Here is a 57671-nt window from a genome sequence, read left to right on the forward strand (position 1 = left end):
CCTTTGGTGCCAAGCTCATCAGCGTGGATGCTACGGAAGCTAAAAAATCCGCTGGTGTGGTGGATGTGGTTCAAATACCCACTGGTGTCGCCGTTGTTGCGAAGGATTTTTGGAGTGCCAAAGTGGGGCGCGACAAACTAAAACTGGAGTGGGATCGTTCCGCATTCACCAAAAGCACGGATGACCTGCTAAAAGAATACAAAACACTGGCCGATCAAAAAGGCTTACCCGCAAAGGTTGAAGGCGACGCCAGTGGAAAGCTTGCCACCGCTGACAAGGTGATTGAAGCCTCCTATTACTTCCCTTTTCTCGCCCATGCCGCCATGGAGCCAATGAACTGTGTGGTGCTGGCTGAAGACGACAAATGTGAAATGTGGTACGGCGCACAGCTGCCGACCATCGATCAGTTTGTTACTGCATCTATCTTGAACATCAAGCCAGAGAACATCGCTATCAACACCGTGTTTGCTGGCGGTAGCTTTGGCCGACGCGCCAACCCACAATCTGATTATGTTGCTGAAACCTTGATGATCGCGAACACACAACGCGGTGTGCCGATCAAGCTGGTGTGGACGCGGGAAGACGACATGCGTGCCGGTTATTATCGCCCTATGTATGTTCAGAAAATCCGAGCATCATTGGATGAGCAAGGCAATATCGATGCATGGGAACAACGTGTTGTGGGCCAATCCATCGCAGCAGGCACCTCGTTTGAAGACTTCATGGTGAAAGATGGTATCGATAGTACGTCTGTGGAAGGCGCTTCGACGCTGCCTTACCGCATTCCGAACTTTGCTGTCGAACTGCACACCACACAAAGCCCAGTACCCGTGCTGTGGTGGCGCTCGGTTGGCCACACTCATAATGCATTTTCGACTGAAACCTTCATTGATCAGCTCGCGCATGCTGCAGGGAAAGACCCCGTCGCTTATCGTCTAAGCATGCTAGAAGGTCATCCACGTCTCCAAGGCGTGTTAAAGCTTGCTGCAGAAAAAGCCGATTGGGGTAAGCCTTTACCAGAAGGGAAAGCGCGAGGTATTGCACTGCACGAATCTTTCCGCACTTTCGTAGCTCAAGTAGCAGAAGTTTCCGTGAAAAACGGGGAGATCGTCGTCGATCGCGTCGTGTGCGCCGTTGACTGTGGTGTTGCCATCAACCCCAGTAACATCGAAGCACAAATGCAAGGCGGCATAGGCTTTGGTCTTTCGCAGACACTGGAAAGCGAAATCACCCTCAAAGATGGCGCCGTGGTGCAATCCAACTACCACGACTACAAGGTATTGCGATTCGCACAAATGCCAACCGTAGATGTACATATTGTACCTTCAGCAGAACCACCAACAGGGGTGGGTGAACCCGGCACACCGCCGATTGCACCTGCTGTCGCTAATGCGGTGTTTGCGTTGACGGGTCAACGTTTAACTGACTTGCCTTTGCAATTAGCAAAGCGCTAATAGGGTGAAACAAACGGAACTGATGTAAAGGACATTCATGTCGAATCATTTACTCCATTTGCTTAGCCAATGGTACCCAGAAAAAGACAATGCCGAGTGGGTGCTCGGCACTGTCTTCAACACGCATGGCCCCTGCTATCGCAAAGCAGGTGCCATGATGTTCTTTAATGGCTTTGGTCAACAACTGGGCATGCTCAGCGGGGGATGTTTAGAATCAGATATCCAGCGCCACGCAAAGAAAGTGATGGCCACAGGTGACAGTGTCACACTAATTTATGACAGTCAGGATGAAGATGACCTCTCATTTCAACTTGGCATCGGTTGTGGCGGCACGGTTGAAGTCATGCTGCAACCTTTGTCGGCTGCAAATAACTATCTCGCATTAGAGGCGGTGTATACCCACCTAATGCAACGACAATCCGGCCACTTCTATCAACGTATTCCAACAAAAAATGCTCACCGTTCAGGCTCGCAATCAGACGCGGCGTCATTCATTCCGTCAGAGCAGGCGCACCACTATGTCAGTGACGGCGTCACGTTTGGGAAACGCATCAAAGAAGGTGAACAAGACTGGCTATGTACCTATGTTCAACCCCCTATCCATTTGCTGATTGCTGGCGGAGGGCTGGACGCAAAACCGCTCGCCACGTTAGCGAGCCAATTGGGCTGGCACGTTTCACTTTGGGATCCGCGCCCTGCCAATGCAAGACGTGAATACTTCCAAACCGCCAATGTCATTCTACGAGAGCCAGCGGAGTCACTCTCAGCATATTGCCTCAAGCATCGTGTTGATGCCGCCGTCGTGATGACCCATAACGTCACCTTGGACGCACAGGTACTCTCATCACTTCAACAGGTGCAATTGCGCTATCTCGCGTTGCTCGGTCCTATACATCGCCGCGATGACGTATTAACGGCTGCGAGGATTAAGATGGACGATCTGCCCTGCCATTTATCTGGCCCTGCGGGATTGCATCTTGGCGCAGCATTGCCTGAGGGTATTGCAATGTCGATATTGGCAGAGTGCATGGCCAAATTAAATGATGCGTCCGGGATATCGTTCAGCGGCGCGCTGTCATCATGACACCACCAGCAGTTATCATTCTCGCAGCAGGAAAAGCGTCTCGATTTGGTTCGTGCAAGACGCTCGCTGTCGCCAGTGGAGAACCTCTCGTTGCACGCGCCATAAACGCAGCAAAAAGCATCAGCGACGACATCTACCTCGTAACCGGATGTTGGCATGACGACATTAGCAAAGCCGCGAAACAACACGCATGGCCAGTACATTTGTTGTATGCCAAAGAGTGGGAAGCTGGCATTGGCAGTGTCATTGCCTACGCCACCAAACAACTGGAGCAAACCTATTCGGAACTGATGATTTTATTGGCTGACCAGCCAGATGTTTCAGGGGCAGACACAAACGCGCTGTTGGCCGCCTTTCACGCCAAAGGCGCAGACATTGCCTGTGGCCAATATGCCGATACCTTAGGTGTACCTGCTGTATTTAAACAAACCACGTTTGATCGGCTAAAGGCCCTTGAAGGTGATAAAGGCGCAAAGGCGTTGCTCTATGAAGATACATTCATGATAGCAAGGGTGTCGCTAACGCATGCCAGTGAGGATATTGATACCCCGCAAGCGTTAACAGCATGGGAAAACAAATAACAAAAAAGGAGAACAATGGCTGTTCTCCTTTTTATGTTCACTGCGCTTTTTCAATCAACTCGTGGTAACGAGTTTCCAACGCTTTTCTTTCTTCGCTTTTCTGATCATCCAAAAAATCGTCAAGGGCGCAGAGAACAAGGTCGTCGCGATGAGAATCGACACAGGGACTGCGGTGATCACGATAAAGGATTGAAGCGCACTTAATCCGCCCTCACCTGCTGCTAAAAGCACAGCCGCAACAACCCCTAATGTGATCGCCCAAAATAGGCGATGATACTTTGAAGGTGTCGTATTTTCTGATGTCACCACGGCAATGGAATACGCCATTGAATCGCCTGTCGTTGCCACGAACGTCGTTGTCAGCAAGAGGAATGCTGGCACGAGGATAATCTGAAGCGGTAACTGCTGCAGCATCGCTATCAAAACGGCTGGCAAGCCCGCATCAGCTAACGGGCCAGAGATACTTCCAGGGTTTGTCATTTCAAAGAAAATGCCCGTTCCGCCCAATGCACTGAACCAGAAATTGGTCGCTATCGGTGCGCAGACACTGATCGCCAGAATCAGCATTCGCACGCTGCGTCCTTCAGAGATCTTGGCAATAAAGATCGCCATCATCGGCGCAAAGCCAATGAACCATCCCCAGAAGAACCACGTCCACCCACTCTGCCAACCTTCATTAGCAGCATCCAGCCCCAAAGAAGAAAAGTGGCTGATGTAGGTACCAAAACCCGCAACAAACTCACCGAAAATAAACTGTGTCGGACCAAGGAAAAGTACCGCAACCAATAATGCAAATGCCCCGATGACATTCATTTTACTCAGCCACTGAAGCCCTTTGTCTAACCCTGAAAATGCAGAAATCGAGTAGACCGCGACAACGCCGAGGAGAATCGAAATTTGTAAGGTCAGCGTATTCTCAATCCCCGTGAGAGATTCCACGCTGTAGCCAAGTTGGCTCGCCAAGAAGCCGATAGGGCCAATGGTGCCAGCCGCAACGCCAATGATCGCACACGTATCCACCACCGCGCCCAACCAATGGTTTTCTAAGCGATCACCGAACAAGGGGTATAACAATGCACGAGGGCGAAGGCTCAAGCCTTTATGGTGGTGGGCATGCATCAAAACGATGGTTGCCAAAGTGCCAAGCACAGCCCATGCGAGGAAGCCCCAATGAAAAAAGCTTTGCCCCAATGCCGCAGAAGCTGCCGCTTCGGTATAAGGTTCAGCACCGGAAAAAACAGGCGGCGCAGACATGAAATGATAAACAGGTTCAGCCGCAGACCAAAAAACGCCTCCCCCTGCTAGCAAGGTACACATGATCATCGAAAGCCAACGAAACGTGCTCATTTCTGGCGTTAGCTTCTTACCGAGTGTCATTCTTCCTGCGGGCGAGATAGCAATGATCAAAGCAATGGCGAAGTTAAGTACCATTAGCCACTGCCAAGCGTAACCAAATACATTGGCCGACATCGCATATAGCGTATTGATCGTGTTGGAAAAAGACTGCAGATCGAACAGTGCAGCAAAGAGGAAGCAAGAGAAAAACCCGATAGTCAGTGTTGAAACAAGTTTGTCGCTAGCAATTAGAGATTTAAAAGTCATTGTGCTCTCACATTATGCGTGAGGGACGGGACTTTAGCAGCTTGTTGACGTGATCGCCATCACTTTCATTTGAACACTAAACTTTATTACTGGTAGATTTTGGGAACCAATTAACTTAACACGCCCACAATCCCGACAGAATTGGCAGCATATCGTAACCAATCCCCTGTTCTTGTTTCCGAATTTCAAAGAACTCTAAATATCGATCATAGAATGCTTGGCGGGTTTCAGAGACTGCGCGTAGCCACATCACGCATGATCTTGAGTGTGACACGTTAGAGTGATTTACCACCACAGACACCTGCCATTTGCGTATAAAAAAAGCCTGACTCATCAGGCTTTTTCTTTTCGCTTCTTCAGTTTTGAATTCGCGTGTGTTTCGATAATTTGCTTATGCAGCGCAGTTGCAGCTCGCATCAATCGCGGATGGATTTGAAGCTGCTTATTCTCGAGCAATCTTTTATTAAAGTTAATCACGGATGCTGTTACACATGCAGCCACTTTAATTTGCCCTAGCTTATGCGCATACATCGCGGTTTTGATTGCAAGAAATGCACGCTGATCATTCTTCTTGTAGGTTTGATTTGCGAAGCGCTCAAACCGAACAAAGTCTGCGTGATACGTTTTGTGAATACGCACAACGTGTTTATCGTAGTATTCCTTGTACTTGCTGTAACTGCCCGTTTTATTGGCCTGCATGAGCTTTTTAACCCAATCTGTCGACTTGAGTTTCTCCTTGCCAAACAAGCCGCTTAGCCAACCAAACATTTAGTCCCCCTGTACTCACCTCGAGTAAGCTCTCTAAATAGAGTATCTAATTCGCTCACGATAATACTTCTTATACATATATTTCTAGGACGTTTGCGGCACACCGCACACAGTGTACGGTAACGAGAATTCTACTGAAAATTCACGGAAAGTATGCAAGTAATTTGTTAGAAATTACTGTGATGTTGTGCCAGATCGCTTTTCGCGATGCTGATGCCTTTTAATTGAGCAAATACTTTTTCACCTGCTGATAAGGCAAGCTCATCCGCCGCCCATTCAGTGATATTAGCAATCAATACCTCGTTACCAATCCTTAACATCACTTGGCAGTAGCCTGTCGACATTTCACCTTGCTTGGTTCGGGTGACCGACTCAATCGAACATGGCAGCACGTTACGAATACTGGTGTCTGATGCAGGTGTTTTCACTATCGAAATGTCATTGGCAAACACACGCAATCTCAGGCGAGAATCTAGCGCTGCATCAACGGCCGGAACCCACAATGTTTCGCCTTCAAGATCGAGTTTCGACATTGCATAGCGCGGATGCGTCCCTACCACTGTGGCGGTGACCAAGGCACTTTGTTCTTTTACCGACAGCCACGGCTGCATGTGCTCTGAACTCCACACGTCATGCAGTGACCCATTGGCGATCACCCTGCCTTTGTTTAGCAGCAACATATGATCAGCCAACTGCAGAATTTCATCCAAGCTATGGCTAACGTAGATCACCGGAATGGAGAGCGATTCTGTCAGTCTAAGTAAATACGAAATCAATTCTTGTCGGCGAGGACCATCGAGTGACGCAGTGGGTTCATCCATGATCAAAAGTTCAGGTTCAGAGAGCAATGCACGCCCTATCGCTACACGCTGCTTTTCGCCCCCTGACAAATCACGAGGGTAGCGAGCAAGTAATTCTCCAATGCCCAGCAATTGCGTAATTTCTTCAAACATCGAAGTATTCGCACGTGATTGACCATAACGCAGGTTCTTTTCAACTGACATATGCGGAAACAAACGCGCATCTTGAAACACATACCCAATACGTCGTTTTTCGGGTGGCAGTTTGATGTTTTTTTCTGCATCAAACAACGTTGATTCACCCACAGAAATTTTGCCAGCGTCTGGCACTGACAGCCCGCTGATCACATTGATCAGCGACGTTTTCCCCGCACCAGAACGGCCAAAGATCGCAGTAATACCCGACGATGGAATGGTTTCGTCTAATGACAGTGAAAAGTCGTCGAGTGCTAATGAAAAACGTAAGGTGATCATGACAAGCCCATCCTTTTCTTCATTCGACGACTCAGCCATTCCGATCCAAACAAAGACAGCAATGCGATAACTATCGAGAGAACACAAAGCCTTGCGACACTTTCCTCTGCCCCTGGCGTTTCAAGGAAAGCGAACATGGCTAATGGTATGGTTTGTGTTTCCCCAGGAATGTTGGAGACAAAGGTAATGGTCGCACCAAATTCCCCCAAGCTACGGGCAAATGTCAGCACCAAACCTGACAAAATTCCGGGCGCGATCAATGGCAATGTGATCGAATAAAACACACGCCATGGCGACGCACCCAAGGTTCTCGCCGCATCTTCAAGGCGCTTATCAACCAACTCCAGCGACAAGCGAATCGCTCTCACCAACAATGGAAACGCCACCACGGCAGACGCCAAAGCCGCACCTTTCCAACTGAATGAAAATGACACGCCAAAGGTCTCATACAACCATTGCCCCACAGCGCCACGACGTCCCATGACCACCAGCAACAGATAGCCAATGACCACAGGTGGTAACACCAACGGCAAATGAATCACGCCATCGAGAACAGATTTACCGGGAAATTGTTTACGGGCCAATAACCAAGCGACTGCGATGCCAAGGGGCAAACTTGCAGCGACGGCAACCGTGGAAATTTTCAAGCTCAGCGCGAGGGCTTGCCATTCAAGAGGAGTTAACAACATGCGTTAAAGGTTACTCAATAGAGAGGTCATTGCGGGGCTTCCTGATCGGAGGGTGCAGAAGACACAACGTTAAACCCCTGCTCGGCCAAAATTTTGTGCGCGTCATCTGACGACAAAAATGTGAAAAATTGCGCCGCTGCATCAGACGCTTCTTGGGTCATGGCTTTTGGAAAAATAATAGGCACATGGGATGCGTCAGGCACCTCAGCCACGACATGCACGGCCTTTGACGCAACCGCATCAGATCGATAAACAATGCCTATGGGCGCTTCTTGTCGTTCTACCAAGGCCAACGCCGCACGGACACTGTTTGAGTAAGCCAGTTTTTCCGCTAATGCTGACCATAGCTGAAGGTTTTCCAGCGATTCTTTTGCATAAATGCCCGCAGGTACATGCGTTGGATCTGCAATTGCCATACGCGCATTGCCAATTGCATGAATGAGCGATGCGCTATCGAGTTTTATCTGGGTAAGCGCTTCACGGGCACTGACAACCACTAAGGCATTACTGACCCAAGGTGAGAGCGTGTTAACGTCGATCACTGCTTGGTCAACGGCATAATCCATCCACTTCTCATTCGCGGAAATATAGATATCTGCAGGCGCGCCATAAGCGAGTTGTCGAGCAAGTGCGGAAGAGGATGCATAAGACAGGGTGACGGTGCGTCCCGTTTGCTTTTGATAGGATTCGGCAATCTGATCTAACGCCGTTGTCATCGAAGAGGCGGCAAAAACGAGCACCCTTTCTCCATCATTAGCAGAAGAGAAAGGCGAAAGTAGCAGTGAAAACAACAAGAAAAATATGCTGACGATGACGCGAAACGTGCGTTGCATGGATTCCCTATGGATAGCGCGAATGAAAGGCACATCATACCAACGATCAATGCGACAAAGGTATCGAATCAAGCCTTTATTGATGTATCTGATGATAATGCGACCAGATAATCCCTAAAACCATACCCAATATAATTAAGGCGCTCACCATGTTGAGCAAAGTGATGAATGCTAGGCTTCTGTGTTCATCGTGATGGTGTAATGGTTATTCTTTGCAGGGATCATATACAAGATCTGCTGACCCATAGAGTGGTGGGAGATAAGGTAGTTGCCTTGGGGAAACTCGGCGTCATCAGGACCCACGAGAACCATGGTGTAGTGCTCGACAAGACGATCATCAATGGTCGTGCCGTTCCCTTCTTCTTCGTTGACGGATTCAACAAGCACTTCATACTCATTTTCTGCGCCATCGATCAGTTGAACAGATTGGCCTTCGAGCTTTGAAATGTTCTCCCACGACAATACGTTCATCGACTATCTCCTGCGTCTTACTTTTTACGTCCACGCTCAACGAGCTTTATAGACTAAATTGTAGCCACTTTGTTCGGGATAATACGGATTTATAACGCTTTTTCTGACAGTAGCCCCAAAATTTTTGGGTTAATACTGAGATTGGGTGGAGATGATAAGGGGATGACACGTCAAGGAGGGTATTACAACCAGAAACGCCGTAGCGACGTTTCTGGATTTGTTGCGACTAGCGCATTTTTAGAGGACGCGTAGTTTGCGGTCTATTTTGATGGTAGAACCACAGGCGTCTGCTTTTGTTGCTCATAAACACCTCTTTTTTTTATCAGGTTAAAATGCGCATTTCTGTTTTCACCATAGTGAATAACAAAACGGCATTACATTCCTGAGTTGATAAACCTGCCTCCTAAAACACGGATACCATTGGCTGGCTAACTTCCTCTTTTTTTGTAGAGGACTTCTTTCTCCATGTGCTTTAAAGAAGCAGCACAAGCGACAGCGTTAATTAGATTGGTTTTTAATCAACTGTCACGTTATGACCATTTTTATTACATTAGGTTTCAACTTTCAAGTGATTCTCGCCGAATCTATGTTGTGCAGATCACAGATAATATGCATCGACGCACTTAATGACTGAAATTTATACGATTTATTCAATTTCACCGTCTTTTGGCAAGCTCAGACGCCACTATTCGTAGTCTCAAAATGCTTGTTCAGTTACACTGCCCCGAAATAGTGATAGAGACATACAGACATGACACACGAAGAATTTGAAGTTGAAGCGATCGGTATCGAAGTAAGCTCTCAACCTGTCGAGCTCTACAAAGTGCTAAAACTGGCGAACGCAGTCAGTGGTGGCGGCGAAGCAAAACATGCGATCGCTGAAGGCTACGTGATTGTGAATGGCGAGCTAGAAACCCGCAAACGTTGCAAGATATATGATGGCGATGTCATCGCGTTTAATGAAGAATTCTATGTGCTGCTGTGTGATAACCCACCAGCGCCAACAGAGCCGCGCTTAGCGCGTGAAAACAAGCAAAAGCACGAAGAAGAAGCGCCCCAACCTGCGCCTACTGCTAAAAAACAGAAACAAAAGCAGAAAAAGGGCAACGGATTAAGCGCCACAGCAACGAACAGCAAAGGCAACAGCCAACAAAGTGAACAGCCTGCGAAAGAATCGGATAGTGACACCCAATCACGCTCAACATCTGGTCGACGTTCTATTTCGTTCTAACGCGCTATTTCTTTCCAAAGAAAAAAGCCACCTCATCGGGTGGCTTTTTGATTATCTACATTGATTAAAAGAAATACTGTGTAAATTGCTTTATGTCGATATTTCGTGCCCTGCATTGCTCATTTCGTTGAGCATCCTTACCTCGCGAGTTTGTGAATCACGGGTCGTTAGAAAGCAAGGTCTTATCTCTATCTGTGGCGTATTCCTACGCTAGTGTAACGCTCCAAATTGTTATGCGACCCAAATCCACACCGGCTTTTTGTTGCCCGGCGATGTGTAGCGTTGTCGCTCAGTCCTCTATTCGTCATAAGGTTCTCTTTGGGTGCATCTTGAGTATAGGCTGCCCTTTTACCCCTTCCATATCTCATTTCTATGAATGTGACCTAGTTTCCGTAAACAACATTTTGTTAACATTATCACATAATGTCGGCAGGGATTATGCTTCGCGTTCGTTGCATATTGTGAGTTCTACGCATCGCTCTCGTGTCTTCATCACACATACGGTTTAAAATCATTCATTAAGGTCGGATCGACTTTCTTAATTGTTCATAACCGCGCGTATAATAGCCGCTCGAAACACAGCATTAAATGAGTCATGGATACTGAACTTTCCGTTTTTCGCTCCCCTTTTCGATTTGTGCCAACTGCACAGTCTTCTCTCGCGATGGCATTTTTTGGCCTCGGCGTCGCATGGACGCTATATCACCCACCGACGGGGGAACTCACGCGCCCGCTTTTATCGGTCATCGGTATTTTCTTGATCGCGCCTGTGTGGCTGAAATACGCCTTCGAACCGAAACGCTTTTTCCAAGATCTTCGCGATCCGCTTTACGGTAGCCTCATGGCCCCCATGACGATGTCATTACTCTTGATGGCTGACTTTTTGGCGGAGTTTGATACCAAAGCCGCTGCCATGATTTGGTATCCCGCGATGACAATGCACATCTTCATGGCCTGCTATTTCTTCTTTCATCAGTTCAAATCGTTTGAGAAGTGCAATATCTATCCAAGCTGGTTCCTCTACCCTGTCGGCCTTATTAGCAGTACGCTGGCAGCACCAAAGCTAGGGTTTGCCGATGAATCTGCCATGCTGGCGCACATTTGTATTGGTGCATACTTCTTCATGTTGCCATTTGTACTCTACCGTCTGTGCTTTTTAGAAAGTTTGCCCAAAAACAGCCGCCCTGTGCTGGCCATCATGGCGGCGCCCGTAAATCTGGCGCTTACCGCTTATTTGGTCAACTTACCCAACCCCGATCCAGTCCTGGCTGGCGCGCTTGCCGGTGTAGGGATCATGATGACGCTCTTTGTTTACCTGTGTTATTTCGATTTATTGAAAGAGCCTTTTCAACCCACGCTCGCTGCTTTGACCTTCCCGTCAGTGATCAGCGCCGTTGCCATGGAACGACTCACAATATGGCTTGAGAAAGACCACGCGCATTGGGCATGGCTTGAACGATTGGGACTTGCAGAATTAACCGTCGCAACCTTACTCGTCGCTTGGGTCAGTGTGGGTTACATACGGCACTATGGTTTCGGCAAATAGCAAAACACCCAACGCCGTAAAAAACAAAAGCTCCTTTTTGGGGCTTTTGTTTACAGTAAATTAGGCAAGGTGCGTAACTCTATGCCGCATCCATTGCCTCACTAAGAAAGTCGATGAAACAACGCACTTTCGAAGACATGTGTTTCCGGCTTGGATAGACAATAAACACATCAACGTTGGTTCTCGGGAGATCCGTAAACAGCTCCACCAACTCTCCCGATTCAATCTCACCGTTCATGTTGAATAACGGCATACGCGTGATCCCTTCCCCCGAAAGGCACAATAAAAGCTCTAACTGCGAACTGTTACTCACCACAAAGCTTTCGAGCTCAACATCAATCGCGTTGCCATCATGATCTTTATAACGCCATATGTTGTAAGACGGGATATTGCTGTAGCTGATGACTTTGTGGTGAAGAAGCTCTTTTGGGTGTGTGGGTTTTCCATGCTTTTCAAGGTAGGTTGGAGACGCAACGGTGACCGTATGAGAAGAATAGATTTTGCGGCTTATCAAACTCGAATCATCAAGCGATTGTGAGGCGCGTACCGCGATATCAAACCCCTCAGCAACCAAATCTACTTTTCGATCATTGAGTTCAATGTTTAGCGTGATGTCAGGGTATGCATCAGCAAAGCCCCGTAAAAGTGGCGCTAAGCGCGTCAAACCAAAGCTGGTTGGACAGCTTATTTTCAGGTTTCCCTTCGGCGTAACCTGACGGCCCAACATGGCGCTTTCGAGTTCTTCTGCATCCTGAACAATCTGTCGGCACTGCTCATAATACAACTCTCCTTCCGGCGTTAGGCTCAATGAACGTGTTGTTCGGTGTAAAAGGCGCACACCTAAACGCTCTTCCAATTTATTGATTTCTTTACTGATGTAGGACGTTGAATGCCCCGTGCGATCAGCGGCTTTGGTAAAGCTGCCGTACTTCATCACCTCTCGAAATATCACCATTCCATCAAGTAATTGCGTGTTCATGTCTAACGTCTCAAGCCGTACGAATAAATGAAGCATAAATAATTACATGTCATATGGAAACAATCATTATTCAAAAACACTATTAATCTCCGTATGGAATATATTTATAGTGACCTCAAGACATAAGACGTCAACCAAACATACAGGCTTATGACCTGACGCCACTCGGCGAAAACAACACGAATTCTTAGAGGAAAACACAATGAAAGTATTAGCATTTGGCGCAACCAGCAGTTCACAGTCAATCAATAAACAACTGGCGGTTTATGCAGCAAACCTTATTGAGGGTTCAGAAGTTGAAACCCTCGATTTGAACGATTTTGAAATGCCAATCTACAGCTCAGACCGCGAAGCAGAATTGGGGCAGCCAGAGCAAGCAAAAGCATTCTTTGCAAAAATTGGCGAAGCGGATGCCGTCATTATTTCTTTTGCTGAACACAATGGTTCTTACACTGCAGCGTATAAAAACGTGTTCGACTGGGCATCACGCATCGACATGAAAGTGTTCCAAGGTAAGCCCGTGGTATTTCTTGCCACATCACCTGGCCCAGGCGGTGCAAGTTCTGTACTTCAAGGCGCTGTCGGTTCTGCTCCTTACTTTGCGGCAGAGGTGAAAGGCTCACTTTCTGTGCCAAGTTTCTATGATAACTTCGACATGGAAACGCAAACAATGCGCAATGACGCGCTAAAAGCACAGCTTCAAGATGCGGTAAATGCCTTGACTAAATAGTCGACATTTTCAAGAAAAGCGCGGGCGATTAGCCCGCTTTCTTTAACATCCCCGCCGTCTCGATAAACGCAATAATGTCGCTCAACCCCTGCTTCTCTTTGAGATTGGTAAACACGTACGGTTTGTCTTTACGCATCCGCTTTGTGTCAGCTTCCATCACGTTAAGATCTGCGCCAACATACGGGGCTAAATCTATCTTGTTGATGACTAACAGGTCTGAGCGGGTAATGCCGGGGCCACCTTTGCGCGGGATCTTCTCCCCTTCGGCCACATCTATCACATAGATAGTCAGGTCAGCGAGTTCAGGGCTAAACGTTGCACTCAAGTTGTCGCCGCCACTTTCAACAAACACCACATCCAGATCTTTATGATGGCGCGCCAAACTGTCCACCGCCTCAAGGTTCATGGAAGCATCTTCCCTGATGGCGGTATGTGGACACCCGCCGGTTTCGACACCCACAATACGGTCAGCATCCAAGGCTTGTGCTTCGGTAAGGATGCGCTGATCTTCGCGGGTATAAATGTCATTCGTGACCACGGCAATGCTGTAAGTGGTACGAATCGCTTTACACAATACTTCAAGCAATGCGGTCTTTCCTGACCCAACTGGACCACCCACCCCGACACGTAAAGGTTGTTTGTAGCTCATAATCATTCTCCTTAGCGCCTTAACCCTTGCGAGTTAAGACCGAAATAGTCGCGAATATTGTGTTTCATGCTGGCTAGAAGCGATCGCTTGTGCAGGCGCAAAGCCACCGACTTGATCATCCATCACATCATGTGAAGCAGCCACCACGTCACCAAGAACAGGCGTCAGTGCCAGCAGCACTTCCTGCCCAGCAGTTTGTCCTAATGGAATCAGCTTTACGCCAGCCATCACGGTATTTTCTAACCAACTCCAGATGTAACCTTCACACAGCGTTTCTTCATCGATGCCCCAACGAACGCCCGCAAGCGCAAAGCCTGCAATCTGGCTTTTTCGTGCAATGTTCGCCCAAACGTCGCCCTCGTCGACCACTTTGAGTTGCTTAAGCAAGGTCAACATGGTTCTGCCGCGCTGGATTTCTTCTTTCCTAAACTCCGCAGTTTCTCGACTGGCATACAACCATTGGCACCAGTACTCCGCCGCCTCAACATCGTGTGATTCAAATGCACGATATAAACGCCGCAACACAGGCAATTCGAGGTATTGCATCGAATCAAACGCCAAGCTGTTTAACCAATCCGTTAAATCAGATTGGCTACCTACCCATCCACACTCAATCGCCCACTCAAGCCCTTGGGAATAACTGAATGCACCGACGGGCAGAGACGGGCTAATGAGTTGAAACAGGCGATACTGTGCAGACATCAGCAGAGGTCTCTTTTTCACTGTTTTTGCCCGCACAAGCGTTTGTCGTAACAACGCCGCCAGCATGATCATGCGTGACCGTGTTAACAATAGAATCGCCGCTGGCTGACTCTTTATGAGGGTGAGCCGATGCTGGCAGCGCAATTAAACCAATAAACGCTGCGCATACTGCAGCAAGTTGTGTTGTCTTCTTCATGTTTACGTTTCCTTGTTCATTATTTCTTTTTGCGAATGCTTTCTGTTGGTTCATTCAGTGATGATGGTGATGCCCAGAGGAGTGACCGCCATATGCCCCTGCTTCTGGCTCAAACGGTGCCATTTCGACAACCACCGCTCCCCCCAACAAGCCCACCATTTCGTCGAGCACATGATCGTGTTGATAACGTACCCAGTCGTCACCGACTTGTAGCGGCACATGCCGGTTTCCAAGGTGATAACTCAATCTTGCTAACAGAAGCGGAGAATCGGCTTTCGCGGTTGATACTTTCTCTTCTGCCGCCACCACGCGGACATGTTCGCCCTCTGTGGAGACCAACACATCGCCATCGCGAAGCGTAATACCACGAGGAAGAAATAGGCCCGCATCTCGCCCATCGTCTAAAGCCACCTTGATGCGACTTTTGATTCGCGCATCAATGCCCAAACTGACCGTGCCAGTGACAGGAGATGCGTGGTTTTTGTCATGTTCAGCACTAATTCGCTGAGTGAATTCAATCATTCTCACCTCCACTTAAAATAAGAAATAACGCTGCGCCATTGGCAACACATCAGCGGGCTGACACACCAACAACTGTCCATCTGCGCGCACTTCATAAGTTTGTGGATCGACCTCAATGTTCGGTTGCCAGTCGTTGAGCTTCATGTCTTTTTTCCGAATCGTTCGACAGCCTTTCACCGCACTGATACCACTTTGAAGTGCCAACATCTCGTGCACGCCGTTATCAATGGAAGACTGCGACATAAAGAGCAGTGAACTCGTTGCTGGGCCACGGCCATAGTTGCCAAACATTGGGCGATAATGCACAGGCTGAGGTGTAGGAATGGATCCGTTCGGGTCGCCCATCGGCGCAGTAACAATTAACCCACCTTTGATAACCAATGACGGTTTCACACCGAAGAACGCAGGTTTCCAAAGCACCAAGTCTGCAAGTTTCCCTGCCTCAATCGATCCGATCTCGTGTGCCATGCCATGCGTGATGGCAGGGTTGATGGTGTATTTCGCGACATAACGTTTAATGCGTTGGTTATCGCTATGACTTGGGTCGCCTTCTAGTGCGCCAAACTGCACTTTCATCTTGTGCGCGGTTTGCCACGTTCGGATCACCACTTCCCCCACACGCCCCATGGCTTGTGAGTCAGAAGAAATCATCGAGAAAGCGCCGAGATCGTGGAGAAGATCCTCGGCGGCGATGGTTTCACGGCGAATGCGCGATTCCGCAAAGGCGATGTCTTCGGCGATGGCGGGTGATAAGTGGTGACACACCATCAGCATGTCTAAGTGCTCGTCAACCGTGTTGACCGTGTAAGGACGGGTCGGGTTCGTTGAAGAAGGCAAGACATTCGCCAAGCCCGCGGCTTTGATAATGTCTGGTGCGTGACCACCGCCCGCCCCTTCGGTGTGGTAGGTATGAATAACACGATCACCGATCGCCGCTAAGGTCTCTTCCACAAAGCCACATTCGTTCAAGGTGTCCGTGTGAATCGCGACTTGCACATCGGTGGCTTCCGCGACCGACATACAGTTGTCGATGGCTGCGGGTGTCGACCCCCAATCTTCATGGAGTTTCAAGCCACACGCGCCTGCGGCGACTTGTTCTTCAAGCGATTCGGGCAAACTCGCATTCCCCTTCCCTAACAAACCAAAGTTCATTGGGAAGGCATCCAGCGACTGCAGCATGCGATGAATGTTCCAAGGCCCCGGCGTACAAGTGGTTGCATTCGTGCCCGTGGCTGGGCCTGTGCCGCCGCCAACCATGGTCGTCACGCCTGACGTGAGCGCTTCGTCTATCTGTTGCGGGCAAATATAATGAATATGGGTATCAATGCCGCCAGCAGTGAGAATTTGACCTTCACCCGCGATCACCTCAGTACCCGGCCCAATCACAATGTCGATGCCATCTTGAATATCTGGGTTACCGGCTTTGCCAATAGCTTCGATACGCCCTGCTTTCACGGCGACATCGGCTTTTACAATGCCCCAATAATCCAGCACCACCACATTGGTGATCACCAAATCCGGCGTTTCCGCACTCGGGCGCTGGCTTTGTCCCATGCCATCACGGATAGTTTTACCGCCGCCAAATTTCACTTCATCGCCATAGATGGTGAAGTCTTTCTCCACCTCCAACCAAAGCTCGGTATCAGCAAGACGTAAACAATCACCCGTTGTCGGGCCAAACATTTCGGCATATGCCTGACGTGAAATCTTCGCCATGTTAATCGTCCTTATCATCGGTTGGGTTGCTATTCACCGCGCTGGATGTGCCACTCGCACCATCCAGAGCCCCCATCACGCGACCTTGAAAGCCATACACAATGCGTGTGCCCGCATACGCGACTAGCTCGACAGTTCGGCTTTGACCCGGCTCAAAACGTACCGCGGTGCCTGACGCAATGTTTAAGCGAAACCCTTTGGCGGACGCTCGGTCGAACATGAGTGCATCGTTCACTTCATAAAAGTGATAGTGCGAACCAACCTGTATGGGGCGATCGCCTGTGTTTGCCACGTCCACCATCACTGTGGCGCGTCCCGCGTTAAGTTCAATTTCGCCGTCTTTTGCACGCAGTTCACCGGGCACAAAGCCATGAACTGCAGTTTGAGAACCGTGTGACATATCAACACCTCACACTATGGGATCGTGAACGGTCACCAATTTGGTGCCATCAGGAAAAGTCACTTCAACTTGCACGTCGTGGATCATGCTCGGCACGCCGTCCATCACATCATCCACCGTGAGGATCGTGCGTCCAAAATCCATCAACTCTGCAACAGTGCGACCGTCTCTCGCGCCCTCCATAATGGCGGCGCTGATCAGGGCGACGGCTTCAGGGTAATTGAGCTTCAACCCTCGGTCTTTTCGCCGCTCTGCCAGCAATGCCGCCGTAAAGAGCATGAGTTTGTCTTTTTCTCGTGGGGTTAGCTCCATCGTGCTCTCCTCGCTGTGTTGGTGATGCTTTCTGTTCTTTTTTGCTGATCTTGCTGTTCTTGCTGATCTTGCATGGCTGCTCTGTGGCTAGATTCGTTCATTTCTAAGTGCGCCAAATACGCGGAATAGCCGGCGTGATACCCGTCCATTCATGCCGCACTTTTTGCCAAATCTGCGTATACACCTCAAACAAGGCCTCGGTTTTTTCGCCCAGCCCCCGCACGATCAGTAATCCATCGCATGCGGTGAAACCGAAAACGATACTTGGATCTTTTTGTTGGGCGTTTTCGCGTTCGCTTTCCCACCATTCGACCAATTGTTCGCACAGGGTTTGTTCGGTTTTATCCGATGTCCCGTTTTGGCGAAGCCCGTCGTACATGATCAGGGTGCTGCAAACAGGGTGATCACGCAGAGATGAAGCGGAGAAACGTTGCGTTTCGGGGTTGACGCGAAGGCGCTCACAGAGGGTTAAGGTGTCATCAATGAACACTCTCGTGAGGCCATTAAGATCGCCGTTTCCGAAAGGGGTTTCCGTTGCGGGTTGCCCCAGCGTCCAAATATCCCAGCCAATAAACTGGCTCGTTGCACTGAGACGAAAATCGGTTTGTGTGGTCAATATCGCCCCTGGGAAGGCAATGTTTTCTAACGGCACCCACTCTAATCGGGCATGTTCACCCACGGTAAAATGCTGCTCTAAGTTGGCGACGCGTCCATCAGAACGGTAAAAACGCGTGGCACCCGGCGTTGTCAGTAACACTTCAGCCCCCGCAGAAACACACACGTTTACGTCGAGCGAATCACCCCCAACAACGCCCCCCGGCGGGTGCAATAAATGGCTATGGCAAACGCCACCCTCTGGGTACAAAGCGCGTTGAATCGCCAATGGCCCGCAGTGCGAGCTGTGTCGAAGCACGGTTTTATCTCGGCTGACTTCATAGCCAAGCACGAGTTCGGCTTCCCACCCTCTCGCGGGAACAGACGCCGCCGGCAACGAAGTGACGGTCGAGGCCGCCTCGTTTCTTTCTTCTCCAGCCATGTCGTTGCACAGGGTTATTTGTGTCATGCCGTTTCTATCACCTGTTCGTCCACCTGTTTGTCATTGGTTATTCGCGTCTACACCGTCAAATAGCGGCGAATAAGCTCGTCTGATAGCGCATCCATTTCGCCACTGGCGACATTCTTGCCGCGGTCGACCAAACAAAAGTGGTCACCGACCTTTCGGGCGAAAGGCAGTTTCTGCTCCACCAGCAAAACCGTCAGTCCCATCTCACGATTCAGGCGCGTAATGATGTCGCCAATTTCTTGCACGATGTTGGGCTGGATCCCTTCTGTCGGTTCATCCAAGAGCAACAAACTCGGGTCAATGACCAAGGCGCGCGCAATGGCAAGCTGCTGCTGTTGGCCGCCTGACAAATCGCCACCGAATCGACGCTTCATGTCAGCAAGCACCGGGAAGAGTTCATAGATATACGCCGGGATCTGCCTGTCATGTTTTGGGCGAATAGGCAGTCCAATGCGCAGGTTTTCTTCCACGGTTAACATGGGAAAAATCTGACGCCCTTGCGGCACATACCCAACACCGTCTCTCGGTCGCATCTCAGCGCGGGTCTTCGCAATGTCTTTGCCATCGACCACAATTTGCCCATCGTCAATCGCAAGCAGCCCCATGATGCTTTCCATCAAGGTGGTTTTGCCGACGCCGTTTCGCCCCATCACCACAGTGCATTTGCCCTTCGGTGCCGTGAGCGATAAATCCCACAATGTTTGGCTGTCGCCGTAACGTTGATTCACGCCAATCACTTCCAGCATGTCGTTTCCTTCTGATCGTTCGTCCATCTATGGACTATTGGCCGAGGTACACTTCACGTACACGCGCATCGTCTTGAATCGCTTGCATCGATCCTTCCGCAAGCACGTGCCCTTGGTGCAACACCGTGACCGTTGATGCGATGCTTCTGACAAAATCCATGTCGTGTTCCACCACCATGACCGAATGCGAACCCGCAAGAGAAAGCAGCAATTCCGCGGTACGATCCATCTCTTGGTGCGTCATGCCCGCGACAGGCTCATCCACCAGCAACAAGGTGGGTTTTTGCATCAGTAACATGCCAATTTCCAGCCATTGCTTTTGTCCATGTGAGAGCTTTCCGGCGATCATTTTCGACAGCGTTTTTAAGCCTATTAGCTCTAACACCTGTTCGATGTCGCATTTTTGCTCACCGGATAACACCGCCCGAAACATCTGCCACGTGCCCTTGTTTCCTGCCATGGCAAGTTCAAGGTTCTCCCAGACTGAGAGCGCTTCAAACACGGTGGGTTTTTGGAATTTCCGCCCAATGCCTGCATTGGCAATGTTGGCTTCATCCATCTTGAGCAAATCGAGTCGTTGCCCTAGCCATACTTCCCCTGCGTCTGGACGCGTTTTCCCCGTGATAATGTCCATCATGGTGGTTTTCCCCGCGCCATTTGGGCCGATGATGCAGCGAAGCTCGCCCTTCTTGATGTAGAGGTTTAAATCGTTAATCGCTTTAAAGCCGTCAAACGATTTCGAGACACCTTCGACGTAGAGCAGCATGTCGTTCTTGATGTCGACCTTGGGGTTGTAAGGCGGTTTGAGGAAGCTAAAGACCTGATCGCGGCGCGTAAGATCTTTCAGAAAACCCGAGCCACCTTCGTCCGAATCCAATACATTTTCGCTTTGATGGTCAAAGCCTTGCTGCCATCCTACTCTTGCCATCATTGGCTCGCCTCCTGCTTCGTCCAAAGCCCTGTTACCCCTTTTGGCAAATACAAGGTGGCAGCAACAAAGAGCGCCCCCAATGCAAATAACCAAACCTCTGGGAATTCAACGGTGAACCAGCTTTTTGCATAGTTCACAATCACAGCACCAATCACGGCACCGTAAAGCGTTGCGCGTCCGCCAAGGGCGACCCAAACCACGATTTCAATCGACAAGAGCGGTGCAAATTCACCGGGGTTGATGATCCCGACCTGTGGCACGTACAGTGCACCTGCAATGCCCGCGATGGCAGCTGAAACAACAAACAACCAAAGCTTGCTGTTCTCTACAGCGAATCCGACAAAGCGTGCGCGGGATTCTGCGTCTCTGACGGCAATCGCGAGTGCACCCAATCGGCTACTGACAATCGCACGGCACAGCACATAGGTAATGATCAGCCCTAACGCAGTCGCGACAAACAAGCCGACGCGCGTGGTATCGCTTTGCAAACTAAAACCAAGGAGGTCTTTAAAATCGGTCAGGCCGTTGTTGCCACCAAACCCCATTTCGTTGCGGAAAAACGCCAGCATTAAGGCGAATGTCATCGCTTGAGTCATGATGGACAAGTACACGCCTGAGACCCGCGAGCGAAACGCGAGCCAGCCGAACAGAAAGGCAAGTACTCCCGGCACGGCAACCGCCATCACGCACGCAAACCAAAACTGGTCGAAGCCATGCCAAAACCACGGTAATTCGGTCCAGTTAAGGAACACCATGAAATCCGGCAGAAGCGGGTCGCCATACACACCGCGATCACCCACTTGGCGCATTAAATACATGCCCATGGCGTAACCACCGAGCGCGAAGAAAGCGCCATGCCCAAGACTCAAAATGCCGAGGTAGCCCCACACCAAATCGACGGAAAGCGCGAGAATGGCATAACAAAGGTATTTACCGAGCAAGGAGACGGTATAGGTTTCTAGGTGGAACGCGTTCCCTGCCGGCACCCATAGGTTCAACACCGGCACTAACACAATGCTTAATCCCAGCAAGGCAATCAGTGTGGTGCTTGGCTTATCAAATAATCGACGGTCCATGATTAGCCCTCCGCCATACGGCCACGTTGAGGAAAGAGTCCTTTCGGGCGTTTTTGAATAAACAGAATGATGAAGACGAGCACGAGAATTTTGGACAAGACCGCCCCCGCCCAAGGCTCAAGAATTTTGTTGAACACGCCAAGGCTTAATCCCGCTGCCAACGTGCCCCACAGGTTGCCGACGCCTCCAAACACCACCACCATGAAGGAATCAATGATGTAGGCTTGCCCCATGTTCGGCCCCACATTGGTAAGCTGTGAAAGCGCCACGCCTGCGATACCTGCAACGCCCGCGCCAAGGCCAAACGTCGCCATGTCTACCCATTCAGAACGCACACCCATTGCTCGGGCCATCGGACGGTTTTGAGAAACAGCACGCACCTGCAAACCCAGCGGGGTTTTGCGCAAAACGAACAAGAGTGCGAAGAAGACCATCAAGCAGAAGATGATGATGTAAGCGCGACTTGCGGTAAGTTGCAGCATGGGCGTTACGTCAATCATGCCGGACATGAATTCAGGCGTACTGACGGAGCGGTTGAGCGGAGAAAAAATCGAGCGAACGGCTTGCTGTAGAATCAAACTGATGCCGAACGTGGCCAGCAAGGTTTCAAGTGGCCTGCCGTACAAATGACGTATCACGGTACGTTCAATCAAAATCCCGACCAAGCCTGACACCACAAACGCACATGGGATAGATAAAAGTAACGACATCCCAGTATAGGCAGGCATGAGTTGTTGCAACACATACGTGGTGTACGCACCAATCATGATGAGCTCACCGTGCGCCATGTTGATCACACCCATAACACCAAAGGTAATGGCAAGACCAATGCCCGCGAGCACCAATACCGACCCTAAACTCAATCCAAAATACAGGGTTTGCGCGGCGTTAACGACGCGCTGTTTTTCTTCAAAACTGGCGAGTGCGCGCGTGATCGCCTCACCCAATTCACTGTCTTGTGGGTTGAGGTTGCTGACGCTTTGCAGCGCTTCATAGGCGTCTGGTAGGCCGGAGTCTTCTAACGTTTCTACGGCCTGTATTTTGTCGCTCGTTTTTGATGAATTGTCTGTCAGTGTTGAGATGGCTAACGCCACTATCAGCGTGTCTTTAGTGACAGCGTCACTTTCATTTTCAATGATGGAGGGAAGACGTTCTGCCAACGCGGAATCAATACCCCCAAGCAGGCGTTTAGCCCCGTCACGCTTGGCATCGAGGTCGTCGCCCAACAATGACAAGGTGGCCAATTGCGTGCGTATTTCAGAACGCATTTTGTTATTGAGCGATACAGCGCGATAGTCTCTTTTCTTGATTACCTCTTGTTCGCGACCATCTGACAATGCGATAAGTTGACTGCCTTTTTTCAAGGGTGTTTGCCCGAGAAACCACAGCGATTTGTCGCTTTTTTTAAAGACGATTTGCTTGTTTAGCAGCCCTTCTAAGATCTGTTTTTTTTGCGCAAGTTCACTGTTGGCAATCTGCTCGACGGCGACTTGCTTATCTGAAAATTTCTTGCTCGTGAGCAATGGCGAAATGTCTTCAAGGGTCACGGTTGAAGAGTTGGGAAGATCTGTATTTGCAGATACGCTTTTTACAGACAGCAGTGCCGTTATCAGGCACAAAAAACAGAATACCGTGACGAGACGTAGCGGTTTTGTTGAAGCGAAAAACTTCATCTTTCATTCCTTTGAAAAAGCCCTGCTGAAACGGCTACAAAAAGATGCAGAGACGATCCGCACAGCAGGTAAATACAACATGGTTTGGCGACAAACACGCACGTTCAACGCACGTGCCTGTCGCAATCTGTTGGAATGAAAAAATTATTCGCTCACACCCGAACACTGTCCGGTTGTTACATTGAAGCTGCCGCAAGACATTGGCTTCAACCAGCTTGCAAAGAGGTCTTTCGATCCTGGTAAGAAATCAGACCAAGCATCCCCTGCAACCACATCCGGTGTTTCAAATACCGTGACGAATTGGCCATCATCTTGAATCTCGCCAATCAATACAGGCTTCGTGATGTGGTGGTTAGGCATCATGGTCGCGTAGCCGCCAGTGAGGTTGGGTACGGTGACACCAATGATCGCATCTTGCACGACATCCGAGTCCGTCGTGCCGGCTTTCTCTACGGCTTTGGCCCACATGTTGAAACCCAAGTATGTAGCTTCCATTGGGTCATTAGTGACACGCTCATCATCTTTGATGTACGCATGCCACTTCTCAACAAACGCATCGTTCTCGTCGGTTTCCACGCTCATGAAGTAGTTCCATGCCGCTAAGTGGCCCACAAGGGATGACGTATCCATGCCTGAAAGTTCTTCTTCACCCACGGAGAAGGCAACAACCGGAATGTCTTCTGCTTCCATGCCTTGTGCGGCAAGCTCTTTGTAGAACGGCACATTGGCATCGCCATTAATGGTAGAGACAACCGCGGTTTTCTTGCCTTGCGCACCAAACTGCTTGATATCAGCCACGATGGACTGCCAATCTGAATGCCCAAACGGGGTGTAATTGATCATGATGTCTTCTTTCGCGACACCTTGATCGATCAGATAGGCTTCGAGGATTTTGTTGGTGGTACGTGGGTAGACGTAATCTGTACCTGCCAATACCCAACGCTCAATGCCAAGCTCATCTTTCAAATAATCAACGGCTGGAATTGCTTGTTGGTTTGGTGCAGCGCCAGTGTAGAAGACGTTTTTAGACGACTCTTCGCCCTCATATTGAACGGGGTAAAACAGCAGGCTGTTCAACTCTTCAAACACAGGGAGAACGGATTTACGAGACACAGACGTCCAGCAACCAAACACCACATCGACGTTTTCTTTTTCGACCAGTTCGCGCGCTTTTTCAGCAAATAGCGGCCAGTTTGATGCAGGGTCAACCACCACAGCTTCAAGCTTTTTACCTAGCAAACCGCCTTTTTTGTTCTGCTCTTCAACCATCATGAGCACGGTGTCTTTCAACGTGGTCTCACTGATCGCCATGGTGCCAGAAAGAGAATGCAGCACACCGACTTTGATGGTGTCTTCTTCAGCGACCGCGTGAAAAGCCAGCCCCATCATCGCCGCTGTACCTAACCATTTTCGTGCAAGTGATTTTCCTTTCATTGCTAACGCTCCGTTTTAATTAACTGACAGTGCTATCAGCAAAAGGTCGGCCAAAAATGTGCGATGCCTCGAAAGTATTTTCATCTATCTGTTTTAATTACATTAAATCCACAGACAACTTACATGACCAAATGGAAGCAAGATCGCCCAATGCATGCCTATGGTGCATTGCACGGATAGATCGCACCACTTTAGTGTCACCAAAAGTACATCCTAGAAACACAGCAAACCGTGGGGCATTTCGCAAAGGATGGAATGCGGAATGAATCCACTCAGGCTAGGCTTTCGTAATGGTGAGTATCACAGGAGGCAATGCTATGCGCTTACTACTCACAATGTGCCTTGCGCTGTTTGCAGTGTTCGGCGCCGTTCCAAAAGCCGCGGCGTACCCTGAATATGGGTTCATCAAATCACACCGCACTTTGCTGTTTTTCGCGCCAAGCAAAGACGAGAAAGTGGAAGCCTTTGAACGTCAAATGCTGATTCATGGCTGCCAAATGGATGATCGTGATTTGCATCCATTGATTCTGAATATTCAAGATCTTGCTGATTCGCGAGGGCTTTTTACACCCGAAGAAATTCTGGAAATGTACGATAAATACCGCGTCGCCAATGAAGAACACATCGCCGTGCTGATCGGAAAAGATGGCACCGAAAAATTCCGCTGGCAGCAGAATGTCGACATCGAAGAGTTAGTGAAGGTAATAGATGAGATGCCGATGCGACGCAGAGAGATGACCCGTCAGGTTAGCCGTTGTAGCGCATAGCTGACAATTACACTCGAGTTTGCGACCTTCGCTAACAAACCGCCTCCCCCCTTTGAAATGTGGCCGTGAAGTCATTACCGTCGAGTATGTTCTCAAACAACTATCCCCAAACAACAACGGTAGCACATGGAATTGCAATCAAACTTCAGGATGATGGCGCGGTACAATCAGCGCATTAACCAACAACTATTGACAGTGTGTGGCACATTGACGCACGAGCAACTCACTGAAGATACTCACTCTTTCTTTCCGAGCATTCTCGATTACTGGAACCATATTTTGTTCGGGGATTTAATCATGCTGCAGCGACTCGCCGCATGTCATGTTGCCGGACTAAGTACATCAACACTCGAAGGCTTGCCAGTTTCCAAAGGCATTCACGATACCTTCGCCACCCACCTCGATACACTCGTTCCGCTTCGCCAACGCGTTGATCGCGTTATTCTGGAGATGGTAGAAAACCTAACGGATGACGTCACTTCTCAGCCATTTCATTACACCAATACCGAAAGCGTGACGTTAACCAAATTGGTCGGCGAATACTGCCAGCACTTGTTCAACCACCAAACGCACCATCGTGGACAGTTAACTTGCTTACTCAGCCTGCGTGGGTTGGATTATGGGTGCATGGATCTTCCTATCATCGTCCCAGAAGGCGGTGCGCTGTAATGTCCTTCCAAAGAAAATCATTGTGAAGAAAACGAAAAAAACCGCTGAATAAATCAGCGGCTTTTTGTATTGAGCTTGCCCTACTTCATGCAGGAAGCTGCTCACTATAAAGGGTTATTTTTTCAGATCGAAGCGATCCAGTTCCATCACTTTCACCCATGCCGCAACAAAGTCGCTCAAGAATTTGCCTTTAGCATCTTCTGTTGCGTATACCTCTGCAAGTGCACGAAGCTGCGAGTTGGAACCAAACACTAAATCAGCGCGTGTGCCTGTCCAGCGTAGTGCACCCGTTGCACGGTCACGCCCTTCAAACACATCGTCACCATCAACAGGTTTCCATTCCACGCCCATGTCCAACAAGTTAACGAAGAAATCGTTGGTGAGCGCCTCAGGGGTTTCAGTGAACACACCGTGACAATGGCCACCAGCATTGGTGTTAAGCACACGCAGACCACCAACCAACACGGTCAATTCTGGTGCAGTTAACGTCAGCAGTTGAGCGCGGTCGATAAGCAGTGCTTCTGCTGAAACGGTGTATTTTGCTTTCTGATAGTTACGGAAACCATCCGCTTCAGGCTCCAAGACAGAGAATGAATGGACATCTGTCTGATCTTGGCTCGCGTCAGTACGACCTGGTGTAAACGGGACAGAGATGTCTTGACCGGCTTGTTTTGCCGCTTTCTCAACACCAACGCCACCCGCAAGAACAATCACATCAGCCAGTGATACACCCTTGTTGCCAGATTGCGCGTTATTGAAATCACGTTGAACACCTTCAAGCTTGCTCAAGACATTGGCAAGTTGCGCTGGTTGGTTCACATCCCAATCTTTCTGAGGGGCCAATGCGATACGCGCACCATTTGCACCACCACGTTTGTCTGATCCACGGAAGGTAGAAGCAGATGCCCAAGCGGTTGACACCAATTCCGACACAGTCAGGCCTGTTGCATCGATGCTGGCTTTCAGCGTCGCTACGTCTGCATCATCAAGTGGGGCGTATTCATTTGCAGGGACAGGATCTTGCCAAATCAATACTTCGCTTGGGATGTCAGAGCCTAGGTAGCGTGAATGCGGCCCTAAATCACGGTGCGTCAGTTTAAACCAAGCGCGAGCAAAGGCATCCGCGAACGCTTCTGGGTTTTCGTGGAAGCGACGAGAAATCTTCTCATACGCTGGATCGAAGCGCAGTGAGAGGTCAGTCGTCAGCATGGTTGGAAGCTGGTACTTGCCCGCTTCAAATGCATCAGGAATGTCAGCCTTTGCATCTTTTGCTACCCACTGGTGTGCACCTGCAGGGCTCTTCGTCAGTTCCCACTCATAACCAAAGAGGTTATCGAAGAAGTAGTTTGTCCACTGCGTAGGCGCTTGTGTCCATGTCACTTCAAGGCCACTGGTGATCGCATCACCCGCTTTGCCTGAACCATGCGTGCTCGCCCAACCCAAACCTTGAAGTTCAATTGACGCTTCTTCTGGTGCCGCACCAACATGTGCCGCATCACCCGCGCCGTGGGTTTTACCGAAAGTGTGACCACCCGCAATCAGCGCAACGGTTTCTTCATCATCCATCGCCATACGCGCAAAGGTTTCTCGAATATCAACGGCTGCCGCCAGTGGATCTGGGTTACCGTTTGGCCCTTCAGGGTTAACGTAAATCAAACCCATTTGTACCGCTGCCAGTGGATTTTCTAGTTCACGATCGCCTTTATAGCGCTCGTCATCTAGCCAGGTTTTTTCAGTGCCCCAGTAAACATCTTCTTCTGGCGCCCAAATGTCTTCACGGCCACCTGCAAAACCAAAGGTTTTGAATCCCATCGATTCAAGTGCGACGTTTCCTGTGAGGATCAACAAGTCTGCCCAAGAGATTTTCTGACCGTATTTTTGCTTGATCGGCCAAAGCAAACGACGCGCTTTGTCCAGGTTGCCATTGTCTGGCCAACTGTTTACAGGCGCGAAACGTTGGTTACCAGTGCCCGCACCACCACGGCCGTCAGAAGTACGATACGTACCTGCACTGTGCCAAGACATGCGCACAAACAACGGACCATAATGACCGAAATCTGCAGGCCACCATTCTTGAGAATCTGTCATGAGATCATGAAGATCTTTCTTCACAGCCTCTAAATCTAGGCTCGCAAACGCTTCACGATAATTAAAATTCGTTCCCAGTGGATTCGACTCGGGAGTGTGTTGATGCAAAATATCGATACGAAGCTGATTTGGCCACCAATCACGGTTTGTAGTGCCGCCACCCGCTACCGGATGAAAAGGGCATTTGCTCACATCAGACATGGTTTACCTCCAAGGTTTTTATTATGTCGCATCTTGTCGACTGCTTTAGGTATAGCCCGTTAGAAAGAAGCAAGCCAATAGGTTATTCCTACATCTTTGATAGGTATTATCGATGCATTATCAAAAACCCACTAACTCAATTATTATCAATAAGTTAACGAAATCCAGACTGTCTCAATCCGGTGACACTGATATCATCAAATTGTAGGTGATTTGTTATTCCTATCCGTCTTATAAAACGAGGTTCCATAAGCAAGTTGCATGAAAAAAGCCCTGCAATACAGGGCTTCGATTCAAGATGTCAATTTAGTGAAAGTGTGTAGCGTTACAATCAACGCTTACATTAGCTGCCAAGGGCCATTTGCAGATCCTGGCGTGTCCCCTTTTGTCCACCATTTCGCTTTGTAGGTTTCACCTTGGAAGGTCACCTGATCGCCACCGTTGTAGACTTTGTCAGAGCGCCAATCTTTCAGTGAACCATCATCAAACTCTTCCCACACTGACGCTTTGCCCGGCTCTTCACCTTTGGTCCACCATTTCGCAGTGAACTCAACGCCGTTATGAATGACTTTGTCACCGGTGTTATAGACCTTGTTGGCATCCCACGTGCTGTCCGTTGGACCCGTGTCACCTTTCACGTTAACCGCAACAGTCGCTGAATCTGCGTCTGAACCATCAGTCACCGTCACGACAACCGAAATCACACTGTCCTTATCAGATGCTGGTGCTGTTACGGTCACGACCGCAGAGTTACCGTTTTGAGCAACCACACCTTCGCTTGCAGCAAAGGTCAATGCATCGCCTTCCGCGTCAGACGCTGAAACCGAAATATCGACAGACTCACCCGCGTTAACAGAAACAGATGCTGGAACAGTCAGAACCGGTGGCATGTTTTCTACAACGCCAGACCCTTTCACATTCACAGTCACGCTTGCAACGTCAGATTTCTTACCGTCAGTCACCGTGACAGTGATAGTGTCAGTCAGATCTGTTGCTGTGTTCGGTGCTTTGTAGGTAACGGTTGCCGTGCCATCACCATTATCAAGCACATCCGCGCCCGATGCTGAGAATGACAACGCATCGCCGTCTGCATCTTTCGCAGAAACCGCAAAGCTAATGACTTGACCAGAATCTGCTGCTTGTGCGCCAGGAACAGAGAGAACCGGCGCTGCGTTTGGCAATACGTTTGCACTGAACACATCATCAATTTGTTGTGCCAAAGGTGATTTTAAGTTGGTACATTCTTTCAACTTAGAACCGTGATTGATAAAAGTGCCTTCACACTGAATATCACCGTGTACTTGCCAAACAATGATGCCGCCGAGATCGTTGTTCACAACGTACTCCGCTTTCTTACGAATGGCTTCCTCATCGTCGTAGCTTAGGAAGTATTTACCCTTAACGGCATAAGGCACTTCAGCATTGGCATCCCAGAAATGTTCCCAGCCGTTTTGCTTGATGATGTAGTTGTAGTTTGGTTGGCCTTCGAACGCTTTCCAGTTATCTAAATCCACAGATGATTCGGTTGGGCCATCGACAGAGAAATTGACAGTGCGTTTGTCCGTTGGCGCGCCCAAATAAGCGGTTGTTTCTTTGGTTTGAACACCACGGCCGTAGAACGCAGCACCGAAGTTAATCTTGTTCGATGGAATACCACGTGCTTGCATCCAAACGCGCAAGTCATCCAAGGTTAATCCATCAAACTCTTCTTCTGGGTATGGGTAAAGTGGCGAGTTATGACCCGTGACGTTCGACCAGCCACCGTTAAGGTCGTAGGTCATCATGTTGAAGTAATCCATCGAGTTCGACAGACGATTCCAATCGTAACCTTCAAGCGCCGCTGGCACAGCTTTAAACGCTGCCGTCAGCAGTTTGTCATCACCAATACGTGCACGAATGTCTTCCATCAACTGTTCAAAGTTGGCGTAATCAACGTCAGTACCCGTGAAATTCATGCCGCCAGAACCCGGGAATTCCCAGTCAATATCGATACCATGGAAGCCCAACGCCATAAGACGATCAACGTCTTTCAGGAAGCGCTCTTTCATCACAGGGTTAGCCGCCATTTCGGGGAAGTGCTTTGACATACTCCAGCCACCAATGGACGCCATGACCTTCACGCCTTTTTGGTTCGCCAAATCAATCAAGCCCGGCGCGCCACCTTCTTTCTTCAGTGGAATAGGCATTTGGCCTGTCACGCCTGATGGCGTGTGCTTCCAACCGCGACCGTCTTTCACAAACCCTTGAGCTTGCACTTTGGCGAGTTGATCAGCCTGCCACGGTTCGTTTCCTGGGTATTCGTGAACATATTCCAGCTCACCCCATAGAATGTGGAAATCCCAGCTAGAGTAAACATCAGGGTGCAAAAGTGGGCCGGGTTCTTGAACCGATCCATCTTGATAGATGTTTTTGTTACGAAGGTCGCCACTGTGCATGGAGCCATCTTTCGCAACACCAAAGAAGCTAAAATTCAAAATGGAGTAGATATCCATATCTACGTTAAGGTGTGTGGCTTCGCCTTTTACGCTAAAGCCAGCATCCGTGCCTTTCCACGCTTCCCATTGCGTCAAATAACCGATAACGGCTTTGTCGTGTGTAGGCGCAGCATGCAGGGAGGCGCTCATTGCTAGCGCACTCGCAACACATGTTGCTACAGCGCAGACCTTAAGTTTCTTATTCATATTGTTTTTTTCTCCACGTCATGGATTTATGTTTTGTCTCACTTTTAATAATCTTTCATCACTTAATTCTTTACGCGAATAATAAATTCAAACTTTGGTATCAATGTTCGAAATGAAAACAGTCAGTTACATTTGTTTCCTAAAAACTTTGCATGAGTTCGATATCAATCGGGGGAGATTTGTTGGGGAAGTAGCAAGAGCAAAGAGGGGAAAATTCTTATATACATCAGTATGTTTGCCCCATAGTCACCGAAATTAAAAAGCGGAAAAAAACACGTAAACAGCTTGTTGCTGGTGATGTGTAAATGGCCGCCTCTAGTGGTTCACAGTTTTAAAGTAATGCGCTGAATACAGGTAAAATTGGTGTGAAGTAGGCAAGAATTCGTAGGTGGCAGGTAAAAAAAATCTCCGCCAGTGCGCTAACAAGACGGAGATAAGTCACAACGGAATCGCGTAAACTAAATAATAGTGAGTGTAAGTAGTGCTGCTTTAGCACAATGTAGATTTAGCAAACGGTATACCAACTCATGAATAAATTTTAAATTGTTATTTTTCATAGTGTTAAACCTTCTACTTTTTCTTTTCAACATCATCTTTGGTCTTGCTGCTATTTCTTAGCGCAACATATGCGCCATGTTGGGGCATTCCTGCCGCTCAGCTGAAGCACGTTAATGCGGCGATACAGATAAGTTCGAACTTACGCCTTAACCATTCACAGAAAACCACTACCCATCAAACATTTATGGGCGCTATAAATACACTGCGCTTTTTTCGAGTGATAACGCACAAAACCATTGACGCAATCGTTTGCCCCGCTAAAATCCGCGCACTCCAATTCTGTTGTTTGGTTAGGATTTCGTTACATGCTAAAGCAGCTTTCCATCGCCTCTTTGTTTTTTAGTGCCAGCGCACTTGCCGCTGTTGAGCCACCCATTCTCATTCAGGGTGCCATGGACATTGAAACCAAGGTATTGATTGACGCCTTGGACAACCCGAAAGAAGTCACGAAAGGTTCGTGGACATTTTGGGAAGGTGAAATAGCGGGTTATCCAGTCGTGGTCTCTCGGACGGAAATCGGCCTCGCTAACGCTGCAGCTGCTACCACCTTAGCCGTTGAGATGTACCAGCCGCTTGCCATCATCAACCAAGGTACTGCTGGCGGCCACGATCCTGCACTTTTCCGCGGTGACATTGTTGTGGGCGAAACGAGTTTTAACATGGGCGCATATAAGGTTGAGTACACGGAAAAGGATAAAGGCATTCACCCTGAAAAATGGCAACACTTCGATGTGGTGATGAGGCTACGTGAAAAAGGCGAACTCGTTAATCACGCCTACTTTGCCGCCGACCCTACCCTTCTCGAACACACGTTGGCTCAACGTGATCGCTATAAGCATGGCAACGTTGTCAAAGGCGTTATCGGTACAGCCGACGAATGGAACCGAGAACTCGATCGTATCAACTGGTTCCACAACACCTTGGGAACCTCCGTCGAGGAAATGGAAACCTCAGCCGCCGCTTTGGTCGCCGAAGCTTACAAGGTCCCTTTTATCAGCATTCGTATCTTGTCGAATACTGACCAACACCAACAAGATTTTGATCCTGCAACAGCGACAAACTGTCAGCACTTCGTGATTGATGTGGTCACTGCACTGATCAAAAAACAGCAGGAATAAACGATTTCTCCAAGAAAGTAAGTCAAAGGTGGTATTAACGGGATGCCACCTTTTTTCCTCTTACTCATCTGAATGTTTACATTCTCACGCGTCTACTCAGTTGTTCAACACCCATGAAGGTAAACCAACCTCTCATTGATCACATCTTGTTGCTGATTATCATTTCCATTATTTCTCTCGCTTCTGGATAATGATGTTTTCTTGCCAAGTCGGCACTTTTTTAAGGACAACAATAGGTTTGAAGATGTCTAACTACATTCTCGCTTTGGTCATTATTTTTATTCTCGGCTTCATCTATTTCAATAAACAAAAAGCCGCCAAACTGGCAGAAGAGAACATCGCTGCAGGCACCTTGTTCTTGCAAGAAAATGCGAAATTAGATGGCGTAAAAACCACCGCATCAGGCCTTCAGTACCTTGTATTGGAAGCAGGTACTGGTGAAGAGCACCCTACCGCAACCACGCGTGTCAAAGTGCATTATCACGGTACATTGATTGACGGCACTGTCTTTGATAGCTCAGTGCAGCGTGGAGAGCCGATTGAATTTGGTCTGAACCAAGTCATCAAGGGCTGGACGGAAGGTGTTCAATTGATGGTGAAAGGCGAGAAAACCCGCTTCTTCATCCCCGCTGAATTAGCCTATGGCAATTCATCTGCAGGTATCATTAAGCCAGGTTCAACCCTGATCTTTGAGGTTGAGCTGTTAGATTTCTAATCTCATGTCTCGCTCAGTAACAAACACAAGAAGGCCGCATTTCTGCGGCCTTCTTCTATTTTGAATTTACTGTCAGATAGCACCTAACGAATGCGCAGCGCTCTATGCTGCGGTTTCGGTGCTTTCTAAACGTTCGGCTCTTTCCTTCGCCCAATCAACAGCCTCTTCTAAAGGCAGCGGTTTAGAGAAGAAATACCCCTGGCAGATATCAATGCCGCAGCTTTTAACAAAGGCTGTTTCCTGCTCTGTTTCAACGCCTTCTGCCACCAAAGCACAACCGGTAACGTCGCTGATTTTCGCCAACAGTTGATACAGGTTTTGACCGCGTTCCTCTTTTGCGTCAATCAGCAACGAGCGATCCAGTTTCACCTTATCAAAATTGAATTTCAGCAAGTGTGCGAATGACGCATAACCCGAACCAAAATCATCGATCGCCACTTTCACACCCAGCGCTTGTAGTGCATCAATATTGCGCTTCACTTGGTTATGGTCTTCAAGAATAGCTTCTTCTGTGACCTCAATTTCAAGCGCGCTAGCAGGCAGTGCGTAGTGATCCAGACGCTCTGCAACGTACTCAACAAACCCTTTACGAGAGATGGTTTCTACGCACACGTTAATGCCAATTTTACACCCTGAAGTAATCGGCATTTTGTTCATATCAGCCATCACCAAATCAATCACCATGTGATCAAGTTGATTCATCGCGCCGAGTTCGTTGAAGTCTTGAATGAATACAGGTGGCAGCATGTTCCCTTTTTCGTCTTTGTAACGAACCAAAGATTCAAACGCCAAGTGATTTTCATTGTTCAAGTGCACTTGGGGTTGGTAGTACATCACGAATTCGCCTTTGCTCAGCATTTGGCTGACGCGACGGCTCACTTCGTGTTTGCTGATGTAGCTTCCCATTGAACGATGCACATCCCCCAAAAAGCTTTTCAGGGTTGTTTTTTCAAGCGCTTGCTGATGCAGCATGGCTTTGCTATCAATGACGCAACGACCTGCGTAGTGCAGGTAAAATGGTCGATATATCAAGATGCCAACGACCACAACCACGATCTGCAAGAACACGCCACTCAGGCTGTTTTGCGTCGCCACATAGCCACTGAAAAACGGCGGTGTCATCCAGTGCACAATGGCTTCAACGGGGTTAACAAGCCCTGACCACATCGCACCATACACAACCATGAAACTCACCAATGGCACCAGAACAAACGGCACAATCAAGGTTGGGTTAAAGATGACGGGCAAGCCAAACAACAAAAGCTCATTGATGTTAAACATCACCAAAGGCAATGCAGACAACGCCAACGTAATGTGACGACGATCTTTAGAAAACAACAAAACACACAGCAGCAAACTCAGTGAGTTACCGGAACCACCAATTTGCATAAACGCATCATAAAACCCCTGACCGAGGATATTGAGCGGCGCTTCACCAGCATGGAAAGCTGCAATGTTCGCCTGCGTGCTTTCATACAAGCTCTGCTTTACACCAAACAGGAAGTTATGACCGTTGATGCCAATTGCACCTAGCAGCCCCAGAATAAACTGGTACGCCAAACCACCCCCTATGGTGAGTGGGTTAAAGTCGATATCTGCGCGAACAACGTCCATCACTTCGAGAAATGACGTTGTTAACCCAGACAGCGCGACCGTGAGCAACAAGAAGCCAAAGAAGTGTGCAACTTGCTTATAAAGATCTTTCACGAAATCGATGCGAGACGGGTCCAGAGGATAAAGCCTGAACGACACACAACAAGACGCAGAAATGATAGCCGTAACTAACGCAACTAAGGGGTTATTCGGTAAGCCAGAGCCTACCGCGACGAGCCCATTGGTAAGCGACACTGACAGATACATCAGAAACGCATAGGGCACGACCACCATAGGGTTAATACTGTGTTTGCTCGACAGGTAGTACGTCGTAACAATACAAAGCACACTTGGGTAGATACCAATTAAGAGATCTGAGAAATAGAAAAACTTCTTCGCCAGCTCAGGGAAATCGGAAATATTTAAAGCGTGACCAACAAATATCGAGATCGCGTTACAAATGGTGAGGGGCAAAAGTAGAAGAAAGACGATCGATATGTCACGAATATAGGTGTCGTAGCAATAACGCAACGAAGGCGGTTTCCACATAGACTGAGAATGTTCACACGAAAGGTCAAAAAAGTTGGCGGATTATATATGCGACCTATATCACTAGCAATCAAAATAGACAGTGAAAATGAGGTTACTTTTCCAACAACTCTCCGAGCGATAACTCACTCTTTTTTCAGATAAACATTCATGTTCACACAAGGAGTCTGTGCATCACGAAGCAATCAACATAACCAAGGGTTGGATGGCGGTATGCTTTTGGGATCGTACCTATGATAGAAAACCCCAATTTCTCCCACAGTAAAACCGCAATGGCATTGGTAGAGACAACAGAATTAAATTGCATGGCTTCAAAGCCTAGCGCCACAGCGACCCTCAACGAATGCTCGCACAATTCACGCGCTACGCCCCGCCCCCTCGCATTTTCGCTGACCATATAACCACAATTACAAATGTGATCACTTGGCCCCATGGCGTTAGGTTTGATGTAGTAGGTCCCTAATATTTCCCCATCATTTTCGTATACAAACGATTTCGATGTCGACGTTACCCAAAATGCATAGGCCTCTTCTTGGGTCATGTCTGGGCATAACGCATAGGTTTCTTGGGATTGAATGATGCTTTCAAAGGTGGGCCAAAATGCGTCAAAGTCGCCTCTGTTCATTTCTCTGATCATTTGAGTCTCCTAGCATTCGGCATTTATGGGGGCTTCTTATTGCTCGTGGCTTGCTTGGCAAGACACACAAAACCGCACTTCCGGCTTAACCGCCAGTCGCGCCGACGCAATATCTTCACCGCATTCTTCGCAATAGCCGTATTCGTCTTCATCAATACGGCTTAGGGCTGCAATCACTTCCTTGAGTTGCAATGCTGCGGCTCGGTAATTCGATTTTGCGAGTTCTTGTTGCTGGATGGCATCAATCCGCGACACGCGCCCAATAGACTGCTGATCAAGTTCTACAGGGTCGGTTTGTGATTGAAGTAATACCAATTCATCCATCAAGGTCTGTCTCAGAATCGAAAGCGCTTCTTTATGGTTTGGCATTGTCATTCCTTTGCAATAGGCCATCTATCCAAACTAAGCCAAACAGTGGCACATGCAAATCGCCAACACAAAAGCGTGATCAACTTTAGCTTTGGAGCAATTAATCGAGAGCTTTATTAACGCACCCGTTATAAATCCTAGGCTAGCTGCGAATTCAGTTGATGCACCATTGGATGGTATTCGACACAAAAAAGGACAACAGGGATGGAAAACAACGCAGAACAGTTGTTGGGTTTAATTAAAGCGTGCCTCTCCGCCTTCGATGAAGAGAAGGTCGTGCATTTTCGCGAAGAGTTGCCCGAGACACACCACATTGCGCACCTACCCATCGAACCAAATTGGCTACCTGTTGCTGAGCAGGTTCAACGGGTAGGTGCAACTCACCCTGAAACCCGTGACATCGTTTCCTTCATTCAAACTCACGCAGACACCTTTGCATGGCGTCAGCCATACAAAACGGGGCAATTACCCGAGGCATTTTTGAGCGGTTCAGCGTGGTTCCCCATCGCAGATCGTCAAGGCCCTTTGGTGTTCGAGCAAGGTTTGGTAGAAATCATGCTGCTTGATCGGGGTGTCACATACCCACGTCATCATCACGAACCCGAAGAAATGTACCTTGTACTTGGTGGCGAGGTGTATTGGGAAGCAGAAGGCATGGAAGGTTCACCCTCTTGGAAACGCGCGGGTGATTGCATTTATCACCCCTCTCATCAGCCGCATCAATTACAAGCAGGAACAGACCCCGTTTTGATACTGAGCCTTTGGCGAGGTGGTGGCTTTGAAATGCCGGCACTCGAGTAGTCTTGACCACCGCTGCTCCACTGACGAAGAGACCCACAACGCCTAACGTCTCACTTTAGAGACTGACTTTATAAAAATTTCTCGCCTGACTTTGTATACAACACCTGATCTTCTGGCCTTTCCCGCCCTGTTTCTTTCAATTTTGATGACAGAGGGACTTCACTTTTTATTGTACAAATTTCAACCACTGGTGTAAGTCTAAATTACGTGCTTCAAAAACGCGCTCATGCGTAGCGCGGGTTTTCCAGCATATCTTTGAATCAGAAAGAGTAGAAACTGGAGAGACGTTACCAAAAATAATTCGCTTCCTTCCCATCCCTTGATGATGAAGTGAAGCAAAGCTGAGAGGCAAAACAGTCATCTTGCTCATTTGGGTGAAATATCGACCCCGAATTTCACCACAAGCTGATGACTGGCGATGACTCTGTACACGTCAACGTTCGTCCGACAGGGCGGTATTTTGAGGAGAAAGGGGCATGAGTGACGTTGTGCTTAATTTTACGCTTGAAGAGTTCGGCGTCCGGCTGGCGAAAGTTCGTGCAGCCATGGAAACTCACGAAATAGATACCCTTATCGTCCACGATCCTTCCAATATGGCGTGGCTGACCGGTTATGACGGCTGGTCTTTTTACGTTCCACAATGCGTGATTGTCGGCGCGCAAGGCGAACCCATTTGGTTTGGGCGGGCGATGGATGCCAAAGGCGCGCAACGCACGGTCTACATGCATCGTGACAACGTCACATTTTATCCTGACGTTTACGTCATGAATCCCCAATGTCACCCCATGGAATACTTGTCTAACCATATTCTGAACGAACACCTTTGGGATCGCGGGAGAATTGGTATCGAGAAAGACAATTACTATTTCAGTGCCACCGCATTCGAGTCGCTAAAAGACAATCTCCCCTTTGCGTCGTTCGTTGATGCGACATCTCTCGTTAATTGGTGTCGTGCTGAAAAGTCAGACCAAGAACTCACCTACATGCGCATAGCCGCGCGCATTGTCGAAAACATGCATCGCGTCGCCTACGAGCTTATCGAGCCCGGCTTGCCGAAGCACATATTAGTCGCAGAAATAAACAAACAAGCGGTGCTGGGCCATGAACACCACTTTGGCGACTATGCCGCCATCGTCCCCCTTCTGCCATCTGGCGTTGATGCCTCAGCCCCTCACCTCACTTGGGACGATAAACCTTTTGTGAAAGGCGAAGGCACGTTCATTGAAATCGCCGGCGCGCACCGACGCTATCACTGCCCACTCTCTCGAACCATTTACTTGGGTGAGCCCGGAGACATCTTCAAGCGCGCCAACGATGCGCTCAACGAAGGGCTGGAAGCCGGGTTGGCGATAGCTCGCCCAGGAAATACCTGTGGTGACATCGCCGCAGCGCTTAATGCCACCATGCATAAATACGGTTTTGACCGAGAAGGCACTCGCTGTGGATACCCAATAGGCTTGAGTTACCCACCCGATTGGGGCGAGCGCACCATGAGTCTTCGTGATTCCGATCAAACCATCTTAAAAGAAGGCATGACGTTCCACTTTATGCCAGGGCTTTGGATGGATGATTGGGGCATGGAAACCACAGAAAGCATTGTGATTACCAAATATGGCGCTGAAACCTTGTGTAATTTCCCACGCCAACTATTCGTTAAGCATTGAAGCGCGTAAAAATTGTCGTGCGAGATGCGAGATGCGAGATGCGAGACTAGAAACTAGAAACTAGAAACTAGAAACTAGAAACTAGAAATCCTTTCTCAATCGATAGCCAAACCGTGAGGGAATAACATCACCATGAACCCAGCTCTTCCTGCCAGTTCTGTCACCGCGACCGTCAATTATGATCAAGACGGTATTCAGCACGGATTTCTAAAGCTGCCCTACTCCCACGACGGCTCTGCTTGGGGTGCGATAATGACGCCCATTTGCGTGATAAAAAATGGGGACGGACCAACAGCACTTCTCACTGGCGGAAATCATGGCGACGAATACGAAGGCATCACAGGGCTACTAAAACTCAGCAATCAACTCGATAACAAGGATATCCAAGGCCGCGTTATCATCATTCCAATGATGAACCAACCTGCCGTCGAAGGCGCAAGCCGCGTTTCCCCTATCGACAATGGCAACATGAACCGCGCTTTCCCTGGGCACCCCTATGGTTCAATGACGGAACGGATGGCCGACTACTTCACGCGATACTTGATTCCACTGTGTGACACCGCATTGGACATACATTCTGGCGGTAAAACCCTCGATATACTTCCTTTTGCTGCAGCGCACCGATTACCAGATAAAGCGCTAGAATCTCGTTGCTCAGAAGGCGCACGATTGTTTGGTGCACCCTACATGTTCTTTATGGAAGAAATCGACGCCACTCAGCTTTACGATACTGCCGTTGAAGACCAAGGAAAGGTGTTTGTAACAACTGAACTTAGAGGTGGTGGCACAACCACACCAGACACCATCGCCATGGTAGATCGCGGCATTCACAACTTTCTCGTGTTCAGTGGCGTCCTCAATCAAGCCTATATCCCCCCCCCGTCAAACCCGATTTCGCTAGAAATCCCAGATTCTGATTGCTACCTACATGCTGAACATCGCGGTATCTTAGAGCTGTGTGCATCGCTCGGTGATGAAATCCACAAAGGCGACCTCATCGCCCGCATCTATTCCATCGAACGCACTGGCGAGCCCCCTGTTGAATACCACGCCAAACGCAGCGGCATTCTCGCCGCGAGGCGACACCTAGCTAACGTGAATATGGGTGATACGTTTGCGGTGCTAGCTGTGAAGATCTCGTCGTGAGAAGCGAGATTTGAGTGGCGAGATGCGAGATGCGAGATGCGAGAAAGCGAAGATAAGAGAGAAGGCTAAATCCCCCCTAACACTAACTCACGTAGACGCTTCTTCCGAAATCGCTTTGGCGGTGTTCAACAGGCTGGTTTTTGCCGCCTCAAATTGATGTTGTTTATCCATGATTTGCTCTGCGCCGGATATGTTGATGGCAGCGATGATCTTACCGAGATAATCCCTGATAGGTACGGCGATGGCTGTTGCATTGTCAGAACGTGAGAAAGCAAAGCCCTGCTTCTTCTCAGTCGCGATGAGGTGCTTTAGTTCAGGAAGCGTTTGTGGGTTGGGTTTTGCGTAAACGTCCAATTGAATGTTTTGATAGACCGCACTCAATTCAATGTCGCTGAGCTGCTGCAGCAAGATGCGTCCCATCGCATTGGTATGACAGGGAAGCCTTGTTCCCAGCGGAATATTCACCGACAACCGTTGTGACGCTTGGGCGCGATAAATATACAACGTCTCTAACCCGTCTCTTACCGACAAATGGCAAGATATGCTGGTTTCATCCCTGAGTCGCTGCAAATGAGGTGCCGCAACATCCACCAAATTCTGCCCCGCCAAGTATGAAAAACCGCGTGAAACCACTTGAGGGCCGATGGTATACGCATTTCTTGCGACTTTCTTCAGGTAGTTCTTATCAAGCAGCGTTTGAACAATACGGTATATCGATGACTGGCTGACACCCAATCGCTCAGCAAAGTCATGAGTGCTCAGGATTCGATGTTCCGCGTCATACATTTCGATAATCTCCAACCCTCTCGCGAGCGAATTAACCTGATAGTCCGCCTTGCTCATGTTTTCCCACCTACAAAATAAATCTTCATATCTGAATAAAATATGTCCGTTTTATCCATTAACGTCCATCTTGATTGTTAATTTTGTGTGATATCACTTATCAAGGTGAATATATCTTCACCAACCAAACAGGACAAAACATGCCAGATTCAAAGGAATTTATTCTCAAAGCAACGTGCGATGCATCTAGCGGCATTCTCGCCGCTGTCACTTCCTACCTGGCGGGCCTGAGTTGCTACATCTCTGAGTTGCATCAATTTGATGATGAAGAAAACCAAAACTTTTTCATGCGCGCCGTTTGCCGGATTGAATCACCCGATGTGGATTTAGAGACCATCAAGGAAGGCTTTGAAGCGCAGGTCAGTCGCTTCAACATGGATTGGCAGTTTTTTGATGCCGATGCACCCACGCGCGTGCTGATCATGGTGAGCAAGTTTGACCATTGCCTTAAAGACCTATTGTACCGTCACGAGAATGGCGAGTTACCGATGGAGATCACCGCCGTGGTGTCGAACCACAAAGATTTGAGACCCATTGTTGAGCGCGCAGGCATTCGTTTCATTTGGCTGCCAATGAGTGCTGAAAACAAACCGCGTCAAGAAGCCGCCCTGCTGGACGTGATTGCAGAAACGCAAACCGAATTGGTCGTACTCGCTCGCTACATGCAGATCCTTTCTGATGACCTCTGTAAGAAACTGCACGGTAAAGCGATCAACATTCATCACTCTTTTCTGCCAAGCTTTAAGGGGGCGAAGCCTTATCACCAAGCACATGCTCGCGGTGTGAAACTGATTGGTGCAACGGCGCACTATGTCACATCCGATCTCGATGAAGGGCCGATCATTCAACAGAGTGTTCAACCTGTTGGTCACACCTATTCCTCTGACAGATTGGTTGCCGTTGGGCGAGATACTGAAACCATCGCCCTCGCACAAGCAGTTCGACTTCATTTAGAGCACCGCGTCTTTATGTACGGTAATAAAACCGTTGTATTCCAATGATCAACAGAGGTAACCATGCAAACAAAGACGCCAACAATGACGCCAGTAAACATTATTGATGGTCGCCAACTGTCTGATCGATTGATTGAAGAAATGACGCAGGAAGTGCAAGAACGAAAGCAACAAGGCTGCCCGCAACCGGGGCTCGCCGTTGTATTGGTGGGTGAAGATCCAGCCAGCGCCATATACGTTCGCAATAAAATCCGATGCGCGGAAAAAGCAGGGCTGTTTTCGTTGGTAAAACGCCTTGATGCATATTGCACACAAGAAACGCTCGATGATGTGGTGATTGCGCTTAACGAACGCGACGACATTCACGGCATTCTGGTGCAGCTCCCCTTGCCCCCACACCTTTCTGAAGAACGCATTATTAACCTCATCGACCCGACCAAAGACGTTGATGGGTTTCATCCCGTCAACGTTGGGCTCTTGTCGTCTGGGCAAGCCAAGCTTGTGCCATGCACACCACTTGGGTGCATGGAGATCCTTGCGCGAGAAATGGGTGATCTAACAGGGAAACATGCCGTCGTCATTGGTCGTTCTAACATCGTCGGAAAGCCAATGGCGAACCTTCTACTTCAAGCCAACTGCACGGTCACCATTGTGCACTCCAAGACAATCGATGCTGCTGCTGTTTGTCGACAAGCCGATATCTTGGTCGCGGCAGTGGGTGTCGCAGAATTGGTCGATAAAGACTGGGTTAAACCAGGGGCTGTGGTGATTGATGTTGGCATAAACGCCACTGAAGTCGACGGTAAGCGAAAGCTCGTCGGTGACGTCAATTTCGCTGATGTCGCAGATAAATGCCAAGCAATCACCCCTGTGCCGGGCGGCGTTGGGCCAATGACCATTGCCTGCCTGATCAAAAATACGCTAACGGCAGCGAAACAGCGCGACATTGAGACCTGAATACAAACACGCTAAACCCATCATTCGAAGAACCCAGCGATTTTCGTCTAAATAGCCATTAAATGGATTGTAACGAGGGAACGTACAGTGCCTTTTTCACTTTTAAAATATGGTCTAACCAATGACTATCCCTTTGAGAAGGACATGGATTTACCCGTCCCGACCGATCTCAAGCGCCACTATGATGTGGTGATCATTGGCGGCGGCGGTCACGGCGTCGCAACGGCGTATTACCTCGCCAAATATCACGGCATTACCAACGTGGCTATTTTGGAGAAGGGATACCTTGGCGGCGGTAACACCGCACGAAACACCGCAGTGATTCGCTCAAACTACCTCACGTCCGAAGGTGTGAAGTTCTATAGCGAATCCGTGAAACTATTCCAAAACCTCTCGAATGAATTTGATTTCAACATCATGTATTCCTCTCGCGGGCAGCTAACACTTGCCCACACCGATGCCACCGTTCGATCTTTCAGACAACGTACAGAAGTGAATAAGCATTTTGGTGGACGGACAGAACTCATCGACCCCCAACAAATTCGAGAGCTCGTCCCTACCCTCAACATGAACCCAGCGGATCTTCCTATTCTTGCTGGCCTTTGGCACATGGATGGCGCAACCGCAAGGCATGACGCCGTCGCATGGGGTTACGCGAAAGGCGCAACACAACGTGGCGTTGAACTCCACCAGCTTACGGAAGTGACAAACATCAACACCGAGAACGGCAAAGTGGTCTCCGTCGAGACTAACAGAGGCACCGTTGGTTGTGGCGCTGTGGTGCAGGCCGTTGCAGGACACAGTTCCATCGTGGCTGCAATGGCAGGGTTTAGAATGCCGCTCACCAGTTATCCACTGCAAGCCATGGTGACGACCCCCGTTAAGCCCTTCCTTGATCCGCTTGTCAGTTCTTCCGCCCTTCATTGCTATGTGCAGCAAACGGGTCGAGGTGAAATTGTGTTTGGCGGCGGTTCAGATCCTTACCCGCTTTACAACACACGCTCGACGCTCGATCTGAAAGAAAGCCTGATCGCCAGTGCGATAGAAATGTTCCCCTTCATGGCCAATTTCAAATTGCTGCGCCAATGGGCAGGTACAACGGACATGACCAGCGACTACAGCCCGATCATGGGGTTAAGCCCTGTAGACAATTACTACTTGGATGCTGGCTGGGGAACGTGGGGCTTTAAAGCCACACCGATATGCGGAAAAACCATGGCGGAATTGGTCGCATCTGGCGGAAAAGTGCCTGAACTGATCGCACCGTTTTCAATGGACAGGTTCGATGCATTCCGACAAGTCAACGAAATGGGGGCCACGGCCGCGAGCCATTAGGAGTAGTGATATGAAGATTATGCCTTGTCCCTTGAACGGCCCAAGAAACATCAATGAATTTGTCTATGGCGGCGAAGTGAAAGCCATACCTGACCATAAAAACTGCTCAGACAAAGCATGGGCTGAATATGTGTTCTATTCAGATAACACCATCAAAATCGTCAAAGAGTGGTGGTTTCACAGCGCCTCCGGCTATTGGTTTATTGCAGAACGACACACCGCGTCAGATGAGATTATTCGAACCTATGATCCCAGTGAAATCTATAAAGAAAGAATCAACTTCGATGCCGATACGCGCGAAGCAAATGCTGCTGATGGTAAAAACGGTGAAGGGAAAGGAGCACAGCCATGATTGATAACCATCGATTGTCGCCGCCCATGGGTTCTTTAATTTCTCGCGACAACACCGTCAGCTTTGAATTTGAAGGAAAACACTACATTGGTTATGAAGGCGACACCGTCGCCAGTGCCTTGATTGCAAACAACCAATGGCTGATGTCGCGCTCTTTCAAATATCACCGTCCTCGCGGGCCATTAACCATGGCTGGCCAAGATGCCAATACGCTGGTTCAACTGCCCGATGAAGCCAATGTATTGGCAGATCGTGTCGACGTTTCTAAAGCGCCAATGGTCATGGGCCAAAATTACAATGGCTCGTTAGAAAACGATAAGGATGCCTTGCTCGAAAAGGTCGGACGTTTCATGCCGGTCGGGTTTTATTACCGTGCGTTTTATAAACCAAAAGGCATTTGGGACAAATGGGAACCACTGATCCGCAAAAAAGCAGGATTGGGGAAAGCAAACCTCGAATTTGAACCGACTTATCATGATAAAGCCTATTTGTTTTGCGATGTGATGATTGTCGGCGCAGGCCCTGCCGGTTTGAACGCCGCCATTACCGCCGCGCAAGGCGGTGCTGAGGTTTTGCTTGTTGATGAAAATAAACAGCTGGGCGGTGCGCTCACCTATCACCGTTTCGACATCGACGGTGAAATAGCCGATGAAACGCTTAACACCCTTCGCGCAACAGTCGTGGATCATCCTAAGATCCGTGTATTAACAGACGCGATTTGTAATGCATGGTTTACCGACAATTACTTGCCCGTTCTTACTGGCAACCGCATGTACAAAGTCAGAGCCAAGCAGTGCATCGTCGCTTCTGGAGAATTCGAGCAGCACGTCGTTTTCAGAAACAACGACCTCCCCGGCATTGTGCTTTGCAGTGCGGCGATGAGGCTTATGAAGCACTACGCCATCAAGCCGGGCAACAAATCCGTGGTGTTAACAGGCAATGATGACGGTTACCTTGCCGCTATCGAACTGGCACAACAAGGCGTGGATGTTGTATCCATCATCGACATGCGTAACAACCAGCGATGTGCTGACTTGGTCAATGCGGTGCAAGCATTAGGGATCCCCGTTGTGTTGGGCGCAACAGTGTATGAAGCACAAGCGCGCAACAACCACCTTTCTGCTGTCGAGGTGTATTCTCTCGATGAAAATGGCACCGCCCATCAACCTATTTCTACCATCCCGTGCGATCTTCTCTGTGTGTCTTCAGGCTACATGCCGACGTACCAGTTGCTTTGTCAGGCGGGCGCGCAATTAACGTACAACGATACCTCTGCGCGCTTCACGCTGAAGAACCTGCCAGGCAACCTCCACATTGCCGGGTCAGTGAATGGCATTCATGCGCTTGGCAAAGTGTTGGCTGATGGCGAACGCGCTGCGCAAGCCTGTTTAGTCAATCTTGGGCTGTCTGATGCTCTTGGCGGCGTAGTCACCTGTGACCAAAACACGAATTTTCCTTGGCCTATCTTCCCTCACCCTAAAGGGAAAGATTTTGTTGATTTCGATGAAGACCTTCAGGCCAAAGACATCATCAATGCAACGCGTTTAGGCTATCGCGATATTCAACTCGTTAAACGTTTTTCCACCGTTGGCATGGGGCCTTCTCAAGGGCGTCATTCCGCGCTTGCCACTGCAAGATTAGTGGCGGAAGCCACCGACAGAACCGTCAGTGACACGGGCGTAACAACCGCTCGCCCGCCCTTTATTCCCGAGAAACTCGCGTACCTCGCAGGAAGGATTTTCAACCCCGTACGCCTCACGCCTATGCATGCAAGGCATGAAGCACTTGGCGCACAATTCATGCCCGCAGGTGCATGGCGTCGACCCGCGTATTATGGTGAACCCAAGAATCGTCATGCGTTGATCCAAGATGAGGCGTTAGCGGTTCGACAAAATGTCGGCATCATTGACGTCAGCACGCTCGGTGGCATCGAAGTGCGTGGGCCAGATGCACCTGAATTTCTCAATCGTATGTACACCTTTGCTTTTGTAAAACAGCCAGTCGGAAAAACACGTTACGCCGTGCTGACCAATGAGCAAGGTGTGGTGGTGGACGATGGTGTAGCGTGTCGCATCGCTGAAGATCATTACTACGTCACGGCAACCACCAGCGGTGTGGATGCGGTTTACCGTGAAATGAAAAAGTGGAACGCACAGTGGCGATTAGACGTTGATATTGCCAACGTGACCTCTGCATTTTCTGCAGTCAATGTAGCTGGCCCTCTCGCACGAAAAGTGCTTGAAAAGGTCTGTACCGATGTGGATTTCTCGCCAGAAGCGTTCCCGTATCTCTTTTATCGAGAAGGACACATCGGTGGCATGCCCGTTCGGTTAGCGCGTGTAGGGTTTGTTGGCGAACTTGGTTATGAAATTCACATGCCAACCCTGTTCGCACTCAAAATTTGGGATTTGCTGATGTCTGCAGGTGAAGAGTTTGGCATGCGCCCGTTCGGTGTCGAAGCGCAGCGTCTACTTCGTCTAGAAAAAGGCCATATCATTGTTGGCCAAGACACGGATGGCATGTCACACCCTGGTGAATTATCGCTCGGATGGGCAATCGCAAAAGCCAAGCCTTTTTATGTCGGTTCTCGATCTGTCGATATAGTCATGCGTCGAGAACAAACACGCAAACTGGTGGGCTTCAAGCTGGATAAGTCATCAGCCAAACCCGAAGAAGGCCATCTGGTGCTCGATAAAGCCGGTCACGATTCAAACATCACAGGCAATGTGACGTCTTGCGATTTTTCCTCAACGTTGGATGCCTACATCGGCCTCGCCTTTGTCGGCATTGATCAACAAGAGCCCGGGACGCGCTTCCCAATCCGTATCGATGGTAAAGAAGTATGGCCGGAAGTGGTGTCTTTACCCTTCTACGATCCAGATGGCGAAAGACAGGAGGTCATTTAGTATGTTTTCTTTTTTAGTCAGTTCCCAGCCAGAACGCAGAAGCAGCGGTATTGATCCGATCCATCCGCTATCTACCGTCTCTTTTTACGATGCGACCACCACCCACCGCATCGGATTTAGAGGAGAACATACCGCCGTATTTTTGGAAGAGCACGGCATAGCACTTCCCCCTGAGCCAAACCGAATGACAGAAATGGACAACGGCTTGTGGGTGTTAAGACTTGGCTTCACCGAATACTGGATCATCGATGCGCAGAACCACCATGCCGACCTCATGGTCAACATGGAAAAAGCTGCAATGCGCAAACAAGGCGTAGCGCGCTTATATTGTCAGCACAGTTCCGCGATGTTTGTGCTGACTGGCGACAAATGCCCAGCGTTGTTCGCCAAAGTCTGCGGCGTCGATCTTCAACCGAGCGCGTTTCCACCCAGTCACATCGCACAAACATCGGTCGCCCGTGTCTCATCTGTCGTGGTCAACGTATCAAATACCGATCTCAAGCAAACACGTTTTCTCATTCTGAGCGATATTTCTAGTGCCGCGTATTTGTGGGAAGCCCTACATGACGCGGCTCACGAGTTTCAATAGACCTTAAAACGTGCATTCTCGTCGTCGCTTTATCCGTAAGACTCACTCAAATAGAGGGCTCAATTAGGGATTGAATGAGCCAGCCAACAGACACACATCGGGGATGTTCCCAATGCAAGCCATTGGGTGCAAGGCTTCCGATTTATGTGACAAATTCTAAAGGAGTACGTATGCCAACGATTACCATTTCGGAGATTCAAGAGGTTTGCAAAACCGCATTAGAAAAGCACGGAGCTCTACCTTGGATCGCAGAATCTGTTGCATTTGCTGTCGCCAAGAATGAATCCAGACAGAACCGAATCTGTGGCCTTTACTACTTACAAAGCTATTGCGAGCAGTTGGTATCAGGCCGTGTTTCTAAAGACGCGGAACCTGTAATTTCAACGCCAAAACCGGGCGTGGTTCAGGTGGATGCGAAATTCGGTTTTGCGCAATCGGCGTTTGTTCGCGCATTTCCAACGGTCATGGATGCCGCAAAAGATAACGGTATTGCCGCGTTAGCCATTGGCCATAGCCACACCTGTACCTCATTGGGTTATTTCACCGAGCAGATTGCTCGCCGCGGCTTTATCGCCATTGGTTTTACCAACTCCTCGCCCATTGTGGCGCCTCCGGGTGGGAAACTTCGCACCATTGGCACTAACCCTGTCGCCTTCTCCGTGCCAGACGGCAATGGCGGGATTGCCATGCAGTTTGACCAATCCACTACGGTTGTTGCCCTTGGCAAAATCACCATGGCAAAAGAGGCAGGTCAAAGCATTCCTGAAGGCTGGGCGCTCGATGAAGATGGCAACCCAACCACAGATCCCCACAAAGCGCTCGCGGGCTCGCTGGTGTCTGCTGGCGGCTACAAAGGGTGGGGATTTGGATTAATGGCGGAACTGCTTACCGCAGGCCTCACGGGGGGCATTGCCTCTCAGTTTGTTAAGCCATTAAAAGCAACCAACGGTGACCCACACGATCTTGGCCAATACTTCCTGGTCATTGACCCTGCAAATTCCGAGACCTTCTATGAACGCTGCCAGCAAGTGTCGGATCTGGTCTCTCAAGACGAGGGAACCCGATTACCGGGCCAGTACATTAACGAGCTGACGGAAGTAGACGTGCCCGATGCGTTATGGCAGTTAGCACTCAACCTCTCTGAAGGCCCCAAATAGCCATGCATCTCGTTTAGAGATGACTGTACAAGAACCTCATTTATCCGATGAGGTTCTTGGTTTTTCAGCGGAAAATCCTCCCACAGAAAAAAACACAACTTCCTTCAACCTATTCAGAAAAAACACCAACTCTCCTCCCTGCTGAACAGAAAACAACCTCGCCCAACAAGACGTACAGTTAACAGAAAGCAAGATCGTACGTTTTCATTGGGAGGCGCTTATGGGTGCAGTCAATCTTCATCATCACAACTCGAAAGCAAACAATGCTGTTCTTTCGGTACTGGACGACACGCGTCTGTTTCGACAGCTCGCATACATCAATGGCAAGTGGGTTGCGGGTAACAAAGACACCGCTGTCATCAACCCAGCAGATGACAAAGTGCTCGGCTATGTGACGGACCTGAAAAAGTCGCAGATCGACAGTGCCATTAATGCAGCGAATCGCGCCTTTCCCGCATGGCGAGCATTGTCTGCAGAACAACGCGCAGAGCGTTTGATGGCCTGGAACGATTTGATCCTCGAAAACAAAGAAGATCTCTCCAAGCTAATGGTGCTCGAACAAGGCAAAACGCTCAACGAAGCGCGCGGAGAGATCGATTACGGTGCGTCCTTCATTCGTTGGTTTGCCGAAGAATCTCGCCGCGCCTATGGCGACACCCTGCCAAGCCATATACCTAACGCGCAACTCGCGACACTTCGAGAACCCATTGGTGTCGCCGCGCTGATTACGCCGTGGAATTTCCCCAACGCCATGATCACGCGAAAAGCAGCGGCGGCATTAGCCATTGGCTGCACCGTGATAGTGAAACCCGCTAACGAAACGCCCTTTTCTGCCCTCGCGTTGGCAGAACTCGCTGAACGTGCGGGCATTCCCGCGGGTGTATTCAACGTGGTTACCGGCGATCCTGAAATGATATCCGCAGTGTTGTGCAATGCTGACGTGGTGAAGGCGCTGTCTTTTACAGGTTCCACACGGGTTGGAAAAATCCTGCTCGAACAATGTGCCAGTACCGTCAAAAAGTGCTCGATGGAACTTGGAGGAAACGCCCCCTTTATCGTGCTTCCAGATATGGATATCAAAGAGGCCGCCAAAGCCGCGGTGGATGCCAAGTTTCAGACGTCAGGGCAAGACTGTTTGGCGGCAAACCGTATTTTTGTTCCCCGCGATAAATACGCGGAATTTACCGACGCCTTCGCCAACGAAATGCAGACCCTCAAGGTGGGCAACGGCATGAACGCGACCACGGACATTGGCCCACTGATCAACCGCAAGGCGGTCGAAAAAGCACAAATGCTCGTCGATGATGCGCTCGACAAAGGCGCGACCTTAATTGCAGGCAACCAGAAGAAAGCATCCGGCAAAAACTTCTTTTATCCTGTCATGCTCACCAATGTCACACCAGACATGGCGGTGTATCGCGAAGAGAATTTTTGCCCTGTTGCCGGCGTGTTGCCCTACGACAACTTGGATGAGCTACTCATTGCTGCCAACGACACAGAATACGGGCTCGCCGCCTATGTCTACGGCCATGACATTCGCAACATTTGGAAGCTCATGCGTGGTTTGGAGTTCGGCATGGTCAGCGTCAACAGCGTGAAAATGACAGGCCATCCCATCCCTTTCGGCGGCATGAAGCAATCTGGCCTTGGCCGAGAAGGCAGCCGACACGGCTTCGATGAATACAGCGAAATCAAATATTACTGCCTCGGCGGGCTCGATACCGCCAGTGGCTGCTAAATCCACTCTGAACCCATTTAACGATTAAACGTTGAAGGCCAGTTTAGGGCCTTTCAAGGAGCGAACCATGAAGAATATCGACACCAAAGCACTGCTCGAGATCGACCGCCAAAACGTGTTTCACGCCTCAACCCATTTGCAGCAGTATGCAAATGGCGATCTCCCCGGTCGCATCATCACCAGCGCGAGCGGAATTCGAATCAAAGATTCAGAAGGCATAGAACTGGTCGATGCATTTGCGGGGCTATATTGCGTCAATATCGGCTATGGCCGTCAAGAAATGGCAGAGGCGATCTACGAACAAGCGAAACAACTCGCCTACTACCACACCTATGTTGGGCACACCAACGAAGCCCTGATCACCTTGTCTGAACGCATCATAAAAATGGCACCGCAAGGCATGAGCAAAGTGTATTACGGCATGTCAGGCAGTGATGCCAACGAAACCCAGCTCAAACTCGTCTGGTATTACAACAACGCCCGTGGCTTGACGCAGAAGAAGAAAATCATCTCTCGTGATCGGGGTTATCACGGTTCAAGCATTGCATCAGGTTCAATGACGGGTTTGCCGCTGTTCCATGCGCACTTCGATCTCCCTTTAGAGCGCATTAAACACACCATGGCACCCTACTACTATCGCCGTGAAGACGACGGCATGACAGAACGCGAGTTCTCAGTCCACTGCGCGAATGAGCTGGAAAAAATGATCCTCGCTGAAGGGCCAGATACCGTGGCAGCCATGATTGGCGAGCCGGTCTTAGGCACAGGCGGTATCGTGCCACCACCAGAAGGCTATTGGCAGGAAGTCCGCAAGGTGCTCGACAAGTACGACATCCTATTAATTGCCGATGAAGTGGTATGTGGGTTCGGTCGCTTGGGTTCTGACTTTGGTTCCATCATGTACGACATGAAACCGGATTTAATGACAGTCGCGAAGGGCCTCACATCGGCTTACCAACCCCTATCCGGTGTGATTGTCGGCGAACGCGTGTGGAAAGTGCTGGAAGACGGCACAGATCAGTGGGGAGCAATCGGTCACGGCTATACCTATTCAGGTCACCCACTGGGGGCTGCTGCCGCGTTGTGTAATCTGGATATTATCGAGCGAGAAAACCTCACCGCAAACGCAAGAGACACAGGCGCGTATTTCCAACAACAAATGCAAGCCACCTTCGCCAATCATCCCTTGGTCGGTGACAGCCGCGGCATTGGCTTGTTGCACGCCTTGGAGTTCTCGCCAGACAAACAGCGCCGAACCCACTTTGACCCGAACTTAAAGATCGGCCCTCAAATTGCCGCAGCCTGTTTGGAAGAAGGCCTCATCGCCCGCGCCATGCCCCACGGCGATATCCTCGGCTTTGCTCCACCGCTCGTGGTATCAAACGCGGACGTTGATGACATCGTCGATCGCGCTAAACGTGCTATCGACAAAGTCACCGATAAATTGGTGCACAGCGGGAATTGGAAGGCGGCGTAACAGGAATAGCCTCAAGCACATCCGTTAGTTTAAGAAATGCAAACAAACGACACGCTAAACTGGGTAAAATTTGGTTTAGCGTGTCGTTTACCGTCAAAGCAACACACTCTTATCCAGCATCCCTTTATCAACGAGATGACTCAGCACTTCAGCGGTCTTCTTTTTCAGCATATCGCGCAGCAATCGGGCTGCGGGGGTGATGGATTGACGGCTTGGGAAGATGAGCCATAACTCTGTGGGTTTGAGTTCGAAATCAGGGAGAAGACGAACCACGCGGTCATTCAGCAGATCGTCAGACATGTCTAAGCCGGATTTTGACGCAATACCCTGCCCCGCGACGCACCAACGTCTTACCAAATCACCGTCGTTAGACGCTCGGTTTGCACTGACTTTGATTTTGAAATCCGTGCCGTCTTTCGAAAACTCCCACACGTCATGAATAATGTCAGAGAGCTGATAGACCAAGCCGTTGTGACACGTTAAATCGTGAGGGTGTAACAGTTCGCCGTGCTTGTCGATATATTCCTGCGTTGCACAGACGAAACGCGGGACATTGCAGATCTTGAAGCCGTAGATATTGGCGTCGGTTGGTGAGCCATAACGCAGCGCCATATCAACGGAATCACGGTAAAAGTCGATGTTGCTATCACTGATATGAGTGCGCAAAGACACCTTGGGATATTCCGCCAAGAACTCATCAATCCAAGGCAGCACGATATTGCGGCCTAAATCTGAAGACACAGCAAGCCTCAACTCCCCATCAACAATATCGAGATCGTCTTTCATGTTTTGCTTCGCGCTTTCTAACATGCTCAAAGCTTGTTCGCACTGCGGGATGTAACGCTCCCCTGCACTAGAAAGGCGTAGCTGGCGGGTGGTACGAATAAATAACTCAACACCAAGCGCAGCCTCGACACGTTTTAACGCGGCACTGGCGGTTGCGGTGCGCATATCTAGGTTCGTTGCGGCAGCCGTGATGCTGCGAAACTCCGCAACTTTAAGTACGACTTGAAGATCTTCGAGCAGCATATTATCAAATAATTTTTGAGAATGATTCAAACATTCTACTGTTCAAAGCTTACCTATCAACCCCTATTATTCATTTCAACAGAGCATGACGTAACGCCAACGCTCGATGTTAATGCACATTATTGTCATCGCGGCATGACGCATAACGATGCGAACGAATAAGCGCACGAAAAAGGACACACATCATGAAAGCCATTGGTTACACGCAATCACTTCCAATCACTGACGCAGCATCGCTTGTTGATATCGAACTGCCGCAACCTATCGCAACGGGTCACGACATTTTGGTGAAAATCAAAGCCATCGCGGTGAATCCTGTGGATTACAAAATCCGCCAAAATGTGGCAGCAGAAGGTGTCCAACACAAAGTTATCGGGTGGGATGCGGTCGGTGAAGTCGTCGCAACGGGTGAAGCTGCCACATTGTTCGCACCGGGTGATACCGTTTTCTATGCGGGCGATTTGACGCGCCAAGGCAGCAATGCTGAATTCCAATTGGTTGATGAACGCATTGTTGGACGCAAGCCAAAAAGCTTATCTGATGCGGAAGCGGCGGCACTGCCCCTAACCTCTATCACCGCGTGGGAGCTTCTGTTTGAACATCTTGGTTTGCAGCAACAAGCGCCAGAATCTAACGACAAGTCGAATGACATTTTGTTGGTTGTGGGTGCCGCAGGCGGTGTGGGTTCGATTTTGGTTCAGCTTGCAAAAACGCTTACCGGCGCAACCATCATTGCTACCGCTTCACGCGAAAGCTCACAAGCTTGGGTGAAAAAGCTAGGTGCCGACCATGTTGTTGACCATACCAATGATCTTGCGCCACAGATTGAAGCGCTCGGCATTGGCCAAGTCACGCATGTTGCTAGTTTGAACAGCACAGAAGCGTATTTTGAAACATATACGCAGATTTTGGCCCCGTTCGGCAAAATTGGTTTGATTGATGATCCGAAAAACATCGACGCTTCTAAAATCAAAATCAAAAGCCTGTCGCTTCATTGGGAATTTATGTTTGCACGCTCAATGTTCAACGCCGCAGACATGAACGAGCAAGGTAAATTGCTGACACGCGTTTCTGATTTAGTCGACCGCGGTTTCATTCAAACCACCGCAGGGAAAAACTTGGGCACCATTAGTGCGGCGAACTTGCGCGAAGCACATGCCGAACTCGAATCTGGCAAGTCGATCGGCAAAATCGTCCTCGAAGGGTTTTGAACCCAAATAACAATAACGTGTTGAAGAACCAATAATATGTTGAAGAAACAAGCGAATTCGCGATTTCTGATTCAATATAAATGTTTCGCTTCTCTGCTTGTGTTTCTTTGTTTTGCATAGCGTGCAAGTAGAGCGCATTAAACCTAAAAGGAATGGATCATGACTAAACTCACCATTGTTGCTGACATCGTCGCCAACGAAGACAGCGTTGAATTTGTGAAAGAAGAACTGTTGAAACTGATTGAAATCACCCGCGGTGAAGAAGGTTGCTTGCAGTACGATTTACATCAAGACAACGATAACCCAGCACACTTCCTGTTTTTCGAGAACTGGGTGAGTCGCGAACTTTGGCAAGACCACATGGGCGGACAGCACCTCGCGGATTATTTAGAAGCGACGGAAGGCAAAGTAGCCAGTTTCGCGGTCAGTGAAATGTCTGTGATTGGTTAAACGCATTGTCGTTGTTGCCTAAATAGAGAGAAACAAAAAAGAGAGGATCGAACAAAGATCCTCTCTTTTCACCCTTTCCTTTCGCATCCGTTAAGCCATTAAGGAACCAAGCATGCTACTTGATACCCCTATTTGTGATTTTGGCTGGAAAGCGCCCGAATTCACATTGAAAGACCCAGATGGAAACAGCTTCACCATGAGCGAACACCTTGGCGAGAAGGGTTTGTTGATCATGTTCATCTGTAACCATTGCCCGTATGTTCAGCGCATTAGCAAACGTCTGGCACAGGACACACAATCTTTGTTGGATGAAGGCATCAACGTATTGGCGGTGATGTCGAATGACTACCATCGCGTGCAATCAGATTCGCCTGAAAACATGAAGATTTTTGCATCCGAAAATGGTTTTAACTTCCCTTACTTGGTCGATGAAGATCAATCCGTAGGCAAAGCGTATGACGCTGTTTGCACGCCGGACTTCTTTGGGTTTAATGCTGCGGGTGAGCTTCAATATCGAGGACGCTTAGACGATGCCAAAATGATGGTTGCGTCGAACCGAGTGCCTGAACTGATTAATGCCATGCACATGATTGCGGAGACAGGCATTGGCCCGAAAACCCAATCACCCAGCATGGGCTGCTCGATCAAATGGCGATAACTAGCCGTTCTCACGTAGCAACGTTCGCTAATACGCAATCTCCGTTTTAACACAAACGCATAAAGCGCCCACGGAAAGAAGGTTTCAGACTCGGCAAGACGAAAGTGAGAAGTGGTGGCGGGCGTTTTTCTCACTGGCGCGGCAATAAAAATTGCCACCCAAGAACAGTAATTCGCCCAGCATTAGACCTTTGTTTGGCAATGTGTTAATCCAAATCCTCGGTGCAATATTCCGTCCATGGCAACAGTTGCAAACGTGCCAGTGGAATCGGATCGCCCGTTTCAATACTCACGCCATATTGCCCAGTATCTAATCGCGAGAAAGCACGGGAAATGTCATTAAGCAGCGCTTGATTTTGCGTAAGCTGCACCTCGGCGCGATTGGCCTCAGCGCGGTAAAACGAGGCTTCTACCGCATCTGCCAGTGAGCAATCTTCTTTGCGCGTGATTTCTTTTTCTAATCCCTCAGCTTGCTGCAGCAATTCATCTCGCTTCTCCAACAACTGCTGATAAAGGGCTGACAAATCTTGCTCAGAAAGTTCAGCGTCAGGGTGCGCAGATAGCGTGGGTTGACCGTCTATTCCATTCGTCATTTTGTCTTTCCTTACAAGGAAAAGCTTACGCTTACATTTCATTATCCTAACCCCAAGCCCGCTAGAGATGAATAACTCAGGTTGTTTGAGTAAATGTGTAAACAATGTTAAACACCCGCCTTTCGCAAATACCCCTCCAATCCTCGACTTTGTTCTCCAATATCCACATCCTTACTTCACGCATTCGCTAAAGAACGCACACAGAGAAGTACGCACCACCTAGACACGGAAAAAGGAGGATTGAAATGGATCAGAACCACAACGTGAAAGAAAACTTGCTCGCGCTTATCTTGGGCAGCGCCTTGGTTTCACTCGGGGTTATTTTCTTCAATAGCGTTGGATTGTTGGCGGGTGGCACAGCGGGATTAGCCATCTTCCTGACGAAGATAAGCGATTTTAGTTTTGGCCAAGTGTTCTTCGTCCTCAATCTTCCTTTTTATGTGCTATCCGTTATGCGTATGGGGTGGCGCTTTACCATCAACACTTTCATCGCGGTGACCATTGTTTCTCTTGCGGTTGACCATCTTCACCATGTGTTGGAAATCGCGCGGATCGATCCTGTCTATGCCGCCTTGTTCGGCGGTGGTTTGATTGGCACAGGCATGTTGGTTATCTTCCGACACAAAATGAGCCTAGGCGGGTTTAATATTCTCGCGCTGTTCTTGCAAGATCGCTTTGGTTTGCGCGCAGGCTATGTGCAGATGGGCTTAGACTGTTGCATTGTTCTGATGTCGATTTTTGTGGTGGATATGAAGATCCTCGGCCTGTCGATTTTGGGTGCGATCACGGTGAATTTGATTCTGGCTCTGAACCACAAACCCGGCCGCTACCAACCCAATGTGCCCGCTACATAATATGACGACATGCCACCTGTCAGACAAAAGAATGGGGCGCTCTTAATGCGCCCCATTCTTCGTTTTGATCGTACTACATTACGTTCAGAAGAAGCTGATCGGCAGATAGAAATCCAACTCAAACCGCTCGTCGGCTTTTAAAAAATGGTTCTCATGATAATGCACGTAAGCTGGCGTTGAGCGCAGCTTAAATCCAGATGCGGGCAGCCACTTTTCTAACACCATGCTGATTTGTGGTAGCAATTCGCCATAAACCCCCGTTAGACGAAACACCGCATGCAAACCGCCGGGGATCACCAATTGATTCACCACGCCGCGCAACTTAATGGGTTTGTCGATACCAATGCAGGCA

Annotated in this window: 55 protein-coding genes (2 of these 55 running past the window's edge); 26 read left to right on the forward strand and 29 right to left on the reverse strand. The window is 49.2% G+C overall.

Features of this window, described 5'->3' with window-relative positions:
- The 3 genes in view from EQP46_RS01095 to EQP46_RS01105 are tightly spaced (at most 37 nt apart) and all read left to right on the forward strand, a layout consistent with a single transcriptional unit that may run on beyond the window.
- Window positions 1–1454, forward strand: partial view of a xanthine dehydrogenase family protein molybdopterin-binding subunit gene (locus tag EQP46_RS01095; protein ID WP_129491882.1) — the 3' portion only. 757 nt of this gene lie to the left of the window's left edge; 1454 of the gene's 2211 nt are visible here — the last part of the coding sequence; its start codon lies off the left edge, out of view; the stop codon is at window positions 1452–1454.
- A 37-nt stretch (window positions 1455–1491) separates the two neighbouring features.
- Window positions 1492–2538, forward strand: a complete 1047-nt coding sequence (locus tag EQP46_RS01100) for an XdhC family protein (protein WP_129491883.1) — start codon at window positions 1492–1494, stop codon at window positions 2536–2538.
- A complete protein-coding gene (locus tag EQP46_RS01105) occupies window positions 2535–3119 on the forward strand; it encodes a nucleotidyltransferase family protein (protein ID WP_194956688.1) in 585 nt (194 codons plus the stop codon). Before EQP46_RS01100 ends, EQP46_RS01105 begins: the two co-directional genes overlap by 4 nt.
- A gap of 54 nt (window positions 3120–3173) precedes the next feature.
- Here the strand turns inward: EQP46_RS01105 and EQP46_RS01110 are convergent, their stop codons facing one another.
- From EQP46_RS01110 to EQP46_RS01135, 6 genes are all read right to left on the reverse strand, one after another.
- Window positions 3174–4721, reverse strand: coding sequence for a BCCT family transporter (locus EQP46_RS01110; protein WP_129491885.1), 1548 nt, complete (start codon window positions 4719–4721; stop codon window positions 3174–3176).
- Window positions 4722–5054: 333 nt separating this feature from the next.
- A complete protein-coding gene (locus EQP46_RS01115; protein ID WP_129491886.1) occupies window positions 5055–5489 on the reverse strand; it encodes a hypothetical protein in 435 nt (144 codons plus the stop codon).
- Between the two features lie 167 nt (window positions 5490–5656).
- Window positions 5657–6763 carry a molybdenum ABC transporter ATP-binding protein ModC gene (gene modC, locus EQP46_RS01120; RefSeq protein WP_129491887.1) on the reverse strand — a complete coding sequence of 369 codons (1107 nt, stop codon included), beginning with the start codon at window positions 6761–6763 and terminating at the stop codon, window positions 5657–5659.
- On the reverse strand, window positions 6760–7452 hold the full coding sequence (gene modB / locus EQP46_RS01125) for a molybdate ABC transporter permease subunit (protein WP_129491888.1): 693 nt from the start codon (window positions 7450–7452) through the stop codon (window positions 6760–6762). The genes modC and modB overlap by 4 nt, the downstream gene beginning before the upstream one ends.
- Before the next feature lie 26 nt (window positions 7453–7478).
- Window positions 7479–8285: a molybdate ABC transporter substrate-binding protein gene (modA, locus tag EQP46_RS01130; RefSeq protein ID WP_129491889.1), complete on the reverse strand. Its 807-nt coding sequence runs from the start codon at window positions 8283–8285 to the stop codon at window positions 7479–7481.
- Between the two features lie 171 nt (window positions 8286–8456).
- Window positions 8457–8756 carry a DUF6916 family protein gene (locus tag EQP46_RS01135; RefSeq protein ID WP_129491890.1) on the reverse strand — a complete coding sequence of 100 codons (300 nt, stop codon included), beginning with the start codon at window positions 8754–8756 and terminating at the stop codon, window positions 8457–8459.
- 751 nt (window positions 8757–9507) lie between these two features.
- Between EQP46_RS01135 and EQP46_RS01140 the strand changes: the two genes are divergently transcribed.
- Together EQP46_RS01140 and EQP46_RS01145 are read left to right on the forward strand one after the other, a co-directional pair.
- Window positions 9508–9987, forward strand: coding sequence for an RNA-binding S4 domain-containing protein (locus EQP46_RS01140; protein ID WP_129491891.1), 480 nt, complete (start codon window positions 9508–9510; stop codon window positions 9985–9987).
- A 595-nt stretch (window positions 9988–10582) separates the two neighbouring features.
- Window positions 10583–11533 carry a TDT family transporter gene (locus EQP46_RS01145; protein WP_129491892.1) on the forward strand — a complete coding sequence of 317 codons (951 nt, stop codon included), beginning with the start codon at window positions 10583–10585 and terminating at the stop codon, window positions 11531–11533.
- A gap of 79 nt (window positions 11534–11612) precedes the next feature.
- Here EQP46_RS01145 and EQP46_RS01150 read toward each other — a convergent pair whose 3' ends face one another.
- Window positions 11613–12512, reverse strand: a complete 900-nt coding sequence (locus EQP46_RS01150; RefSeq protein ID WP_129491893.1) for a LysR family transcriptional regulator — start codon at window positions 12510–12512, stop codon at window positions 11613–11615.
- Window positions 12513–12714: 202 nt separating this feature from the next.
- On the opposite strand from EQP46_RS01150, the gene EQP46_RS01155 reads away from it, so the two are divergent.
- Window positions 12715–13242 carry an NADPH-dependent FMN reductase gene (locus tag EQP46_RS01155; RefSeq protein WP_129491894.1) on the forward strand — a complete coding sequence of 176 codons (528 nt, stop codon included), beginning with the start codon at window positions 12715–12717 and terminating at the stop codon, window positions 13240–13242.
- Between the two features lie 28 nt (window positions 13243–13270).
- Here EQP46_RS01155 and ureG read toward each other — a convergent pair whose 3' ends face one another.
- The 13 genes from ureG to urtA form a co-directional block, all read right to left on the reverse strand.
- A complete protein-coding gene (ureG, locus tag EQP46_RS01160; protein ID WP_017011566.1) occupies window positions 13271–13891 on the reverse strand; it encodes an urease accessory protein UreG in 621 nt (206 codons plus the stop codon).
- A gap of 33 nt (window positions 13892–13924) precedes the next feature.
- On the reverse strand, window positions 13925–14593 hold the full coding sequence (locus tag EQP46_RS01165; RefSeq protein WP_129491895.1) for an urease accessory protein UreF: 669 nt from the start codon (window positions 14591–14593) through the stop codon (window positions 13925–13927).
- The gene (locus tag EQP46_RS01170) at window positions 14559–14789 is read right to left on the reverse strand and encodes a hypothetical protein (protein WP_129491896.1); all 231 of its coding nucleotides are present in this window, start codon (window positions 14787–14789) and stop codon (window positions 14559–14561) included. Before EQP46_RS01170 ends, EQP46_RS01165 begins: the two co-directional genes overlap by 35 nt.
- Window positions 14790–14843: 54 nt before the next feature.
- Complete coding sequence (gene ureE, locus EQP46_RS01175) at window positions 14844–15311, reverse strand: urease accessory protein UreE (RefSeq protein WP_129491897.1); 468 nt, start codon at window positions 15309–15311, stop codon at window positions 14844–14846.
- A 12-nt stretch (window positions 15312–15323) separates the two neighbouring features.
- Window positions 15324–17027, reverse strand: coding sequence for an urease subunit alpha (ureC, locus tag EQP46_RS01180; RefSeq protein ID WP_129491898.1), 1704 nt, complete (start codon window positions 17025–17027; stop codon window positions 15324–15326).
- Between the two features lies 1 nt (window position 17028).
- Complete coding sequence (locus tag EQP46_RS01185; protein ID WP_129491899.1) at window positions 17029–17427, reverse strand: urease subunit beta; 399 nt, start codon at window positions 17425–17427, stop codon at window positions 17029–17031.
- A gap of 9 nt (window positions 17428–17436) precedes the next feature.
- Window positions 17437–17739 (reverse strand): urease subunit gamma, encoded by a 303-nt coding sequence (ureA, locus tag EQP46_RS01190; protein ID WP_017011572.1) that lies wholly within the window; start codon window positions 17737–17739, stop codon window positions 17437–17439.
- Window positions 17740–17842: 103 nt separating this feature from the next.
- Window positions 17843–18802, reverse strand: coding sequence for an urease accessory protein UreD (locus EQP46_RS01195; RefSeq protein WP_129491900.1), 960 nt, complete (start codon window positions 18800–18802; stop codon window positions 17843–17845).
- Window positions 18803–18852: 50 nt separating this feature from the next.
- Window positions 18853–19548, reverse strand: coding sequence for an urea ABC transporter ATP-binding subunit UrtE (gene urtE / locus EQP46_RS01200; protein ID WP_129491901.1), 696 nt, complete (start codon window positions 19546–19548; stop codon window positions 18853–18855).
- A 34-nt stretch (window positions 19549–19582) separates the two neighbouring features.
- A complete protein-coding gene (gene urtD, locus EQP46_RS01205; protein ID WP_129491902.1) occupies window positions 19583–20479 on the reverse strand; it encodes an urea ABC transporter ATP-binding protein UrtD in 897 nt (298 codons plus the stop codon).
- Window positions 20476–21555, reverse strand: coding sequence for an urea ABC transporter permease subunit UrtC (gene urtC, locus EQP46_RS01210; protein WP_129491903.1), 1080 nt, complete (start codon window positions 21553–21555; stop codon window positions 20476–20478). Before urtC ends, urtD begins: the two co-directional genes overlap by 4 nt.
- 2 nt (window positions 21556–21557) lie before the next feature.
- Window positions 21558–23165, reverse strand: a complete 1608-nt coding sequence (urtB, locus tag EQP46_RS01215; protein WP_420841363.1) for an urea ABC transporter permease subunit UrtB — start codon at window positions 23163–23165, stop codon at window positions 21558–21560.
- A 207-nt stretch (window positions 23166–23372) separates the two neighbouring features.
- On the reverse strand, window positions 23373–24662 hold the full coding sequence (gene urtA, locus EQP46_RS01220) for an urea ABC transporter substrate-binding protein (protein ID WP_129491905.1): 1290 nt from the start codon (window positions 24660–24662) through the stop codon (window positions 23373–23375).
- A 317-nt stretch (window positions 24663–24979) separates the two neighbouring features.
- Between urtA and EQP46_RS01225 the strand changes: the two genes are divergently transcribed.
- Together EQP46_RS01225 and EQP46_RS01230 are read left to right on the forward strand one after the other, a co-directional pair.
- Complete coding sequence (locus EQP46_RS01225) at window positions 24980–25429, forward strand: DUF4174 domain-containing protein (protein ID WP_129491906.1); 450 nt, start codon at window positions 24980–24982, stop codon at window positions 25427–25429.
- A 126-nt stretch (window positions 25430–25555) separates the two neighbouring features.
- Entirely contained in the window at window positions 25556–26098 is a 543-nt protein-coding gene (locus EQP46_RS01230) for a DinB family protein (RefSeq protein WP_129491907.1), read from the forward strand.
- Between the two features lie 114 nt (window positions 26099–26212).
- Here the strand turns inward: EQP46_RS01230 and katG are convergent, their stop codons facing one another.
- Window positions 26213–28387, reverse strand: a complete 2175-nt coding sequence (gene katG / locus EQP46_RS01235) for a catalase/peroxidase HPI (protein WP_129491908.1) — start codon at window positions 28385–28387, stop codon at window positions 26213–26215.
- Window positions 28388–28725: 338 nt separating this feature from the next.
- Window positions 28726–31068, reverse strand: coding sequence for a glycosyl hydrolase family 18 protein (locus EQP46_RS01240; protein ID WP_129491909.1), 2343 nt, complete (start codon window positions 31066–31068; stop codon window positions 28726–28728).
- 863 nt (window positions 31069–31931) lie between these two features.
- On the opposite strand from EQP46_RS01240, the gene mtnN reads away from it, so the two are divergent.
- Entirely contained in the window at window positions 31932–32744 is an 813-nt protein-coding gene (mtnN, locus tag EQP46_RS01245) for a 5'-methylthioadenosine/S-adenosylhomocysteine nucleosidase (RefSeq protein ID WP_129491910.1), read from the forward strand.
- A gap of 244 nt (window positions 32745–32988) precedes the next feature.
- Window positions 32989–33459 (forward strand): BamJ family beta-barrel-assembly machinery protein, encoded by a 471-nt coding sequence (locus EQP46_RS01250; RefSeq protein WP_129491911.1) that lies wholly within the window; start codon window positions 32989–32991, stop codon window positions 33457–33459.
- A gap of 102 nt (window positions 33460–33561) precedes the next feature.
- Here the strand turns inward: EQP46_RS01250 and EQP46_RS01255 are convergent, their stop codons facing one another.
- The 3 genes from EQP46_RS01255 to EQP46_RS01265 form a co-directional block, all read right to left on the reverse strand.
- On the reverse strand, window positions 33562–35601 hold the full coding sequence (locus tag EQP46_RS01255) for an EAL domain-containing protein (protein ID WP_129491912.1): 2040 nt from the start codon (window positions 35599–35601) through the stop codon (window positions 33562–33564).
- Between the two features lie 154 nt (window positions 35602–35755).
- Window positions 35756–36238 (reverse strand): GNAT family N-acetyltransferase, encoded by a 483-nt coding sequence (locus tag EQP46_RS01260; RefSeq protein WP_129491913.1) that lies wholly within the window; start codon window positions 36236–36238, stop codon window positions 35756–35758.
- Between the two features lie 36 nt (window positions 36239–36274).
- Window positions 36275–36607, reverse strand: a complete 333-nt coding sequence (locus tag EQP46_RS01265; protein WP_035015171.1) for a TraR/DksA family transcriptional regulator — start codon at window positions 36605–36607, stop codon at window positions 36275–36277.
- 204 nt (window positions 36608–36811) lie between these two features.
- Between EQP46_RS01265 and EQP46_RS01270 the strand changes: the two genes are divergently transcribed.
- From EQP46_RS01270 to doeB, 3 genes are all read left to right on the forward strand, one after another.
- On the forward strand, window positions 36812–37408 hold the full coding sequence (locus tag EQP46_RS01270; protein WP_129491914.1) for a dimethylsulfonioproprionate lyase family protein: 597 nt from the start codon (window positions 36812–36814) through the stop codon (window positions 37406–37408).
- Window positions 37409–37884: 476 nt separating this feature from the next.
- Complete coding sequence (locus EQP46_RS01275; RefSeq protein ID WP_129491915.1) at window positions 37885–39072, forward strand: M24 family metallopeptidase; 1188 nt, start codon at window positions 37885–37887, stop codon at window positions 39070–39072.
- Between the two features lie 132 nt (window positions 39073–39204).
- Window positions 39205–40218: a N(2)-acetyl-L-2,4-diaminobutanoate deacetylase DoeB gene (gene doeB / locus EQP46_RS01280; protein ID WP_129491916.1), complete on the forward strand. Its 1014-nt coding sequence runs from the start codon at window positions 39205–39207 to the stop codon at window positions 40216–40218.
- Window positions 40219–40305: 87 nt separating this feature from the next.
- Here the strand turns inward: doeB and EQP46_RS01285 are convergent, their stop codons facing one another.
- Window positions 40306–41061, reverse strand: coding sequence for an IclR family transcriptional regulator (locus EQP46_RS01285; RefSeq protein WP_129491917.1), 756 nt, complete (start codon window positions 41059–41061; stop codon window positions 40306–40308).
- A 140-nt stretch (window positions 41062–41201) separates the two neighbouring features.
- On the opposite strand from EQP46_RS01285, the gene purU reads away from it, so the two are divergent.
- From purU to EQP46_RS01330, 9 genes are all read left to right on the forward strand, one after another.
- Complete coding sequence (purU, locus tag EQP46_RS01290; RefSeq protein ID WP_129491918.1) at window positions 41202–42062, forward strand: formyltetrahydrofolate deformylase; 861 nt, start codon at window positions 41202–41204, stop codon at window positions 42060–42062.
- Between the two features lie 15 nt (window positions 42063–42077).
- On the forward strand, window positions 42078–42971 hold the full coding sequence (folD, locus tag EQP46_RS01295) for a bifunctional methylenetetrahydrofolate dehydrogenase/methenyltetrahydrofolate cyclohydrolase FolD (RefSeq protein ID WP_129491919.1): 894 nt from the start codon (window positions 42078–42080) through the stop codon (window positions 42969–42971).
- 87 nt (window positions 42972–43058) lie between these two features.
- Entirely contained in the window at window positions 43059–44306 is a 1248-nt protein-coding gene (locus EQP46_RS01300; RefSeq protein WP_129491920.1) for an FAD-dependent oxidoreductase, read from the forward strand.
- 10 nt (window positions 44307–44316) lie between these two features.
- Window positions 44317–44658, forward strand: a complete 342-nt coding sequence (locus EQP46_RS01305) for a sarcosine oxidase subunit delta (protein ID WP_129491921.1) — start codon at window positions 44317–44319, stop codon at window positions 44656–44658.
- A complete protein-coding gene (locus EQP46_RS01310; protein WP_129491922.1) occupies window positions 44655–47564 on the forward strand; it encodes a glycine cleavage T C-terminal barrel domain-containing protein in 2910 nt (969 codons plus the stop codon). The genes EQP46_RS01305 and EQP46_RS01310 overlap by 4 nt, the downstream gene beginning before the upstream one ends.
- Window position 47565: 1 nt before the next feature.
- On the forward strand, window positions 47566–48153 hold the full coding sequence (locus EQP46_RS01315) for a PHD finger domain-containing protein (protein WP_129491923.1): 588 nt from the start codon (window positions 47566–47568) through the stop codon (window positions 48151–48153).
- 170 nt (window positions 48154–48323) lie between these two features.
- Window positions 48324–49310 carry an Ldh family oxidoreductase gene (locus EQP46_RS01320; protein ID WP_129491924.1) on the forward strand — a complete coding sequence of 329 codons (987 nt, stop codon included), beginning with the start codon at window positions 48324–48326 and terminating at the stop codon, window positions 49308–49310.
- A 220-nt stretch (window positions 49311–49530) separates the two neighbouring features.
- Window positions 49531–51048: an NAD-dependent succinate-semialdehyde dehydrogenase gene (locus tag EQP46_RS01325; protein WP_129491925.1), complete on the forward strand. Its 1518-nt coding sequence runs from the start codon at window positions 49531–49533 to the stop codon at window positions 51046–51048.
- A 67-nt stretch (window positions 51049–51115) separates the two neighbouring features.
- On the forward strand, window positions 51116–52525 hold the full coding sequence (locus EQP46_RS01330) for an aspartate aminotransferase family protein (protein WP_129491926.1): 1410 nt from the start codon (window positions 51116–51118) through the stop codon (window positions 52523–52525).
- 93 nt (window positions 52526–52618) lie between these two features.
- On the opposite strand, the gene EQP46_RS01335 is transcribed toward EQP46_RS01330, so the two are convergent.
- Window positions 52619–53554 (reverse strand): LysR family transcriptional regulator, encoded by a 936-nt coding sequence (locus EQP46_RS01335; RefSeq protein ID WP_129491927.1) that lies wholly within the window; start codon window positions 53552–53554, stop codon window positions 52619–52621.
- A gap of 185 nt (window positions 53555–53739) precedes the next feature.
- On the opposite strand from EQP46_RS01335, the gene EQP46_RS01340 reads away from it, so the two are divergent.
- The 3 genes from EQP46_RS01340 (at window position 53740) to EQP46_RS01350 (ending at window position 55873) form a co-directional block, all read left to right on the forward strand.
- Window positions 53740–54765: a zinc-binding alcohol dehydrogenase family protein gene (locus tag EQP46_RS01340; protein ID WP_129491928.1), complete on the forward strand. Its 1026-nt coding sequence runs from the start codon at window positions 53740–53742 to the stop codon at window positions 54763–54765.
- A gap of 159 nt (window positions 54766–54924) precedes the next feature.
- On the forward strand, window positions 54925–55215 hold the full coding sequence (locus EQP46_RS01345; protein ID WP_129491929.1) for a putative quinol monooxygenase: 291 nt from the start codon (window positions 54925–54927) through the stop codon (window positions 55213–55215).
- A gap of 112 nt (window positions 55216–55327) precedes the next feature.
- A complete protein-coding gene (locus EQP46_RS01350; RefSeq protein ID WP_129491930.1) occupies window positions 55328–55873 on the forward strand; it encodes a thioredoxin family protein in 546 nt (181 codons plus the stop codon).
- Window positions 55874–56078: 205 nt separating this feature from the next.
- Here EQP46_RS01350 and EQP46_RS01355 read toward each other — a convergent pair whose 3' ends face one another.
- Window positions 56079–56465: a TraR/DksA family transcriptional regulator gene (locus EQP46_RS01355; RefSeq protein ID WP_129491931.1), complete on the reverse strand. Its 387-nt coding sequence runs from the start codon at window positions 56463–56465 to the stop codon at window positions 56079–56081.
- A gap of 245 nt (window positions 56466–56710) precedes the next feature.
- On the opposite strand from EQP46_RS01355, the gene EQP46_RS01360 reads away from it, so the two are divergent.
- On the forward strand, window positions 56711–57319 hold the full coding sequence (locus tag EQP46_RS01360) for a YitT family protein (protein WP_129491932.1): 609 nt from the start codon (window positions 56711–56713) through the stop codon (window positions 57317–57319).
- Window positions 57320–57403: 84 nt separating this feature from the next.
- Here the strand turns inward: EQP46_RS01360 and EQP46_RS01365 are convergent, their stop codons facing one another.
- A protein-coding gene (locus EQP46_RS01365; protein WP_129491933.1) for an AraC family transcriptional regulator crosses the window boundary here: on the reverse strand, window positions 57404–57671 show its 3' portion. The gene runs 602 nt beyond the window's last position; 268 of the gene's 870 nt are visible here — the last part of the coding sequence; the start codon falls outside the window, past its right edge — the gene reads right to left on this strand; its stop codon occupies window positions 57404–57406.

The sequence above is a fragment of the Enterovibrio baiacu genome (assembly GCF_004120195.1).
In the GTDB taxonomy this organism is placed as follows: domain Bacteria; phylum Pseudomonadota; class Gammaproteobacteria; order Enterobacterales; family Vibrionaceae; genus Enterovibrio; species Enterovibrio baiacui.

Excerpts from the sequence above, each read along its gene's own strand:
- EQP46_RS01255 (WP_129491912.1), bottom strand. The coding sequence starts at position 35,601 with ATGTGGAAACCGCCTTCGTTGCGTTATTGCTACGACACCTATATTCGT.
- EQP46_RS01330 (WP_129491926.1), top strand. The coding sequence starts at position 51,116 with ATGAAGAATATCGACACCAAAGCACTGCTCGAGATCGACCGCCAAAAC.
- EQP46_RS01145 (WP_129491892.1), top strand. The coding sequence starts at position 10,583 with ATGGATACTGAACTTTCCGTTTTTCGCTCCCCTTTTCGATTTGTGCCA.
- katG (WP_129491908.1), bottom strand. The coding sequence starts at position 28,387 with ATGTCTGATGTGAGCAAATGCCCTTTTCATCCGGTAGCGGGTGGCGGC.
- EQP46_RS01185 (WP_129491899.1), bottom strand. The coding sequence starts at position 17,427 with ATGTCACACGGTTCTCAAACTGCAGTTCATGGCTTTGTGCCCGGTGAA.
- ureE (WP_129491897.1), bottom strand. The coding sequence starts at position 15,311 with ATGATTGAATTCACTCAGCGAATTAGTGCTGAACATGACAAAAACCAC.
- ureG (WP_017011566.1), bottom strand. The coding sequence starts at position 13,891 with ATGAGCTACAAACAACCTTTACGTGTCGGGGTGGGTGGTCCAGTTGGG.
- EQP46_RS01140 (WP_129491891.1), top strand. The coding sequence starts at position 9,508 with ATGACACACGAAGAATTTGAAGTTGAAGCGATCGGTATCGAAGTAAGC.
- purU (WP_129491918.1), top strand. The coding sequence starts at position 41,202 with ATGCCAGATTCAAAGGAATTTATTCTCAAAGCAACGTGCGATGCATCT.
- EQP46_RS01315 (WP_129491923.1), top strand. The coding sequence starts at position 47,566 with ATGTTTTCTTTTTTAGTCAGTTCCCAGCCAGAACGCAGAAGCAGCGGT.
- EQP46_RS01345 (WP_129491929.1), top strand. The coding sequence starts at position 54,925 with ATGACTAAACTCACCATTGTTGCTGACATCGTCGCCAACGAAGACAGC.
- EQP46_RS01310 (WP_129491922.1), top strand. The coding sequence starts at position 44,655 with ATGATTGATAACCATCGATTGTCGCCGCCCATGGGTTCTTTAATTTCT.
- folD (WP_129491919.1), top strand. The coding sequence starts at position 42,078 with ATGCAAACAAAGACGCCAACAATGACGCCAGTAAACATTATTGATGGT.
- EQP46_RS01150 (WP_129491893.1), bottom strand. The coding sequence starts at position 12,512 with ATGAACACGCAATTACTTGATGGAATGGTGATATTTCGAGAGGTGATG.
- EQP46_RS01335 (WP_129491927.1), bottom strand. The coding sequence starts at position 53,554 with ATGCTGCTCGAAGATCTTCAAGTCGTACTTAAAGTTGCGGAGTTTCGC.
- EQP46_RS01305 (WP_129491921.1), top strand. The coding sequence starts at position 44,317 with ATGAAGATTATGCCTTGTCCCTTGAACGGCCCAAGAAACATCAATGAA.
- mtnN (WP_129491910.1), top strand. The coding sequence starts at position 31,932 with ATGCTAAAGCAGCTTTCCATCGCCTCTTTGTTTTTTAGTGCCAGCGCA.
- doeB (WP_129491916.1), top strand. The coding sequence starts at position 39,205 with ATGAACCCAGCTCTTCCTGCCAGTTCTGTCACCGCGACCGTCAATTAT.
- urtE (WP_129491901.1), bottom strand. The coding sequence starts at position 19,548 with ATGCTGGAAGTGATTGGCGTGAATCAACGTTACGGCGACAGCCAAACA.
- EQP46_RS01155 (WP_129491894.1), top strand. The coding sequence starts at position 12,715 with ATGAAAGTATTAGCATTTGGCGCAACCAGCAGTTCACAGTCAATCAAT.
- EQP46_RS01165 (WP_129491895.1), bottom strand. The coding sequence starts at position 14,593 with ATGTCTGCACAGTATCGCCTGTTTCAACTCATTAGCCCGTCTCTGCCC.
- EQP46_RS01225 (WP_129491906.1), top strand. The coding sequence starts at position 24,980 with ATGCGCTTACTACTCACAATGTGCCTTGCGCTGTTTGCAGTGTTCGGC.
- EQP46_RS01350 (WP_129491930.1), top strand. The coding sequence starts at position 55,328 with ATGCTACTTGATACCCCTATTTGTGATTTTGGCTGGAAAGCGCCCGAA.
- EQP46_RS01240 (WP_129491909.1), bottom strand. The coding sequence starts at position 31,068 with ATGAATAAGAAACTTAAGGTCTGCGCTGTAGCAACATGTGTTGCGAGT.
- ureC (WP_129491898.1), bottom strand. The coding sequence starts at position 17,027 with ATGGCGAAGATTTCACGTCAGGCATATGCCGAAATGTTTGGCCCGACA.
- modA (WP_129491889.1), bottom strand. The coding sequence starts at position 8,285 with ATGCAACGCACGTTTCGCGTCATCGTCAGCATATTTTTCTTGTTGTTT.
- EQP46_RS01355 (WP_129491931.1), bottom strand. The coding sequence starts at position 56,465 with ATGACGAATGGAATAGACGGTCAACCCACGCTATCTGCGCACCCTGAC.
- EQP46_RS01260 (WP_129491913.1), bottom strand. The coding sequence starts at position 36,238 with ATGATCAGAGAAATGAACAGAGGCGACTTTGACGCATTTTGGCCCACC.
- EQP46_RS01230 (WP_129491907.1), top strand. The coding sequence starts at position 25,556 with ATGGAATTGCAATCAAACTTCAGGATGATGGCGCGGTACAATCAGCGC.
- EQP46_RS01325 (WP_129491925.1), top strand. The coding sequence starts at position 49,531 with ATGGGTGCAGTCAATCTTCATCATCACAACTCGAAAGCAAACAATGCT.
- EQP46_RS01115 (WP_129491886.1), bottom strand. The coding sequence starts at position 5,489 with ATGTTTGGTTGGCTAAGCGGCTTGTTTGGCAAGGAGAAACTCAAGTCG.
- EQP46_RS01360 (WP_129491932.1), top strand. The coding sequence starts at position 56,711 with ATGGATCAGAACCACAACGTGAAAGAAAACTTGCTCGCGCTTATCTTG.
- ureA (WP_017011572.1), bottom strand. The coding sequence starts at position 17,739 with ATGGAGCTAACCCCACGAGAAAAAGACAAACTCATGCTCTTTACGGCG.
- EQP46_RS01105 (WP_194956688.1), top strand. The coding sequence starts at position 2,535 with ATGACACCACCAGCAGTTATCATTCTCGCAGCAGGAAAAGCGTCTCGA.
- EQP46_RS01170 (WP_129491896.1), bottom strand. The coding sequence starts at position 14,789 with ATGAAGAAGACAACACAACTTGCTGCAGTATGCGCAGCGTTTATTGGT.
- EQP46_RS01320 (WP_129491924.1), top strand. The coding sequence starts at position 48,324 with ATGCCAACGATTACCATTTCGGAGATTCAAGAGGTTTGCAAAACCGCA.
- EQP46_RS01340 (WP_129491928.1), top strand. The coding sequence starts at position 53,740 with ATGAAAGCCATTGGTTACACGCAATCACTTCCAATCACTGACGCAGCA.
- EQP46_RS01135 (WP_129491890.1), bottom strand. The coding sequence starts at position 8,756 with ATGAACGTATTGTCGTGGGAGAACATTTCAAAGCTCGAAGGCCAATCT.
- EQP46_RS01275 (WP_129491915.1), top strand. The coding sequence starts at position 37,885 with ATGAGTGACGTTGTGCTTAATTTTACGCTTGAAGAGTTCGGCGTCCGG.
- EQP46_RS01250 (WP_129491911.1), top strand. The coding sequence starts at position 32,989 with ATGTCTAACTACATTCTCGCTTTGGTCATTATTTTTATTCTCGGCTTC.
- EQP46_RS01100 (WP_129491883.1), top strand. The coding sequence starts at position 1,492 with ATGTCGAATCATTTACTCCATTTGCTTAGCCAATGGTACCCAGAAAAA.
- EQP46_RS01195 (WP_129491900.1), bottom strand. The coding sequence starts at position 18,802 with ATGACACAAATAACCCTGTGCAACGACATGGCTGGAGAAGAAAGAAAC.
- urtC (WP_129491903.1), bottom strand. The coding sequence starts at position 21,555 with ATGGACCGTCGATTATTTGATAAGCCAAGCACCACACTGATTGCCTTG.
- urtA (WP_129491905.1), bottom strand. The coding sequence starts at position 24,662 with ATGAAAGGAAAATCACTTGCACGAAAATGGTTAGGTACAGCGGCGATG.
- EQP46_RS01265 (WP_035015171.1), bottom strand. The coding sequence starts at position 36,607 with ATGCCAAACCATAAAGAAGCGCTTTCGATTCTGAGACAGACCTTGATG.
- urtD (WP_129491902.1), bottom strand. The coding sequence starts at position 20,479 with ATGATGGCAAGAGTAGGATGGCAGCAAGGCTTTGACCATCAAAGCGAA.
- EQP46_RS01285 (WP_129491917.1), bottom strand. The coding sequence starts at position 41,061 with ATGAGCAAGGCGGACTATCAGGTTAATTCGCTCGCGAGAGGGTTGGAG.
- modC (WP_129491887.1), bottom strand. The coding sequence starts at position 6,763 with ATGATCACCTTACGTTTTTCATTAGCACTCGACGACTTTTCACTGTCA.
- EQP46_RS01110 (WP_129491885.1), bottom strand. The coding sequence starts at position 4,721 with ATGACTTTTAAATCTCTAATTGCTAGCGACAAACTTGTTTCAACACTG.
- EQP46_RS01270 (WP_129491914.1), top strand. The coding sequence starts at position 36,812 with ATGGAAAACAACGCAGAACAGTTGTTGGGTTTAATTAAAGCGTGCCTC.
- modB (WP_129491888.1), bottom strand. The coding sequence starts at position 7,452 with ATGTTGTTAACTCCTCTTGAATGGCAAGCCCTCGCGCTGAGCTTGAAA.